This window comes from Staphylococcus edaphicus, from assembly GCF_002614725.1.
Classification (GTDB): Bacteria; Bacillota; Bacilli; order Staphylococcales; family Staphylococcaceae; genus Staphylococcus; species Staphylococcus edaphicus.
Genome location: NZ_MRZN01000018.1, coordinates 1 through 55,490 on the forward strand (window position 1 = coordinate 1; position 55,490 = coordinate 55,490).

Consider the following 55,490-nt stretch of genomic DNA (forward strand, 5'->3'; position numbering starts at 1 on the left):
GGAGCAAGCTCCTTATCTGTTCGCTCGACTTGCATGTATTAGGCACGCCGCCAGCGTTCATCCTGAGCCAGGATCAAACTCTCCATAAATGAATTATGATGTTTGATTAGCTCATAAAATACTAATTTGTGTTATCTCTAACACTTGTTTTGAACCAACAATTTAATGTTGCGTTCGGAATTAACGTTGACATATTGCAATTCAGTTTTCAATGTTCATTTCTTCAATCACAAGAATTAATTTTACTCTCTTCGACTATGGAAGTCAAGGATTATTTAAAATTTATTTTTATGTGTATTTGTATTTCTTTTGTCTTTGTCGTTTTGTTTCGTCCGACAAGTAAATACTATACACGCTTATTTTACTTTTAACAACGGTAAAATTTACACTTATACCACGCGTTTTCATTGCATTTTCATTAAAAGGCAAACTATTAAAATACATTGTTTATAAAAGTACGTTTTTTGACGATATTCAAAATGTAATACTACATTAATCCTATGACTATCGATGCTATATCCATACTTTGATTTAATTTACATTTTTTAATTTTATTTACAAAAAAATAAAGCTATCTGCTTTAGATAGCTTTATCACTTCTTTTATATAGTAGATTAACCTTGCTACATCTCTGTTCTACCCATAATAGCTTTGGATAATGTCACTTCATCAGCATATTCTAAATCGCCACCAACAGATAAACCTTGAGCTAATCTTGTAACAGTAATACCGATTGGTTTTACTAGTCTAGAAATATACATCGCTGTTGATTCACCTTCTAAGTTGGGATTCATAGCTAATATCAATTCTTTAACTTCTTCATTTTTCAATCGATTGATTAAGCTCGGTATATTGATATCTTCTGGCCCAATACCATCCATTGGGGATATAGAGCCATGCAATACGTGATATAGACCCTTATACTCTCGCATTTTTTCCATTGCAATAACATCTTTATCATCTTCGACTACACAAATCACTGATCGATCCCTTTGTTTGTCTTGACATATATAACAAGGATCTTGTTCTGTAATATGCCCACACTCACTACAATAAGTAAGTTCTCGTTTTACATCTACTAATGACTTAGCAAATTGTACAACGTCATCTTCTTTCATGTCTAATACATGAAACGCCAGACGTTGAGCTGTTTTGGGCCCAATGCCTGGCAGTTTCATGAAACTGTCAATAAGTTTCGAAATTGGTTCAGGATAATGCATATGATCACATTCCAGGAATGTTTAAGCCTTGCGTATGCTTACCTAAACGTTCTTGTGTAAGTTCGTCAGCTTTGTTCATCGCTTCATTTGTAGCAGCAATTACTAAATCTTGTAACATTTCGATGTCATCAGGATCTACCGCTTCTTCTTTGATTTCCACGTCTAAAACTTCTTTATGCCCTGATACAGTTACAGTAACCATGCCGCCACCTGCTGTACCTTGAACCTTTTCTTCTTTAAGTTTTTCCTGTTCTTCGCCCATTTTCTTTTGCATTTTTTGCATTTGTTTCATCATTTGTTGCATATTTCCGCCACCGCGCATAAATATATCCTCCTTAAAACTTATATATCATTCATCTTTTGTTTCATTATACATGCCTTTTTAATCATTGTCATGTATCACTCTTCATCTATTACATTAACTGTACTTTCACCAAAGAGATCTTTTGCTTTTTGAACAACATCAACTTCTTCAGACTCAGTCGAAGTTGATGTTTTATTGCTCATATCATCTGTTGTACTTTGTTTTCTATTTTGAAGATATTCAGACCTTACCCGCATCCATTGATCCGCAGGTACACCAACAACTTTGACCGTTTTATCTATAATATTACAGACAACATTTTCGATGTTTTCGCGTTTTTCATCATCTTTATTTACGATTTCACAATGAATTTCTTCTTCAAATTTGATAAGTACGTGCGTTTCGCTGGCTGCAACCGGTTCAGAATTTTGTAAAAGACTTACTAATGACTTCAAATCATTACTTTTAGCATGATCTACTACGTCTTGCCATTGATCTTTAAGTTGCTTAATATCATCTTTATTGGCTTTATCTAACACTTTCGCTATTTGTTGCATAGAAAAAGTATTTTTAGATTGAGCACCTTTATTGGCAGAACGCTTCGCTTGTTGAGGTGGAGGATTGCTCGTTACACCGTTCGCTTTAAGTGAATTTAATTCACTCTCCAGCTGTTCCATTCTTTGAAGTAACACATCATTGTTGGGTTCAGTTGCTATACCTGTCGTTGCTACTGTCTGAACACTTTCCGGCTTTTCTTTTATCATTTCTGCTATTTTGACCAGTAACACTTCAAAATGTACACTTTGATTCACACTAAATCTAATAGAAACGAGTGTATCATTAATGATATCAATCATTTTATACAGTACATCTAAGTCAAAGTGCATCAGTGCGTCGTTTTCAGTTTCTGTATCGGATGTCTTATTCATAATTGTATCTCTTACAAAATAAATCATATCATTTATTAAACGGTTCACTTCTTTACCTTGCGAGACGAATTGATGGTACGTTGAGAAAGCATTTCTTACGTCACCTTCAACAACTTCTTTGAATAATTCATTTAATGCATTCGCATCTACACTGCCAGTAACATTCAACGCATCTGCTAAAGTTAAATGTTCGTCTCCAAATGCAATAGCTTGGTCCATGATACTCAATGCGTCACGCATACCACCTTCAGAAGCTTTCGCAATAAAATCCAAGGCTGCTTCATCATATTCGATTTCTTGTGATTCCGCTACGAATTGTAACCTTTCTACAATTTCTTGTTGGCTTATCGCTTTGAAATCAAATCTTTGTGCTCTTGAAATAATTGTCGGAGGTATTTTATGGGGTTCTGTTGTCGCTAAGATAAAAATAGCGTGTGCCGGTGGTTCTTCCAATGTTTTAAGCAATGCATTAAAAGCACCTGTCGTTAGCATGTGCACTTCATCTATAATATAAACTTTAAATTCTGATTCACTCGGTGCATATTTGACTTTATCTCTAATATTTCTAATCTCATCCACACCATTATTACTAGCTGCGTCAATTTCGATAACATCTGAGTTAGTCCCTCTTGTAATACCTTTACAGACTGCACATTCATTACATGGTTCTCCATCTGAACGTTCAAGACAATTAATTGCTTTCGCAAATACCTTTGCAATACTTGTCTTACCAGTCCCTCTTGGACCACTAAAAATATACGCATGTGATTGTTTACCTTTCGAAATAGCATTGCGTAGTGTTTTGGTTACATGTTCTTGACCTACCACATCTTCGAAACTCTGAGGTCGGAACATTCTATATAATGCTTGATAATTCACTTTCGCACCTCCAATTGCATTCACAGACTATTATAGCATTGAACTTTATACTTTGAATATTAATTAAAAGCTTCTGAGTATACAACTTCCCCTTTCGGTTGCTCAAGTAGTTGATCCCATAGGAATTTGACCATGAAATATTTTGAAGGCACATCAAATGGGCATTCTATATCATAGTCTTTTGCAGGTTCATAGCCAAACCTACCATAATATTCAGGGTCTCCTAATACGATAATCGTAGTATAATCTTGTGTTTTCGCACGTTCTTCTACTGCTTGTATTAACGCTTTACCTAACCCCTTGTTTCTATAGTCTGGCAATACGGATAATGGTGCCAATGCAAGTGCAGTATAACGACTCGTCTCATTAACAATTGCGATTTCAGATAGCATAATGTGGCCGACTACGTTACCATCATCATTTTTCGCTACAACTTCAAGCTCGTAATTGTACTCTGGCGCATTCCTTAATTTCACTACTAAGTCCTGCTCATCATGACTAGAATCCGCGTTATCTTCAAAAGCCATTTTGATTTCTTCTAAACTCGTTTCATAATCATTTTCTGTTAGTGTGCTTAAATAGATTTGCATGGGTCTCCCTCCAAACATTTTGTTTAAAACTTTGACCTAACAACATCGGTTTTTTCAAAAAAATTTAAAGCCCCTTCCCAACATTCCATCAAAGTATTGTTTATATTTTAATATAAAAAAAGAGTGACTGCTATCAAAAGATAAGTCACTCTTTATATATGTGCTATTTCATTATTTTTAAAATTAAAACCGTGCACCTTCGCTTCGAATGCGTATCACAAACGTTACCAAAGTCGACAGCTAAATCTCGGCAACCCTACGGCACATACGATGATCCACTTAATGCTGCTTCCGTCAGGACCTGACATGATTCGTGGGTTCATATTGCATAGGACCGAAATCTTCAAACACTACGTGCTTTGGGCAGACTTCACAAAAACGCACCCTTAGCAAAGGAATTAAGTCTCGCATAAAGCGGTTTTCGAGTACAGGGAACCGCTACCTCCCCACCTAGCACGGCAAGATATATCATACTATAATCTCATATTAGAATGCAAGCATTACCTTTTGTATAAGCAACAACACCTTGCAAACACTTCACACGTTAGCCATATAGTGCGTGATTTATATTTTATGACGCCTAGAAAAATCGTTAAACTTAAACTCTGTCGCTAAATGTTTAGAAATATTATATTGAAATATCGTAGTGTCCTTTAAATGAACAATTCCACGTACAGTCGCTGTATATGCAGGTGTGATGTCGCCAAAGACTTCATATTCCAACTCTCCAAAAGGTTCAAATGTAATTGATTTATTTGAATAACTAATTTCTAATCCTAACACTGCTTCAATATAATGATACAAAGACTTTGTAGCAATATCAGCTGTAACATTTGGCACAATTGTTTCTATTAGATAATCTTCATCTATAATTTTCACTCTATTGTCTATTTTTCTCGTCCGTATAATATGCCATAACATCGTATTTGAGCTTATATTCAAGGCTTCTTTCACTCTAGGAATATCACCAGCTATGATTTTCTCAATAACTTTCACTTCAGTTTCATGTTGCAACCCTAGACCTTGTTGTACCTCTCTAAAACTAGTTAAATCTGCAAAAGGAAATTCTGTTAACCCTTGATAAATAACAATCGAGCCTTTCCCTCGAATCTTTTGTATCATGCCGTCTCTCACTAATAAATTCAATGCTTTACGCACTGTTTCACGTGATGCGTTATAAGATTCTACCAATTCGTGTTCAGATGGCAATTGAGCGCCATACGATATGTGTGATTCAACAATCTCTTTTCGTAATGTTTCATATATCGTAATAAATTTCTTCTGTGTCATCACTACGCTCACTGCCTTTTATAAATTATTGTGCAACTACGATTACGCCAAAACCATCAATCTGACTATCTATCATTTGACCATGTTGTATCATTACTTGTCCATTTATCTCTAAACCTTCTGGAATCTCCACACGTTCTTTGGAAAAGTTAGCTACAACTAACCAGGATTCGCCATTATAATGACGTTTATATATAAACAATTCATTATGGTCCATAAACAGTGGTTCGATACTTCCGTAAGTGATGATGTCATGTTTATGGCGTAGTTGAATTAAATGTCTATACGTTTGAAGTATGGACTGTTCGTCTTCAATAGCTGCTTCAACGTTTATTTTATCAAAATTGCTTGGGATATCAATCCATGGTGTACCAGAAGTGAATCCAGCATTCTCACCTGCCGTCCATTGGACAGGCGTCCTTGAATTATCACGCGATTTTTGTCCAAGCATTGTTAAAATCTCTTGTTCATCATATTCTGCTGCCTTCAGATTGTCATAAGCATTTAACGATTCAACATCACGATACTGCTTAATATCATCAAATCCTGGATCTGTCATCCCAATTTCTTCACCTTGATAAATATATGGCGTACCTTGCAACATATGTAACACTGTCGCTAGCATCTTAGCACTTTGTTTACGCAGAGGTTCAGATGTATCATCACCGAAACGTGTAACGACACGTGGTTGATCGTGGTTACACCAAAATATAGCATTCCAACCACCACCTTCATATATACCAAGCTGCCATTCCATTAAAATATCTTTTAATTTATGAAAATCTAATTTAGCATTCGACCATTTCTCCCCATCTACATAGTCTACTTTAAGGTGATGGAAGTTAAATACGCTACTCAATTCTTGACGGTCAGGCGCAGTATATTTTATACAGTGATCAATCGTTGTTGATGACATTTCACCAACAGTCATTAAGCCCTTATCACCAAACGTGTGGCGATTCATTTCATGAAGATAATCATGGACGCGAGGCCCATCTGTGTAAAACTCTTTCCCTATTTTTTCGGAGTTTTTAAATTCACCCTTGGAAATTAAATTAATTACATCAAAACGAAATCCATCAATACCGAAACCAATCCAGTAATTAATTACATCATACAACACACGTCTGACTTCTGGGTTATCCCAATTTAAATCTGCTTGTGTTACATCAAATAAATGTAAATAATATTCATCCGTCTTTGCGTCATACTTCCAAGCATTCCCACCAAATTTAGATTCCCAATTCGTTGGCGGTTCAGTATCTGCAGATTTTCTAAAGAAATAATAATCTCTATAAGGGCTATGTTTATCAGCATAAGCTTGCTTAAACCATTCATGTTCAGTTGATGTATGGTTTATAACAATATCCATCATGACTTTAATATCTTTTTTATGCGCTTCAGTCACTAACATCTCTAAATCTTCGATCGTTCCGAATTGCTCATTAATTTTATAATAATTACTAATATCATAACCATTATCATTCATTGGCGATTCATATACAGGCGTTAGCCAAATATAATCTACACCTAAGTATTGTATATAATCTAATTTTTCAATAATTCCTTGTAAGTCACCTTCACCATTTCCTGTTGTATCATTAAAGGATTTCGGATAAATTTGATAAACAACTGATTTTCTCCAATCTTTCTGACTCATGTGATTACCACCTTAATGTTTACTATTTAAAAAAAGAAACTCGCTAAGTCATTTTAGCGAGTTAAATTGTACTGCTTTCTCATCTACAACGATTCATCTACCATTTCTTTTGCTTTTTCTTTACTGAATTTTGATAGGAAGACAGTAAGTATTGCTGGCACAAAAGTTGCTAGTAATGTACAAGTTAGGTAAACACCCCAATAATGATTTGGAATCGAAATGAATGCCGGTAAGCCACCGACACCTACTTTACCTAGCACAGGCGTAGCACCAATGATTGCTCCTAAAATACATGATGTTGAAATCGCCGCAATAAATGGATATTTCAACGGAAGGTTCACACCAAATAGCGCTGGTTCTGTCACACCTAAGAAACCAGAAACACCTGAAGTCATTGCTAAACCTTGTTCTTTGCCCATTTTACGTCTTCTGTAGACAAACCAAGCACCGAATGCCGCAGAACCTTGACATATATTAGAAATGGCAAGTATTGGCCATAAGTATGTGCCTCCTAGTTGACTGCCCATAAGTTGGAAATCTACTGCTAAGAACATGTGGTGTAAACCTGTTATAACAAGCGGAGCATAGAACAAACCATAAATCGCGCCACCTAACCAGCCCGCATGTTCAAAGACAAAAGTTACGCCGCTCGTGATTCCCGTTCCTAACCATAAAGCTACTGGACCAATAACGATAAACGCCAAGAATCCAGTTATTAATAATGCTACCGGACCAACGACCAACATTTTTATGGAATCATGAACATATTTATTTAAGAATTTTTCAATTTGTGCGAGCACATAGGATGCGAGTAAAATCGGCAATACTTGTCCTTGATAGTTCAATTGCTTGATTTCTAAGCCAAAGATATCCCATGTCGGTATATTACCTTTTGCGATATCGTATTGTGATACAAGTTGTGGATTCATTAAAATCAAACCTAATACTAAACCAAGAATCTGACTACCACCAAATACACGCATGCTACTCCAACCAATTAATGCTGGTAAAAATATGAATGCGGTACTTGCAATCACATTAATAATATTTGAAATATCACCTAGTTGCGGATACTGTTCTACAAGTGGCTTAGGACCAAATAGTCCTTCCATAGTAAGTAAGTTATTAATCCCCATTAATAGACCAGCAGTTACGATTGCAGGTAAAATCGGTATAAAGATATCTCCCAATAACTTAATTAACCTTTGAATTGGATTCCCTTTTTTCGCTGCTGCTGCTTTTGCATCATCTTTAGAAGCTGCACTTACGCCCGTTTCTTCGATAAATTGCTTGTAAACTTCATCTACTGTACCAGGCCCAATAACGATTTGATATTGATTGTCTGCTTTAAATTGCCCTTTCACTAAAGCATTATCACTTAATCTGTCTTTATCCACTTTAGCATCATCTTTCAAGACAAGTCTTAAACGAGTAACACAATGTGTTGCTGTATCCAAGTTGTCTTTGCCCCCAATAGCTTCGACAATATCTTGTACATCTTTCTTTTGAACAGCCATGACCACTCACTCCCTTATAATTAAACTTTAGATATTAGTGAAAGTATAACTTGTCTATACAAGTTTTGTAAAGGCTTTCATTTTAAAATAAGATATTACCCAATCGTTTGCTAATTGTGGAGACATTCAAAAGTCTATGTCATTTTAATCACGCTTTCATCTCACTCTGACACTCTCAATTACATATCTTTACTCATTCTAGCTTTGCAATCAAGGATGAGCGACCAAAAACCCAATTAACTATAAAAACACATTAAAAAAGCAAGTACTCAATTCTCATTGAATACTTGCTTTATCTATATTATTAGCCTTGGTATTAAAAATATAATGGCGGAGGAAGAGGGATTCGAACCCCCGCGAGCCGTTAAGCCCCTGTCGGTTTTCAAGACCGATCCCTTCAGCCGGACTTGGGTATTCCTCCAAACACAATATTTATAATATTATAGCCCATGTTAAATGTCAATTAAAATCATAGTCTTATACTAATGTTTTCTCTTTTAAATATTCATCTACAGCATTTGCTACAGCTCTACCTTCTTGAATTGCCCATACAACAAGACTCTGACCTCGTCTAGCATCACCTGCAGCAAATACATTGGGTTGGTTCGTTCTAAAATCTTTATTATCTGCTACAATTTTATTGCGCTCTGTTTGAATATTAAAGGCATGTGGTACCGTCGTTTCAGTACCTATAAAACCAATGGACAACAAGACAAGATCCGCAGGCCAATGACGTTCAGTACCATCGACAACAACCATTCCTTCATCCGTTTCCTCTAAGATTTGAGTATATACACCTTTGACATTTCCAATACGATCGACATCATAACGCATTGTTTGCACACCATAAGCTCGCGGCTCAAAACCAAACCGTGATTCATATTCTTTATGTGCATAATCCATTTTGAACACTGGCATTGCCAATGGCCAATACGTGTTTTCATCAAACTCTATTGCTTCTGGTTGTTTCGTATACTTATTAAATTGAACTATAGATTTACAATTTTCACGAAGTGCTGTTGCGACACAGTCAGCTCCTGTATCTCCTGCACCAATCACCACAACATTTTTACCTTCTGCAGAAATGGTCGGGTCCTCAATTTCACCATTTAAATATTGACCTTGTTCCGTCAAATAATCCATAGCAAAATGAATGCCAAAGCCCATACGACCTTCTAATGGTAAATCTCGTGCATTTTGAGAACCTGTACATAGAATAATTGCGTTATGTGTTTTATCTAGTGTTTCTCTACTAATATCGACACCAATCTCGGTATCTGTTTCAAAGCGAATACCAGACGCTTTCATGATTTCAATTCTACGACGCACTACGTCTTTATCTAATTTCATATTAGGTATGCCATACATAAGTAAGCCACCTGCTTCGTGAGCACGTTCATAAACCGTTACATGATACCCTAGCTTATTCAATTCATCTGCAGCTGTTAATCCAGCAGGGCCACTACCGACAATCGCTACCGATTCGCTTTTACGCTGTTTTGGTATCGTTGGTTTAACCCAACCGTTTTCATATGCTTCATCTATAATTGTTCTCTCTATGCCTTTAATCGCTACGGATTCGCGATTGATTTTCATGACACACGATTGCTCACATGGTGCTGGACAAACGCGCCCTGTAAATTCCGGAAAATTATTTGTTTCACTTAAACGTTCATATGCCGTTTTGAAATCTTGTCTATATACTAAATCATTCCATTCAGGTATATAGTTACCTATGGGACACCCAATCGTTTCTTTACCAAATGGTTCACCTGTTTGACAAAAAGGTGTGCCACAATCCATACAACGCGCACCTTGTTGTGCCGCTTCATCTTTAGTAAATCTCTGTTGAAATGCTTCATGATTTTTCAAACGATCTACTAATGATAGTTCATCAAGTTGTTGCCTTTCATAATTCATAAAACCCTTGAATTCACCCACGATAATCCCCCCTTTTTTTGATTAGTACACAGCCGATAGTTGTTGCTCTGAAGTTAAGTGTGTGCGTTCATCATTAAATGCGTTTAATAAAGCTTCATCTAATTGTTCCGACTGTTGTTTTTGTAAATCTATTTTTTGCATCATCAATTTATAATCTTTTGGAATAACTTTTACAACTTTATCTGCTATATTTTCAAAATCACCAAGAATTTTTTTAGCTTTACTACTATTCGTATATTTGACATGTGCTTCCAACATTTCTTTCAGCACATTGCGTTCCTCATTAACTGTAATTTCATCAAAATCAAGACTATCTAATTGATTATCTTTTTTAAATTGTGCAGTATCTGATGGAAAGACATAACTCACTCCACCACTCATACCTTGTCCAAAGTTCTTACCTACATCACCAAGAATGACAATTCTGCCACCAGTCATATATTCAAGCCCGTGGTCTCCAATACCTTCTACGACTGCTTGAACACCACTGTTACGAATACAAAAACGTTCGCCTGCTTTACCATTAATAAACGCTTTACCATGTGATGCACCATAGAAACAAACATTACCCACGATAATTTCGCCTTCACGTTGCGTATTTGGCGCGTTTACAATCACTTTACCGCCAGACAAGCCTTTACCAACGTAATCATTGGCGTCACCCGTATGATGAATCGTCAAACCACTCGGTGTATATGCTGCTAGACTTTGCCCAGCATGTCCAACCGTTTTAGCGTAAATGGTATCTTCCGGCAATCCTTCCGAACCATGTACCCTAGTGATTATACTGCCTGTAATTACACCGACATCACGCTGTTCATTCTTCAAAATATATTGGCCTTCAAAGGACTTACCAGCTTCAATCGATGCTTGTGCATCTGGATACAATTCAGTCAGGTCAAAGCCTTCATCTAAATGATGATTTTGTTCAATTTGCTTAAATCGCTTACCTTCATGTTGGTACAATAGTGCTTCAACATTCATGAAAGCTGCTTTAGGCTTATGTGTCGCAAGATTTTCTTTACGTCTTAATAAATCTGTTCGACCCACTAAATCATCTACTGAATTCAAACCAAGTTCTGCCAGTATTTCTCGCAATTCTTCTGCAATAAAGTGCATGAAATTAACAACGTGATCCGCTCTACCATTAAATAAAGCGCGCAAATCTTGATTCTGAGTAGCAATACCAACAGGACAAGTATCTTTATGACATACACGCATCATGACACAACCGAGCACCACTAATGGTGCCGTTGCGAAGCCGAATTCCTCAGCACCTAATGCACAAGCATAAGCTACATCTCGACCTGTGAGTAATTTTCCATCTGTTTCAACTTTTACACGTGATCTTAAATCATTCATCATCAACGTCTGATGTGTTTCAGCCAAACCGATTTCCCATGGTACACCTGCATGTTGAATACTTGTTTTTGGTGATGCACCTGTACCACCATCATATCCACTAATTACAATTTTATCAGCATACGCTTTGGCTACCCCTGCCGCAATCGTACCGACACCTGTTTTCGAAACAAGTTTAACTGTGATATTAGCGTCTTTATTAGCATTTTTTAAATCATGTATGAGTTGTGCTAAATCTTCTATTGAATATATATCATGATGCGGCGGTGGTGATATTAAACCGATACCTGGCGTAGAACCCCTTACTTCAGCAATCCATGGATAGACTTTCGTTCCAGGTAATTGTCCGCCTTCCCCTGGCTTAGCGCCTTGCGCAACTTTAATTTGTATTTCTTTTGCATGTTGTAAATAGTCGCTTGTTACGCCAAAGCGACCAGAAGCAACTTGTTTGATTGCGCTTGAGTGGTTACGTCCTTCTTCATCTATAATAAAACGTTCAGGATTCTCTCCACCTTCACCGCTATTACTTTTACCACCCATACGATTCATCGCTTCAGCTAATGTTTGATGAGCTTCTTCCGAAATTGAACCGTAACTCATCGCCCCTGTGTTAAAACGTTGCACGATGTCACTCGCCGGTTCAACTTCACTGATATCAATGGGTGTTTGTTTTTTAAATTCCATCAAATGACGAATATGATCTGTCCGTTTATAATTCACTTCATGCGAAAAAGCTTTGAACTTCTCATAATCATTTAAACGACATGCATGTTGCAATAAGTGGATAGATGTTGGATTAAAAGCATGGTGCTGACCTTGTTTACGCCATTGGAACGTACTACCCGATTCAATGTATTCGCTTGAAGGTGTTTGTCTAGCTTTATTCTCCTTATCAATCATCTGCATGGAAATGCCTGACAATTTTGTCTGTGTACCTGTAAAATATTGTTCAACGACTTCATCTGATAAACCAACCGCTTCAAAGATTTGTGCCCCTTGATAACTTTGAACCGTTGAAATTCCCATCTTAGCCATTACTTTAATGACGCCTTCTGACAATGTATCCGTATATGTTTGAACATTTTCAGAAATATCTCCTTCTAAACGCTGATTCTGTACCAACTGTTCAATCGTACGTTGTGCCAAATAAGGTACAACTGCATTAGCACCGTAACCTAATAAGCATGCAACATGATGAACTTCTCTTGTTTCACCCGATAAAGCTACAATACTTGTACGCATACGCAATCCTTCTCTAATTAATAATTGATGGATATGGCTCACTGCTAATAACATTGGCATTGCATATCCTGTATCAGAAACTAAACTACGATCATCAAGTACAATAATTTCATATCCTTTTTGTACAGCTTTAATCGCCTTCTCCCCAATGGCATCTAATGCTGTTTCTAACTCATGCTGATAAACAGTAGACACGTGCGTTACATTAAATCGACTTTGTTCAATAGCATCTAGCTGAGCCTCTGTAATGACTGGTCGTTTTAATTGAATGCGGTTTAAGACATCTTCATTGGGCTTTAATAAATTGCCCTCACCACCTAAATATGATAACTCGCTAGTTACGATTTTTTCACGATAAGCATCTATCGGTGGATTCGTGACTTGCGCAAATAATTGTTTAAAATAATTAAATAAACTTTCATCTTTTTCATTTAATGCCGCAATAGGTACGTCATATCCCATAGCCCCAATTGGATCCTTTTTACTTTCCACAAGTTCAGTTAAATATTTGTCCATTTCTTCTTTGGTATAAACAAATTGTTTTTGTAAACGCGTTAGTGTATCAACATCCCAATCAGATGGTTGGTACATCACTTTATCTAAGTCTAGATCTACTTTAAATTGACTCAACCAACTTTCATAAGGATGTTCATCTGCAATACGAGCTTTCAATTCATTATTTTCGATAACTTTATGTGCTTTGAAATCGACTAAAAGTAATTTCCCGGGGTTCAGTTGTCCTTTAAATGCCACATTATCTTCAGGGACATCGACCACTCCAACTTCAGATGAAAACACAATATAATTATCTTTAGTAATCGTATAGCGTCCTGGTCTTAAGCCGTTTCTATCAGTCAGCGCACCAATTTTATCACCATTACAGAAGGAAATCATCGTAGGTCCATCCCATGGCTCCATTAGATAACTATAAAATTCATAAAATGCGCTTATATTGGCATCATTTGCCTTGTTATATAACCATGGTTCTGGAATCATAAGCATTGCTGCTCTTTCTGGTTCCATCGCCAAGGATAGAAATTCCAAAGCATTATCAACAATAGCCGAGTCACTACCATCTTCATCAACAATTTCAGCCACTTTATGTTTATCTTCACCAAAAATCGTTTCTATCAATGCATCTTGTCTCGCACGCATCCAGTTTACGTTACCTTTAATTGTATTAATTTCACCATTGTGCATTAACAATCTATTAGGATGCGCACGTTTCCAACTCGGAAATGTATTAGTACTAAAACGAGAATGAACCAAGCCTAATTTTGAAATAAAATCTTCATGATTCAAGTCTTGATACAACGCTTTGATTTGATCCGAACGTAACCATCCCTTATAGACGATGGTTCTGTGAGACAAACTTGTAAAATATAAATCTAACTGTTGTTGATTGGCATAATTTTCAATTTGTTTTCTCGCTAAAAATAATGTGCGTTCAATTTGAGTATGCCTAATATCATTCAAAGCAACAAAAACTTGTTGAATATGTGGCATTGTATCTGCCACGTGTGTTGCAATCGCACTAATATCTACAGGTACTGCTCTATAGCCAAGTACAGTTAAGCCTTCCGCTTCAAAATAAGCATTAAATTGCGCTTCATGTTGAGAACCTTTAATTTTTTCATTTGTAAAAAACATGCCAACTGCATATTGACCTTCTTCAGGAATATCAAAATCAAGGTGTCGTGAAAAATATGCATATGGTACTTCCGTCATAATCCCTGCACCATCACCAGTTACACCATCTGCACCAATACCACCACGATGATCTAATCTACGTAACATTTCTAATGATTTTTCAACGATGTCATGACTTCTTTTATTATCCATATTCGCATAAAATCCTATTCCACAAGCGTCATGTTCTTCGCGACTATCATATAATCCTAATTTCTCTCTATTTTTAAGCATGATCTTCACCTCTTTTAAGAAAATTCTGAAAACTAAATAAGTAAGTAAACTATAAAGCAGTTGATTAATCTGTTCAATATATAAAATAGATGATATCATTCTAATTATTAGAACAATAGAGGAAAACGAGGGCTATATATGGAAATCAAACAATTGAAATATTTTATAGAAGTCGCTAAAAGAGAACACTTATCTGAAGCTGCACTTGAGTTAAACATTGCACAATCAGCGATTAGTCGCCAAATCGCTCAACTAGAAAAGGAACTTCAAGTGACTTTGTTCAAAAGAGAAGGTAGAAATATTTATTTAACAGATGAAGGCAGACAGTTTTTTACTGAAGCTACAAAAATCATCGATCAACTCAATGAAACGATTCGCTTATTCCACAATCAGTCCGAATCAAATCATTTTATCATTCGTATTGGCTATGTTGAGAGTTATATTTCTCAGGTACTCACTTTATTAATACAGGCATTTGAAAATAAGAGCCAATCTATTATCGAACCTATTCTAATGGAAGAAAGTGACATATTAAATGCATTAATCACAAACCAAATTGATATCGCCTTTACAAATTTAACACAACAAATCAAACAAAACACGTCACTCAAGATAAATCCTCTATTCGAAGAAAATTTCCATATTTATGTGCCTAAAGACGACCCAATAACTATGGCAACGAATCCGCCACTAGTTCAATTTTCAAACAAATCTATCTATGAACTCTATAAGCTGCCCCCCTATATTAAGCAAACGTTAGTTAGCGTCATAGAAACACCTATTCGCACGGTAACCAATACACAGTTAGCTCAATATTTATTAAACAAAGGCCGTGGCTATATTATCGCACCATCTTATCAACAATTAGATAAAAATCCACAGAAATGGATTGCTATCTCACTAGAACACACCGAATTAAAACGTACTATTTGTAGTGTGATACGTCACGATAACCGCAAGAATGATATACAGTTCATGCTAACGACAATCGAGCAATTACTCAGCCGTAGTGCCACGTATCATTAAGTTTATACAGACTGTCAAACCTATAAATCTTTGAATTCAGTTTATCGGGCGCGTATAATCACATTGTCTATAAAGAGAGGACTGAATACACTTGAAGTCTGTTAAAACATTATTAAAACGCCCTTACAATTGGATAGTCATTGCTTTTTGCGTTATTTTTGTCGTTTTATTCATATTCACTTTTTTTAATGCTAAATTTTATGACACACCCATTGGGCAAATTACGCAAATCAATAACACGTCAACAACCCATATTTCTGATGAACACCACAACAAAGATACGAAACACAAAACGCAATTACATATCAAAATATTAAACGGTAAGTTCGAAGGTAAAACTGCTAACATTTCACATGAATATACCGAGTCACAAGCAGATAGTGAAGCCTTTTCAAAAAATAACAAAGTATTATTACATATTGATAAGGATTTAAACGATGCCTATATAACTGAGAAGAAACGTGATAGTTTAGTCGTTGCGATAACAGGCATATTTTTATTAACCGTATTACTTGTCGGTAAAAAAATAGGACTACAATCGATTCTGTCGCTTGCCCTTAACACTTTGGTAGTATTATTAGCAATCTATATTCATAATCAATCGCCTAACATTAGTCTATTCGGTCTTATGAGTGTAGGTATCTTCATCTCTACAACATTAACTCTGTTACTTGTTACGGGTTGGCAATGGCGCACACTCATTACAATCCTTAGCACATTAGTGGGCACCTTTTTATGTGTTGGCATGTCACAATTAATTATCCAACTTACAGGTGGTACTGGGTTAAAATTTGAAACCATGAGTTTTCTAACCTTGCCACCAAAAGAAGTGTTCCTAGCCTCGGTGATGATAGGTACCTTAGGTGCAGTCATGGATGTCGCCATTACGATTGCCAGCGGTATGGCTGAAATCCTGCGTCGGACGCCTGATATCAGCATGAAACGTTGGGCACTAGCTGGACGAAATATTGGACAAGATATCATGGGAACAATGACGAATATATTATTATTCTCTTATTTATCAGGAAGTTTGCCTATGCTACTGATTTATTTAAAAAATGCAAACACCATCACTTATACCATATCTATGAATTGGTCTTTAGAAATTTCCCGGGCAATTACCGGCGGGATTGGCATTGTCTTAACAATCCCAATCACTATTTTATTAATGCAACTTTGGTTTAGACTGCGAGGTGTTAGATCATGAGCGTAATAACGATATTAGGTCTCATTTTATTAATATTAATGTTAATATTTGGTGGAAAAAAGGGATTAATTTCTTATCTGACCCTATTTCTAAATTTTGTCGTTTTATTCATTGCTATCATACTCATTATATTTGGCTTGCCTATTTACCTTGTCACACTTATATTCTGCATCGTCGTCGCTGCTTGTAATTTGTTTGTGCTAAATAGTTACAATACGAAGACCCAAGCCGCATTTTACGCCACAATTGTGACAACACTTATTTTAATAGCTGCCATTTATCTTTCCGTATCAATTGGGCATTTACAAGGTTTTGCAACCGAACAACAAGATGAAACGTATATCTTTTCAATGAATATTGGCATAGATATGGTTAAGTTTATGGTGTTTACAATTGTTCTTGCCGTTATCGCTGCAGTCATTGATTTAGCTATCACAATCAGTTCACCTATGTATGAATTAAGTGAAACAAATCCTAAGTTAACACAAAAAGAACTATTTCATTCAGGCATGCGGGTTGGCCGTGAAATATTAGCAACTTCAGCTAATACCATATATCTTGCTTATTTTGGCGGACAGTTAACGTTATTTTTCTGGTTTTCCAAACTTAATTATTCCTTTGGACATATTATAAATTCTAAAATTTTCGCACAAGAGTTTATTTCCATTCTACTTGGTGGTATCGCCGTCGCTATCAGTATTCCAATTACTGCATGGCTAACTGCTATATTAATTAAAAGACAAAGACCATCACACACAATATCAAAGACAAATGATTAATAGAAAAATAACAAGAATTAAGTATGATAAATTAGTGAAATGGCACTCCATATTTACTTGAGCTGCAATACCTCCACATAAATATCACTAAAATTTTATGCGTATGACAAACGCTGCGACACTGGTATCCTTATTAATTACGCTATAAAAAAGATGAGACAAGGATGTCTCATCTTTTTTATTCTATTATTTACGTTTATTTAGCTTATTTAATTCTCCACTGAAATAGGCACGCTCGCCGTGTACAACGTAATCTAATCCATGTGCTTCTTCTACTGTATCTGTACCTAATTCACTAAATTTAGAAATGACTTTCGCAATGATATAAGTCATAACGCCACTAAAAACGATTGTGATAGCAACAGCTATAAACTGATTCACAATAGGTAGAAAGCCGCCACCTAATAACAGACCATTGACTACATCGCCGTTAATATGATGTGACTGAAACACCCCTGTTAAAAGCGCACCGACAACGCCACCGACACCATGTATACCAAATGCATCTAATGCATCATTATAATTCAATTTGCCTTTAATATAATTAATAACAAAGTAACAACAAATACCACCTATAAGCGCAATAACTACAGCATTCATATATCCTACAAAACCTGCCGCTGGAGTAATCGCTACTAACCCTGCAAGCATACCTGATAACATACCTATCAAACTGGTTGTCTTCTTCATTCAATATTCTATTATCGACCAACCTAATGCGCCAGCACTGGCTGCAAGTGCAGTATTTACAAATGAAATCATCGCTATCTTATCAAACGTTAAGGCACTACCTACATTAAATCCATACCAACCAAACCAAACCAATATTCCTCCGATAAGCGTGATAATCAAATTGTGTGGTGGTCTTTTATCAAAATTTTTACCAGCACCAATCATAATTGCTAACACTAGCCCTGATACACCTGAAGTGATGTGCACGACTGTTCCACCTGCATAGTCAATTGCACCTATTTTATCAATCCAGCCACCGCCCCATACCCAATGAGCTACCGGACTATAAACACAAACAACCCACAAAAATACAAAAATCAAATACGGGATGAATTTCATTTTTTCAGCTATTGATCCTGATAAAATTGAAACTGCAATTGTACAAAACATTAATTGAAATAGCATAAATAATGCTAAAGGGATATGTTCCGAAATTGCTGATTGCGTACTAAAACCGACGTGAGATAATCCTATATATGTAAAATCTCCAAACAGTAAATTTCCATTTCCAAAACTAAAGCTAAACCCAAATAATATCCACGCAAATGTTACAATTACTATTGCCGACATACTCTGCATAACTGTATTCAATACATTTTTAGATTGAACCAATCCCCCATAAAATAAACTCAACCCTGGCGTCATCAACCAAACTAGCAACGTACAAAGAAATAAAAATAATGTATCATTCATATTCATACCACTCACTCCTTTGTATCGGAGCATAAACCCGTTCCTTTAAAATAGCAAAAATGCGTCATGTAAAATAACACTATATGTTATCTTTTCTGACACATTTCTACACCATTTTATTTAATTTCTCGCTTTAGAATATAGACTGGCCTATTTTCTAAAGTTGCTTCTCCTACGATATGGTAATGACATTGTTTATATAGTTGTTGAGCGATGTCATTATCATCATTGACCGTTAAACAAATCTCTTGAATCGTCGGAAAATTAATTTTCAAATAATTCGGTAACGCCTTAATAATCTGCTTACCGTAGCCAGACCCACGATAATTCACATCAATACTGAACGACCTAAAAAATATAGCGTGTTTATTTTCAGAATATGGTGCAACACCCTTACCTTCATGTAATGTAAAAAAACCAATGCACTGATTTTTGCCATTATAAACTAATGTTGGATGCCTTTCCTCGTCATTCTCAGCAAGTACAATATTTTCCTTTGGTGTCTTTGTGAATTTTAAATCATCTGCTGAAAGGTTAATACGCTCAATATCAGCCATTAAGTCTGCCTTATAAGGAACAAAATAAACGACATCATCTTGCTTTGATTGCTCATCAATCCAAGTTAATACAGCTGGAGCAATTTGATGATGATCATGTTTACTCACCCATTTTAAATCAGTTATTTCCTGATCAGGTACCACGGAATTCCAATCTATTTCAGCAGTCGTTTTAAAACAATTCAATTCGGTTTGCGTGTTTTTCTGAGGATACGCTTCTCCTACAACCGTCGAAAGGTAGACAAGTGAAGATTCAGGTAAATCTACTTGTAATTCTTCTTGAATTTCTCTTGTTAACGCTTCTGTATATGACTCATTTGCGTCTATCTTTCCACCAGGGAAATAATATTTCTCTCTATTCCTGGCTTGAACAAGCAATAACTGCTCATCAAATTCAACTACCAAGCATACACATTTAATCATTCCGCATCCCTCCACACCTTTGTTCATCAATCTTTCTATTTTTATATTAACAGCGCTTATGTTATCATATTTTATTATTGTATACATTGTATATTTTAAATACCATAAACATTTTATTAACTAGCTTATATCACTATAAATTAAAGTGAGTTAGTAATTTTCAAAAACGGAGGACTCAACATAATGGCTAAAAAAACTAAGATTAATCGTATTTCAAATGCAATTAATTTTGCAAGCATAGCAATTGAAGGTTTTAACTGGTATGCCTATCAATCAAAAAACAAAAAATTAATTTATGCAAGCATAGCAGTTACCAGTGTTAGTGCCGTATTAGATTTTTATACTGCTTTAAAATCACCACGTAAATTCGCAAAAATCTTTTCTACTTTCACACTAGCAGGCACACTGTTCTCAACAGTTAAGCGCTTAAAAAATGTTCGCAAAGATGAAGTGAGCATCTAGTCGTAACACTTATCATGCCGTATTAAAAAAGACTCGTATCGCAGTATTGATATCAATACCGTGTTACGAGTCTTTTCGTAATTATCTTAATGTATATATACATAAGAACTAACTTGTGAAGCAGGAATTGTTCTGTACGTTACAATTCCTGGTGATGCGCTATAATTCATTTCAGAAACTGTAATACTACCATTGGCATTTACAGATTCTACAAATGCTACATGGCCATAGTACCCCATATCAGATTGTAAGATAGAACCTACAGTCGCTTTACGATTAATTGTATAACCATCAGCTGCGGCAGCAGTATCCCAATTATTAGCATTCCACCAATAAGTACTGATACCTTTACCGATTTGAGCACGTTTATTAAACACATGCCAAGTACATTGACCCCAATCATATAAATTAGAATGATTAAAGATTGGTGTTTTATAGCCAGTTGAACCAGTATTACTTGATCCTGATCCACCTGAAGATGCTGTACCAGATACTTTTAATTTTTGTCCTGGGTAAATGTTAAAGTTATTTAAACCATTTAAACTCATGATTTTTTGATACGTAGTACCATATTTAGCTGCAATGGCTGATAATGAATCACCAGATTTCACTGTATATGTTGTTGTACTACCACTCGTATTACCTGAATTATTTGATCCAGCTGAAGATGCTGTGCCAGACACTTTTAATTTTTGTCCCGGGTAAATATTAAAGTTTGATAAACCATTTAAGCTCATGATTTTTTGGTATGTAGTGCCATGTTTAGCTGCAATACCTGATAAAGTGTCACCAGATTTCACTGTATATGTTGATCCAGTAGCTGTATTTGATGATGTATTAGAACTTGTTGAACCGGATACTTTCAATGATTGGTTCGGAAAAATAACATTTGACGTCAAATTATTAAGTGACTTTAATTTAGCCACTGACATGTTAAATTTATTCGCTATTGACCATAATGAATCTCCGCTTTTAACTTTATAAGTTGTTGCGGCGTCTGCATTTGTCGAAGTAACTGCCGCTAACGCGCTTGTCCCTATTACAGTTGCAATAATTTTTTTACGCAATTTATGTAAACCTCCCAATTTCTCTCTTTTGTTCGCTTGCTTTCTATATTCACTTGTTTATTATACACCCTTGTGTTGTAAATAAGTATATTAATTATATGACATTCTTATTACAAAAGAGAACAATACGGTTGATTATAAATTAAATATTGTTCAACCTAGCATCACATAAAAATCTGTATCTTTATATTTTCAATACCAAAATAGTCTTTCAATAGCGCCTGATAATTATCTTGAGTTACAGGTATTTTTTCTTTTTTACTATGATGTGTAATTGTTAGATGCTCATTAGATAAGGTGACACGTCCATAAGATTTCGCTTTGCTAACAATTAATTTTTTAACAAAAATGGAGGCTTGATCATACTGGTTAAATTGAATAGCTTCTTCGAAACATGTTATTGTTTTAGCACAATCAATAGCTCGATACTGAATTTCCGAAGACCCATCTGTGTGTTTACTCATTTCAATTGTATTGGCATCAATCCACCGCGCTTGAAAATCACCACTCACATCACTAACAAAACACGACTCATCTGTGATAGGCATCGCTTGCTTTGGCACATCTGCATAACCGACATCCACTAAATATTTATTCCCTTCAATATCCACTATTAGCGCCATATGCGAACCTTCCATCGCCCAACCAGTTCCAGTATTTATGGTTGCTGATATGATATAAGCATCAAACCCTTTGGCCGTAATCCAATGATGAAAGAGATGATTTTGCTCATAACAAAATCCACCCCTATGTTCCACAATTATTTTATGCATCATTGATTCATCATCTAAAGCAATCGGTTGTTTATTTTGAACATTGATATTTTCAAAAGGAACATTGCTTACATATTTATCAATGTAATGATTCAACGTGCGTAAATCATTATGATGATATATTTCAGTATTTATATTTAAATAATCTTCTAACTTTTTAAAATCCGTCATTTTTTTCACCTTATTCTCATTTTAAAGTAATTATCAAATTATCTTTATTTTAATAGACTAAATCAGATTAAAACAATTTATTTGTATCTTTTAGCAATAACAAAAAAGGGTATCACAATACATAGACACGTTCATGCATTTGACACTAAACCAATAAATAGATACTGTGTATATTCGATGCTTTTTAAATTAATATACGTTATCGTTTTTAATTTTCTGATTTTTCAAACTTTTAAAATCATTTTAAACATTTAACAAATAAATTTTTAATGGAGGTAATTATTTGACTCAAGAACATAATGAGCACCAACAAGATTTACGTATTCGCAGCAAAGTCATTAGTGATGGTGTCAGTCGTACACCCAATCGCGCTTATTTACGTGCACTAGGATTTGAAGATGAAGATTTTCAAAAACCAATGATTGGTGTTGCTAGTACATGGAGCGAAGTAACCCCATGCAATATGCATATTGATGGTTTAGCACGCGCTTCAAAACAAGGGATTAGTGAAGCAGGAGCTTCTCCGCTTATTTTCAATACTATTACCGTATCCGATGGCATTTCTATGGGGACAGACGGTATGCGTTTCTCATTACCGAGCCGTGAAATCATTGCTGATTCTATAGAATCGGTTGTTAGCGCAGAGAATCTAGATGCACTTGTCGCTATTGGTGGTTGTGATAAAAATATGCCTGGGTGTATGATCGGTATCGCCCGGCTTAATTTACCCGCGGTATTTGTATATGGCGGTACAATATTACCAGGGAAATTAGACGGCAAAGATTTAGATGCTGTTTCTGCCTTTGAAGGCGTCGGACAATATAATAATGGGGAAATAGATAAATCTGAACTTCACAAAGTAGAATGTGCAGCTTGTCCAGGCGCTGGCGCTTGTGGTGGTATGTTCACCGCTAACACAATGTCATCCGCTATTGAAGCGATGGGTATGAGTTTACCAGGTAGCGCCTCTCATCCCGCCGTATCTATAAATAAATCTAAGGATAGTAGAGCAGCTGGTAAAGCCGTTTATAACTTATTAGAAAAGGGCATCTATCCAAAAGATATTATGACTAAAGAAGCATTTGAAAATGCCATTACAATGGTCATGGCACTTGGTGGGTCTACCAATGCCATTCTGCATTTACTAGCTATTGCACACACAATAGAGGTCGATTTAACGCTAGATGATTTCGAAAAAATACGTAAACGTGTACCACATATTGCCGATTTGAGACCAAGTGGTAAATATGTCATGGCTCACCTAGACGAAGTCGGTGGTATTCCAGCAGTTATGAAATTACTATACAATAAAGGCTTAATTCATGGTGATTGTCTTACTGTAACCGGCAAGACGGTTGCTGAAAATCTTGAACAACAACCTGATTTAACAGATAATAAAACAATTATTAATTTTGAAACACCAAAACACGCTACAGGTCCTCTAGTTATATTAAAAGGTAACCTCGCTCCTGAAGGTGCCGTTGCAAAAATATCAGGCTTAAGTGTCACATACATCAAAGGACCTGCACGCGTATTTGATTCTGAGTCTCAAGCTACCAAAGCTATATTAAATGATGAAATAAAACCAGGCGATGTTGTCGTTATTCGATATGCTGGACCTAAAGGTGCGCCAGGCATGCCAGAAATGTTATCTGCATCATCTATTCTTGTAGGTAAAGGATTAGGTGAGTCTGTTGCGTTACTTACAGATGGCCGTTTCTCAGGTGGGTCCCATGGACTTGTTATCGGCCATGCCGCTCCAGAATCTCAAGTAGGAGGACCGATGGCATTATTAGAGGAAGATGACATCATTACAATTGATGCAGAAAAATTAGAGATCAGTTTTGATGTTTCAGATGAAGAACTTGAGCGCCGTAATAAACAATGGCAAGCGCCACCTTTAAAAGCGACTCGTGGCACATTAGCGAAATACGCTAAACTCGTTTCCTCCGCTTCAAAAGGTGCAATTACAGATTAAGCACACATCTCGGACAATTCACAGCAAATCTTTTATTAATAGGGGCTTTCACTCTATAATACCCTAGACGCAATTACGAAACTATTGAAGTACTACTATTGAAAGACACATACAAGCACCACCAGCGTCTCCATTATGAACAAGGTAGAAACATGATTATGTTTCTACCTCGTTATTTTTTTAAAACTTTAAGATTAATTTTGATTAAGACACTTTTGCATACGCAATTGTTTTTATTTTCTGTTTTTTGGCATCTACGAATGATTTTTTACTACTTAGGAAATACTCAACACAATTGAGCACAATTATATTAAAGTAAAGATAACAAAACAAAGCGAGGTGAGTTACATGAGCTTTATCATTGATATCATCAAAAAAATCGTTGGTTTATTCACAGGTAAATAATTTTTAAAATTATTCGAGAAGCTAAGACAATTACATTGTCTTAGCTTCTTTTCATATATATAGACCCACTTCTCAATTTATTGAGTTAGTGGGTCTTATGCATGAGCTACAGCTCAGGTAATCCTTTAAAACCACTTCTCAATTTATTGAGTTAGTGGGTCTTATGCATGAGCTTTAGCTCAGGTATTCCTTAGTCCTAGCTACTCTTGTCCAAAGTAGTCGATGACAACTTTTAAATCTTTTTTGCATATTAGCTATTATTAGCCCATTCATTCTTCAGAATGCCCATTTTAATAGCATCATAGAATTGCCCCTCTACTATTCTCGCTTGACGAATTCTAGCTTCTTCTTTCATACCAGCCTTCGCTGCAAGCTTAATCATCCGTTCATTGCCAGACCACGTGGATATACCCAATCTATGTACAAAATGATTTTCAAACAAATAATCTATCCACAGTTTAAATACCTCAGTCCCAATACCACTCTCCCAATATGCAGAATCGTAAATAACAATACCTATTTCTAACCAATACGTTCCTACCGTGCCTACAAATTGACCCTCTACCATGATAGCCAACGTACTTTCTACATTGGAATAGATGTAACGCGTTTGCTTAGCCTGATCAAAAAATGTAGCTTTATCTAATATTGGTTCATGAATATATGGCCCATTCCATTTTTTCGCTTCTTGTTGCTTTTCCTCATATTTCCAATAATAAATGTCATTTAAGATTGAATCTGTTATCGTTACTAATTCGCCTTTTGAAAATTGAATCATTGAAACACCCCCATCGTATTAGTGATTATAATACGCGAATGTCCATTAAAATTATACTGCTACATACAAAAAACCTTCTAAAGTCTACACTGGTTACATGTTAACTTTAGAAGGCATCTTGGCTATATAGGCCTTATTAAATTGTAGTGAACCTCATTAATGAAAAATACATTTCGAACCATCTTGGTACAATAATCACTTGCTATGTCCCTTTATGAGAAAAATAATGATTTAATTACTCTGAAGAAAGAACCTAATAAATCGAATAAGTCACCTGTCATGCTCATGACCTCCTTTGAAAAAATATACTGCACACATTATGCTTCCACTTGTTCATTACGTACTAAATCTTCGGCTAAACCATGCCAAAACTGTTGTAGCTCTTCTGTTGAATGGCCATAGTCCGTAGCATCTTGACCAACGAAGTCTACGTGATCCCAACCATGTCTGATTGGCGTTACTTGCCAAATACCTTTTTGAACTTTATCTGTTGCTTCAGTATAATCTTGGTTAAATGGATGTAGCGATGAGATGGTAGATACCAGACCATCATTTACACGCCAATCTTTTTCAGCTGCTTTACCAATTAAATTACCTGTAACAGTAAATCGTAGGAACATATCGATATCGGACTTCTGTTTACCTAATAACGTCGGTCTTGTAGATTCACCTGTGTATGTTTTATAAACAATATTCGGATTCAATGATGTTTGCTTATTTAATTTATCTGCGCCTTCACGCGTTAAATCATAAAATCCGTTATCTTGTGTTGTCCATAGCGCACTGTTTTGAACACGTTGTACATAATTAGCATATGATTCGCCTTCTCTTTGTTTAAGCCCCCATTGGCCAAAACCAAAATCCACTCTAGAATTTTTATTTCCTTTGAACTTGGCATAATCAAAAGCTAATTGTCTTACTAGCGCCTCGTTACCTAATTTATCTGCTGCAATTGTACCATTATGTGGCGTGCCTAATGTCGTAATTGAATTTATCATATTATCATTATTACCTTGATATAATGGTGAAATTTCACCACCGTGTGCTTGTTGATATGCTAACTCTTCTTTGTTGCCGTTACGTAATAATTCTTCTAATTGTCTCACCGTTTGGCCACCCATACTATGTGCTACTAAATGCACTTTTTGTCCTGGTTGCCAATCTTTATACACACCTTCGTATGTTTTTCCATAACGATCATGTCCATATTTTTCAGCATGTGCCGCACCATAGTCTACAGTACCGCCTTTAATATAGTAATAAAGTTCTACAGCACGATCATAGTTGCTACTTAATGCACCGACGCTCGCTTCATATGTTTCATATCCATTACTTTCTAAGTCTTGACGAATATTTAATTTATCGCCACCCCAATAATGGGATAATACAGATGGATTGATATCATCTGTAAAGCCATTAAAACCATGTACTAGAATGATTGGGTCTTGATTTTTATATTGTCCTTGTTTCGCAGTCTTATTTGGTTGTTCATCAGTTTTAGCTACTGATTGCTGCGTTTGATTTTTAGGTGTTGCTATCGCGTTTTCTTTTAATGTTTTTAAAGTTTTATCTTGACTATCTTTACGGTTATCATCAGAATGCGTATCTGTTGCTTTTTCCCCGTTCAATTTATCTAATGAGATATTTGCTTTGTCTGCATTGACATTATCGCCTTGCTTATTAGAAGATTCGAGTTCCGTTGAAGATGTATCTGTATTTTCAGTTAGCTTGTTTTTGGCTGGCTGATTGTATTCTGGATCTACTGCTTCTTTCTCTTGTTCTGCCTTATCTTTGGCATTGTATTCCGGATCTACCGTTTCTTTCTCTTGTTCTGCCTTATCTTTGGCGTTGTATTCCGGATCTACTGCTTCTTTCTCTTGTTCTGCCTTATCTTTGGCATTGTATTCTGGATCTATCGTTTCTTTCTCTTGTTCTGCCTTATCTTTGGCATTGTATTCCGGGTCTACTGCTTCTTTCTCTTGTTCCGCTTTATCTTTGGCGTTGTATTCCGGATCTACCGTTTCTTTCTCTTGTTCTGCCTTATCTTTAGCGTTGTATTCCGGATCTACTGCTTCTTTTTCTTGTTCTGCTTTATCTTTAGCGTTGTATTCCGGATCTACTGCTTCTTTCTCTTGTTCTGCTTTATCTTTAGCATTGTATTCCGGATCTACCGTTTCTTTCTCTTGTTCTGCTTTATCTTTAGCGTTGTATTCCGGATCTACTGCTTCTTTCTCTTGTTCTGCTTTATCTTTAGCATTGTATTCCGGATCTACTGCTTCTTTCTCTTGTTCTGCTTTATCTTTAGCATTGTATTCCGGATCTACTGTATTTCCTTCATCTACTCCGTTTGCTTGGCTAGATTGTTGTTCGTTATGTAAGCTTAAATTCTTCGTGTTATTTTCATCTTTCGTTTGTGCATTATCATTTTCAGTCGGTGTAGCTGGTGCTTCATTCACTAGTTTTTCTTGATTATCATTCCCCAATTGATTCCCATTCAACTGTTGTGCCTTTGTATCTGTTTGATGATCTTCTTCAGCAGCTTGAGCTGTTCCTACGCCTAAAAATAGTAATGAACCTATTAATATGGAAGAAGCGCCGAAAGTAAATTTACGTATACTGTATTTGTTTTGTTGTTTGTCCATGTTCAACACCTCTTAGTTAATGATTTTTACACATTTAAATTGCATCGATTTTAGATGAAAAGATTAACGATAAAACGTGGTATCAGTTCAAAAAACTTACCAATTAAAGCTTTCATACGATTCAACCTCCTTTTAGAAAACGCTTACACAAATTCTAAAAATTTTTATTTATTAAAAGAATTGATAGCAATGCTAAATGAATTTATTGCATCTAAAAAACGAAAACTTTTAATAAATAATTTAATTAGATTCTACTAAATAACAGCCTTCAAGTCAATAATAGAGCGCAATTTAATTTCGTACAATAAAAAATACTCGTCGATTAACGACGAGTATTTTTTAGATAAATTGAACAACAAATATTAAAATAATAACTAACGGTAAGATGAATTTCACTAAATAGTACCAAGGCATAAATAATTTAAATTTATCTTTTCCAAAATGTTCTCTTAAATCTTCTTTATTTAATAATTGCCCTACTACTAACGTAGTACCCAATGCACCTAATGGCATCAATATATTAGATACTAAGAAATCCATATTATCAAATATTGTACCTGCCGCAAATTGAATACCACTTAGACTACTAAATGATAATGTAGCAGGTATACTAATGATAAATACTAATAAACTAGCATAAAATGCCACGGGTTTCCGCTTAGAATTGTCATTTTTAGTAAAATTCGAAACATTTAATTCAAGCAGTGATATAGACGAGGTAAGTGCTGCAAACAAGAATAAAATTAGAAAAATCAAATAAAATCCTTGTCCAAAAGCCATTTGGTCAAATACTTTTGGCAATACTTTAAATAATAGACCCGGCCCTTCTGTTGGACTGTAACCAAAGGCAGCGATTGCAGGGAATATTGCCAAGCCTGCAAGAACAGAAACTAAAATGTTCATTGCTACGATTGAAACTGCAGATGTCTTAATGGTCATTTCTTTTGACGCGTAACTCGCATAAGTAATCATTCCCGTTGTCCCTAAAGATAAAGTGAAGAATGATTGTCCGAGCGCAAACAAGACACCTTCCATAGAAACATCTTGTAAACGTGGTTGTAAGATATATTTCAAGCCTTCCATTGAACCTTCTAATGTAAGTGATTTAATAACAATGATAATTAAAAAGACAAACAGCAATGGCATCATAAACTTAGACGCTTTTTCTAATCCTTTTTCAACACCCATCATGACGATAGCCATAGTTAATAGTATAAAGATACCTTGTCCTGCAATCGTTAACCAAGGATTTCCTATAATGGTTTCAAATTGTATACTGCCTAATGTGTTATTGCTAAAAGTTAATATCTGAAATGCCACATTGATGATATATATAATAATCCAGCCACCAATCACACTATAAAAGCCAAACAATATAAATACTGCTAAATTACCATTCCAACCTATGATATTAAGCCATTTTTTCTTCGTCAATTTTTCATATATATTAGTAGTATAGGTTTTTCCCATTTTACCTACAGTAAATTCCATCATTAATAGCGGTAAGCCTACAAATATCGTAAACAGTAGAAACATAAGTAAAAATGCGCCACCACCATATATGCCAGCCATATATGGAAACTTCCACATAGCCCCTAGTCCAATAGCAGAGCCAGCACTCGCTAAAATAAATCCTGTCGAGGATTTCCATTGTGATTGTTTATTCATTCTTTTACATCCTTTATTTTTTACAAAACTTCATTACGTTAAAGCGTTTATGTAACATAGCATCTACTATAACATTTTTTTCCACTTGACTCAATCAATTTTTTTATGCATTATTTTCTTATTAGTGTCACAATCACAGTGATAGTAATAGCTTTCAGTAAGTCAATATTTTATGAAATATCAACAAAGTAATACTTTAAATATTAAAAATTATCTGACATTTCATTGAAAATTCGTCTCATTTATGGTAAAGTAGCATGTGTTTTGTACAAGACAATCTCCTTGAAATTGAGGTATCAAGAATGAATAAACTCATAGTAATTTCTGGTCTAATGTTATTTTCATTTTTCTTTGGGGCCGGAAATTTAATATTTCCACCTATGTTAGGTTATACAGCTCAAGAAAATATGTGGGTTTCAATGACTGGATTCGCCATTACAGGGATTTTACTTCCCTATTTAACTGTAATCGTTGTGGCATATATGAACGGTGGCGTTGAAAGTATCGGCAATAAGGTACATCCAATATTTGGTACAGTCTTTGCGATCTGTATCTATTTATCAATCGGGGCACTTTATGGTATTCCACGTGCCGCTAATGTCGCTTATGAAATAGGAACTAACCATGTGTTACCAGTACACAATCATTTTACTTTAATTATTTTCTCACTCATTTTTTTCCTTGTTGTTTATCTGATTGCGCTTTATCCAAATCGTATCATTGATAACCTAGGAAAATATTTAACGCCTATACTCATTATTATTATTGCAGCCTTATGCATTTTAGTAATTATTAACCCTGAAGGTTCGATTGGACAAGCGAGCGGTAAATATGCTGAAACACCCTTAGTATCAGGTATTTTAGAAGGTTACTTCACTATGGATTTAGTAGCTGCACTGGCTTTTTCTGTAGTAATCGTTCAAATGTTCAAATTGAGTGGTGTCAATGATCATAAGTCACTTGTTAAAAATGTAATTAAATCTGGACTCATTTCAGCAATATTATTATTAATTATCTATTTTGCACTTGCTTATGTCGGTGCAACAACAAGTCATGAAGGATTTAAAGATGGCACTGGTATATTAACATTCAATTCATTACGCGTATTTGGTTCAATAGGTAATTTATTGTTTGGTATTATTGTTATCTTAGCATGTTTAACAACATGTATTGGTTTAGTCAATGCGTGCGCAGCTTTTGCTATGAAGAAATTACCAAAAGTATCATACAAGAAATTTGTATTAATTTTTTCTTTATTAGGTTTTTTAGTTTCCACTTTAGGATTAGAACTTATTTTGCAAATTGCTGTACCGCTTTTAACATTTATTTATCCTACATCTATTGTATTGGTTCTTATATCGTTAGTAAGCATATTTATTCCATTTGAAATGAAATTCGCGTTTATTTTACCGACTATTATGACGTTAATCATTTCTATGCTACAAATATTCAATGATTTTAAACTATTCCAACCACTAATCACACTATATCAAGCGTTGCCTTTAGCAGCTATCCAATTAGGTTGGTTAATACCATTCATTGTTTTACTAGTTGTCGGATTAATTATTGATTATTTCCTGAAAAATAAACCTGTCAGATCATCACAAGCGACCTGACATTTTGGCTTTAAATAGCCATATTTAATTAATCGAACATTCATTATCTAATTCATTTCTTTAGATACATGGATGTTCTTTTTAGTTAGAAGAAGATTTATAGTGCTAGACTTTGTTATGATGAGTAAAAATAACTATATGCATAGCCATGACATATATAAAACGAATAGAATGGAGTTGTAATATGACGGACACTTTTGATACATTTTTAAAAACAATAGATAATGAAGCACACAGAACAAGGTTAGAAGACATCTTTAACTGGATTACGGATACATTCCCTAATCTTGAAAGAACTATAAAATGGAACCAACCCATGTTCACCGATCATGGTACGTTTATCATTGCTTTTAGTACTGCCAAACAACATGTCTCAGTTGCACCCGAAACTAAAGCTTTAAATGCATTTACACAACAAATTGAAAACGCTGGTTATTCACAAACTAATAATCTCTATCGTATAAAATGGAACCAAGATGTAGATTTCGTATTATTAAACGACATTATCCAATACAATATAGATGACAAATCCGACTGTGATACATTCTGGAGAACTTAATACTAAACTCTCAATATAAAGCCCCATCACACTAAAAATAGTGATGGGGCTTTAAACCATAGACGCTCAATTTAATTTGAAAGATTCATTTTAATAAATATTAGCTTTTCTCATGTATTTGTAAAATGATTATCACATTAATTCCTAAGTGTAAGTTACAGTATTCTAATAGTCTTCAAAAAATGCGATAATATCTTGTTCTACTTCGATATGGCCTTCTCCATAAGTCATCAAGTGTTTTGATGGACCATATCCTTTCATTTCTTTATCGTCGTGTTGAATATGGTTATAAATATAGTGCGCACTCGTTGCATAAGCCTCATCATCTTGCTCACCATATTTAATAGCAATTGGTGCTGTAATATTTTTTAAATTAGACATGACGTTTTCCACTAGTAATTGAAACTTATTCAGTTCTGGACTGTAACTTTCAATTTTTCCAATTTGTTTATCTATCTCTGTGTTGTCTAGACCAACTAAGCTTCCCATGCGTTGACCATAATTTTCAAGTCTGCCTGATAGACCAGCATCACTCTTTCTATATGGTGTGGACATTATGGCTACTGAACTAACATCTTCACTTTCAGCTAATTTCAATGACAATATGCCACCTAAGGATAAACCACACACACTAATTGCTTCATATCCTTTGTTCTTTAAGAATTGATAACCCGCTCTCGCATCTTCCAACCAATCATCAACATCAAATGACATTAATTCTTCAAGCATAAGTCCATGACCTTTGTAGGCAGGTACATAACATGTAAATCCTGCTTTATTTAAATTTTTTGCTAATAATTTTACGTCTCGTACAGTCCCTGTAAAGGAATGTAACAATAATATCGCCTTGTCAGCATTTTCATGTTCCAAAAATATTGGGTTTGGTGCTTTTACGTTAATCATTATTTGTCACTCCACATTTTAGTTTCCTTATGTATTGTAATTGAAAATTTCTCAACTCACAAAGCATTCAATTCATCACTTAAAAACAAAAAACCTTTAATGTAATGACATAACCACTTGTCGCTACATTAAAGGATTTTGAAGTATTAACCTGCTAATACTTGTTTTGTTTAACCGAATCATTTTACTGAGAATTATTAAAAAATTGTAGTTCATAAATGGATTTTTCATCATAAGTGTTAAAACGATCGATAATGCCATTTAAATATAATTCTTGTGTTTTCCTACTTACATTATGCTGATAAGTTAATTTAACATTTAAGTCTGATTGGTAACCATTATTTTGAATTGTACTTTCAATTTCAGAAAAAACATCTTTATTGATCGGCAATAAATAGCCTTCTTTACTTGGCAAAATATTCACATATTTTTCTTGTAACACTTCTTGATTACCGATATAAATCTCAATCTTTATATTCTTTGCAGCGCCGCCACCAAGATTATATAATTTCAAATAATCTTGTTCTGACTTACTTTCAATACCTACATTTTTCAACTGTAACTCATCTTTATCTCGTGTTATTAATATTTGATTAAAGCCAAGCGCTGGTAAAAAACTGATCTTCATTTGGTAAAGCTGCACACTTACTGAAACAAAGTAAAAGAGTGCCATTATAAATGTACCTAGTGAACCTATAGCTGATATTATATTTATCATTGTTTAAAAACCTCCATTGTTTTTGTTGAGAGGCAGGTAATGTATTGTAACATAGTTTAACCATTTTAAAAAATAGTGTCATATCATCTAGTTAATCATCTTCAATCACTCTATTTTTAGCAGCTGGATACCCAAAAATAAAGCATAAAATTACCATTGCAATTAATGAAACGATACCTGAATCCCAACTACCTGTCGCATCATGAAGGTAACCTATTAAGAAAGGGCCTACAGCCGCAACTAAATAGCCCACAGATTGTCCAAATCCAGATAGCGAAATACTACCATCACTCGTACGTGCACGGATAGAAAAGAACGTCATACATAAACTAAAACATGCTCCCATTGCTAAACCGGCAATAATCATACCGATAACCAGTAATGCAACTGATTGCGTAAAGAAAAGACTAAAGCCGACCAAGAATAATATTGTGATAATGACAATTAAACTGCGCTGATCTTTTAACTTAGATGCAATAATTGGAAACGTAAAGGTCATCGGCACTTGCGCAAACTGGTTTAACATTAATAAATAGCCTGCTGTAGACGGATCTACACCTCTATCAACAAGAATGGATGGTACCCAGGCAACCACTGTATAAAATATCATTGATTGAAAACCCATGGTTAATGCAACCATCCACGCCAATTTTGATTTTATTATTGAAACCTTTTTAAGCCTATCTTGTTGATCTGCTATCGCTGTTGTCTGCTCTAATTGTACACCTTTTCGCGCTTTAGGAATCCAAAGTATTATGGCAATCATGGCAAAAAGGATCCAAAACGACAATGATATTCTAAATCCTAGTGGCGTTATTTCTGATAACGGAAAACTAAGCCCTCCACCCAAGCCAGCCGTAAAATTCATTGTTCCACTATAAATCCCTGTAGCAAGTCCGATTTGCATTGGGAAATACCATTTCACGTAACTTGGAAGTACAACATTACCAAATGCAATTGCTACACCAAGAATGATGGTACCAATTAAAAACAAAGTGAAATCCCCAGCCACACGTAGATATAGTGCAACAATGAGCAACATCGTAGAATACATTATTGTACGAGACATTGTTAATCGAGAAGTTACTTTTGAAACGACTGGAGAAACAACTGCAAAGATAATTAACGGTATTGTAGTTAAGATGCCCGCAACACTGTTATTAATATCCATTACTTGCTTAATTTCATCAACAACAGGGCCAACCGATGTCAGTGGTGCACGCAAAGTAGAAGCAATAAAAATAATTGCCAATACCATACCCCAACTATTATTCACTTTATTTATACGATAGGAATACGTCATCTTATACCGCCTTTCTAACAGCTCATTTTTAATCATATAATAAGGAACGGAACAGCCATCTACTTTATATAGATTTCGTCTTCTCTGTCCAACAACATTCAGCACTCGATTATAAACATTTTTATTCCTTGTACTTTCCACATATACCATCTAAATATATCCATATCTTCATTTTATTTCAATGCTTGATTATTTATTTTAGATACCATGCAAGTGCGTCTTTTTCCAATTGTTTTACAAAAGCGTCCTTGCCATCACAATATCCTTCATTATCATAGGTAAACTGTCGTGCTAACTGTATCTTTAACGCACTATAATTTCTTGCCACAGTTCCATGCGTTCTCAAATAATCTCTGACAGCCAAATGACGATTTATATCATAACGATTTGTTTCTTGAAATACATGAACATGATGCGTTCTTGGACTTTCACCCTTTTTAAAAAAGCGTCTACCTTCTATACCATTTTCACCTAATGCTTTATAACCTATATCTGCCATAGCTTCATTAAATGTATCTATATTATTTATATCATGTACGACTGGCAATATATCAATAATGGGTTTTGCATTTAAACCTGTGACCGCCGTACTCCCAATATGGTGTATTGCTACGACTTCTTTACCAAGAATTGCATTAATCTTCTGCCTTTCACTTTCAAAAAGTATTGGCCATTGTTTTTGATAGGGTTGAATTTCGATTTTCCGCATGTCACACAACCTTCCCTGTTTTAACTAGTATACATGAACAACTCGCATCCTATTATTAAAGAGCTTCCGACTGATAAATTTTTATTTTTTCAAAAAGTAATTTCAAAAAATATTAGTTTTTTAACCTGAATGGTTTGCTTTGCTAACTTAAAAAGCATAAAATTTATCGTTGGGATGTTATAAAAAGAGAGGTAATCATCATGTCGGAAAACGAAATATCAAATAAGAAAAGAAACACCATTATTTTAGTTATGCTCAGTAGTGCTTTTGTAGCAATGCTTAACCAAACGTTGCTCAACACAGCACTACCCGCCATTATTTCAGGGTTAGAAATCACTGAAACAACTGCTCAATGGCTGATTACAGGATTCATGCTTGTGAACGGCATCATGATTCCTATGACAGCATTCCTTATGGATCGATTCCATACAAGATCACTATATATATTTTCTATGAGTGCATTCTTAATCGGTTCCATCATTGCTGCTTTTTCACCGTCATTCGGCTTACTGATGTTTGCACGTGTCATTCAAGCTATCGGTGCCGGTATCTTATTACCATTAATGCAATTCACTGTCTTCACCCTCTTTCCTTCTGAAAAACGAGGATTTGCAATGGGGCTTACAGGAATTGTTGCGCAATCAGCACCAGCTATTGGCCCTACGTTAACTGGGTTCCTCATAGATACATTTAGTTGGAGAGCACCATTTATCGTTGTTGCCATAATCGCTATCGTTGCCTTTATTATTGGTATTATATTTGTTGAAAGTAACAATGAAACAAAACATACTGAATTAGATAAAACGTCTGTCATCTACTCGACATTTGGTTTTGGATTGATGCTCTATGGATTTAGTAGCGCAGGAAACTTAGGTTTCACCTCACCTATTGTAATCATTTCATTGATTCTCGGACTATTTATCGTAGGTATCTTTGTAGTAAGACAAATTAAACTCGACAATCCATTACTAAATATGCGCGTATTTGCAAATAGAACATTTTCACTATCTGCATTTGCATCAATGGTACTATTTATTGGTATTGTAGGCCCAGCCTTATTGATACCAATGTATATCCAAACTGGCCTTGGTTTGTCTGCTATCTTGTCTGGACTAGTTATTTTACCTGGTGCCGTCGTCAATGCCTTTATGTCAGTATATACCGGTAAAATATATGATAAATACGGTCTTAAAATACTAGCAGTACCCGGATTCATCTTATTAATTCTGATGACCATCTTACACTGCTTCTTAACGACAGACACACCTTATTGGTATGTTGTCATCATCTACGCTATTAGAATGTTTGCCGTAGCACTCATCATTATGCCGTTAAACACAATAGGCATTAATGCGCTAGAATCCAAAAACATTTCTCACGGTACTGCAATCATTAATTCTTTAAGAATCATAGCAGGCGCGATTGGTACAGCCATTATGATCACAATATTAACGATTGTTAGAACAAACTACACCGAACATGCCAGTAACGCACTAACAAAAGCAGAAACACTGCAACACGCTACAGTGCTTGGTATTAATGCTGCATTTGCATTTACAACTATTTTAATGATTATTGGTTTCATCTTAACCTTACTCATTCGTACTAAAAAAGAAACAAGCAACAGCCGTGAAATGTAACCTAAAAAATGCCCCTCACACTTTAATGGTGTGGGGGGCATTTTCTGTTGTACTAATACTCATTTACTGACATACATCTATCGCTTTATCTAAAAATAATTGCGCAGCTTTTGAAAATGTGTGGTCTTTGCGCCATACCAAATTATGTTTTGAAATCAACCTTGGTTCTAGCGGAATAAAAGTAAGTTCACTCTCTTTAGATGTATCAATAATACTATCCAATGTAATCGCATAACCTAGGCCTGCCTTCACCATCCAACCAGCATTATAAGCTAAATTAAAAGTACCAACTATATTCAAATGATTAAACAAGTCACCAAACCATTCTGTAAAATCATTTTTATCAATTGCTGTATCCAATACTTGTCTTGAACAAATGAGTGGTTTATCAACCAGGTCTTCCTTGATGACATCGCTTTTTTGTGCCAAAACATCATCCTTTTTAGCGATTATCCCCCAATGATCTGAAGTTGATAAATACAATGACTTATATTTATTTAAATTTACCGGTTGAATAAGTATTCCAAAATCAAGTAACCCCTTATCAAGTCTACTTGCGATATCATCTGCATTACCACTATAAATATGGAAATGAATGTTTGGATAATCATCTTGAATATCATTAAAAATATTTGCGATGACCTCCATACCTTTTGTTTCGCCACAACCAATATACACATTTCCTTCAATATTTTTATCAATCACTTTGAATTCATCTTGTATTTTATTAGACATTTCTATCAATGCTTCCGCTCTATTTTTTAGCAATACGCCTTCATCAGTTAGTTGAATATTGTGATTCCGCCTATTAAACAGTTTCACATTTAGTTCTTTCTCTAAATCTTTTATTTGTCTCGATAACGTAGGCTGCGTGATGTGTAACGCATTGGCAGCACGTGTAATACTTTCTTCTCTCGCTATTCTCACAAAATACTGAAGTGTTTTTAGTTCCATCTTATCATCCCCATAGTTATTCAGAATAAGCATAACTCTTAATTAAAAATAAGTATTTGTCATATCTTATTTTACCTTCTAAACTAAAATTATTAAAGTTTTGGAGGAACAGGCGATGAAAAATAATAAATTAGTCATATTTATCTTAACTATTGGCGTCTTCGGTATATTAAATACCGAAATGGGATTTATTGGACTCATACCTCAGATTGCTGAACATTTTAATGTAAGTACATCTACTGCTGGTTGGTTAGTCTCTATTTTTGCTATCGGTATTGCTGTTTCAGGTCCCATTATGCCTTTACTACTTTCTAAAATAGAACGTAAAAAGGTCATGATTGCTGTACTCGCTATCTTTATCATCAGCAATATCGTAACAGTGTTTACAACACATTTTAGCATTCTTTTAATTGCAAGAATCATACCAGCCATATTTCATCCAGTATATATCGCCCTAGCTTTTTCTGTAGCTTCTGATTCTGTCAATTATAAAGAAGCGCCAAAGGCTGTAGCAAAAGTATTTATTGGTGTATCTGCTGGAATGGTTGTTGGCGTACCTATTGTTAATTTCTTAGCAAGTCAATTCAATTTGTATGTTGCCTTATCCTTCTTTGCGGTTGTTAATTTAATTGTATTGATACTTACGATTATCTTTATACCTAAAATGCCGGCTAAAGCGACTGTTACTTATGTAACACAATTGCGTGTGCTTAAACGCCCTTTAACTTGGTTATCTATTATAGTATCAGTATTGTTTAATACAGCCGTTTTTGGAGTTTATAGTTATTTAACCGATTTCTTAAATATGGTCACTACCGCCCCAGGAATTGCAGTTTCCATCATTCTTTTTTTATATGGGGTATCCAATATTTTAGGTAATATAATTGCCGGAAAATTATTAACAACAATGCCACAAAAAGCGATATTTTTACTGCCATTTGCATTAATTATTGTATATGTGGCTATGTTCGAGGTAGGTTTGTACCTCATTCCAATGTTTATCATTTCAATACTTTGGGGAACATTCGCAGGCGTCTCCGCTAATATAACGCAGTATGTTATTACATCCGTTGCGCCTGATGCCCCTGATTTATCAAATGGTATATTTCTTTCAGCTGTTAATTCTGGTACATCCATAGGTACTTTTTTCGGTGGTTTATTTATCGCAAGTTTAGGTTCAAAGTTTGTTATTTTAATTGGTGTAACGGCATGTATTATAAATATTTTATTTATATTTCTAAGAAACAGGTCTTTGCGACATTTCGAAACAACTTCATAAAAATAAAAATCCCCTCATACCATTTATACCGCATGAGGGGATTTATGAGATTATCCAAATATTTTAGACATAAAAAAAAGACGAGTTATACTCGTCTTTCAGCCGTTATTATAGTTTAACAACGTTAGCTGCTTGAGGACCGCGGTCGCCTTCAACGATTTCGAATTCAACAGCTTGTCCTTCTTCTAATGATTTGTAGCCTTCTTGAGCGATTGCTGAGAAGTGTACGAATACGTCGTTTCCACCTTCAACTTCGATAAAACCAAAACCTTTTTCTGCATTAAACCATTTAACTGTACCGTTATTCATAATTAAATTCCTCCATATGTGCTTTTGCACGAATATTTGTAATCTGTCTTAAAAAATCAAAAGGAGTAAATTCAAAAGAATAACTCTACAAATCAATTTCACGAACTAAATTACTTAATACCTATTATAACGAGTATTTCTACGTTTGTACACCCCTATTTGGAAATTAGTTTTATTTCTTAAACATTCTTATCATTATATTGTCTTGACCGACTTATTTTTCTATCATACATACATTGGCACTTCAGGCTAATTCACGCTTTATATGATTAGCTGATATACTATTCCTTCTAGCAAAACACATAAAAAATAAGGAGGCGTATCTAAATCTATCCAGACACACCCCCTTATTTTTGGGCGAAACCCTTAAACACTACTTTTCAATTTTTGTATAGTCTTGACCGTGTAACATCCAGCGCACATTATATTTGTCCGTAAATGCGCCCATTTTGCCACCCCAGAACTGTTCTTCTAGAGGCATTTCAACATCTACCGCTTCTTTAACACGTTCATATAACGCTTCTACTTCTTTAGCATCATCTTCATTATTAACATCATAGTCAATCAATAAAGAAATACCGTTATTGATTTTTTCTGCTCTACCAAATGAATCAGAAGCAAGAATCGTTGTGCACGCAATATCAAATTGTGAATGCATTGTTGCATCGTCTGCATCTTCGGGACTCATATTAAATTGTACAGCTTGATCTTTACCAACTGGCAAGCGTGTAATATTTGTTGCACCAAACACTTCTTCATAATATGCTAATGCTTCTTTAGTATTTTCAAAGTTTAAGTAAGGAAATATTGCTGTCATTGTAACACCTCATCGTTTGTTTTGTACTACAATAAATATTATTACACAAGTCTCAAAATAGTGATAGTTTTAAGACAGTATTGCACAATATATTTTCTCGGATCCTTTGTTGAATTAAACCTTTTTTCTCAGAAAGTTCATTGCTTTGCTTACATATTTAGAATAATCTTTGCCCTTTTTTGCTTGAATTTTGTCAGATACTTTATATAAACCGTTTTCTAACTTGCCATTTTCAACATATTTACTTAATGTTTTCTTTAGTTTTTGTTTCATGATTCTCACTCTCCTAATTAAAACTATAATTTTAAATATCAATTTGAATCATGATTATACTACCTAACTAACCATTAAGGCTATAATTATGAACACAATAGATATCACCATTGATACAATTAAAAAAGGTGCCAAACGATCAATCATTTGTTTATATGCTCGGTCTGGTGCATCCGCTTGTTTTAATTTGAATATCCTTATCGTTAAATAAAGTGCCTCAACTAGATTTATAATTAATACAATACTAAATAATACTACTGCCATCCCACTCACTCCTTCAGGTTAAGTTATTTTATCTTCATTTTTCCAAAATTAAAATATGTGTTATCTTATACGCAACATAATCTATTGTAAAGGACTGGAGCATCTTAAAATGAGCTTGTTTCTAAAAATATTAATCGGTATTCTTTTTGTCAGTGTTGCTTCTTGGAATAATACAATATCAACGCAAAAGAAAGTCAATAAACGTGCAGTTAAACATGACACAGAACCCATGACAAGTAAACAATTTCGCTTCATGCTTTTCCTGAACATCGTTATGACTACAGGTTTTTATATTCTTTTAATTACTACTGTTTTATAAGTTAAAAAATCATTCCTCAGTTATTAAGGGGTAAAACATCTCTTCCACTACTTTTTGGTTAATACCACGCATATTACTCGCCTTAGTTCCACCCGTTAATTTACTAATTTAGTTATACCGTCTGAAATTCACTTTAACAGTTTATGACTTTTAACTTTTCTGAAGAAACAAAAACCCCTCTTATTTTAGCCATAAGAGGGATATATTTTATTTAAAATAATTAAATTGTTTTCAAATATTCTTCGCCTTGTTTTTTATCATAAACACCTTCTGTTTTAGCGATAAAGATTGTAGCTACTGAGTTACCTAACACGTTAACACATGTTCTAAGCATCTCTAGTATTCTATCCACACCTATAATCAATGCTAAACCTTGTGGGTTTAATCCAACCGATCCAAGTGTTGTTAATAAGACTACAATTGAGGCACCTGGCACACCAGCCATACCTTTCGACGTTAACATTAGTGTAATCATTAATAAGATTTGTTCACCAATACTTAAATGAACGCCATATAATTGAGCCACGAATAGTGCCGCAATAGATTGGTACATGGCTGCACCATCTAAATTAAATGAATACCCAGTTGGTAGAACGAAAGAGGCAATATCTCTCGGCACGCCAAATCGTTCCATCTTTTTCATAACCGTTGGTAATACGGCTTCTGAACTTGCAGTTGAGAATGCCAACATTAAATCGTTCTTTAATAATTTTATAATTTGTGTAATTTTCACGCCACAGATTCTTGAAACGATACCCAACACGATAAATATGAAGAATAACATAGCAATTACCACGGTTAAACACAATTTGAACAATGGGATTAACGCTGATAATCCGAAAGTTATAATCGTTGTCGTAATAAATGCAAATACTGCAATAGGCGCCAATAATAACACCTTGCCGATCATCCAGAATACAGCTTCTAACGCACCACCTAAAAAGTCTTTAACTGGTTGTGCTTTTTGTCCGATTGCAGCTAATGCAAGTCCAAAAAATACTGAGAAGAATATAACTGGTAACAATTCTCCAGAAGCAAATGCTTCAAAGATGTTGGTTGGTATAATATTAACAATTGTATCTATCAAATGATTGCCATATGTAGATTGTTCTGCCGCTTTCGCAGTAGATTCATATTTTGAAATATCACCTTTTGGTAGTAAATCGGGATTTAATCCAACGCCCGGTTTAAATAAATTACCAAAGATCAAGCCCATAAATATCGCGAAACTTGTCATAATAATGAAGTACAATAACGTCTTACCACCGTAGCGTCCAATTGTTTTAGTGTCTCCTACGTTTGAAATTGATAACGCTAAAGAACAGAATACGATTGGTACCACTAACATTTTAATTAAATTTATAAATACATCACCGAATGGTTGTATATAATTAATAATATCTTTATTTCCATGCAATATACTTCCTAAAATTACCCCTAGAACCAACGCTATGATTATTTGTGTCGGCAAGTTTATTCTTTTTAAAACTTTCACTCTTGTTCATCCCCTTTTTCAACCTAACATTGTCCAAATGCTAGTTTTCTACAAAATATATTTTATCACAAACAAAATTCCACTCATATATTAAATTTACATGATTTTAAGAATTTTTTTAGTTTTTAATTTCACTCAGCTATTAGATTGAGTATTTATGCATGATATTCAAAAGCCATTCTTCTTAAAAACCTCTGCCAAAAGTTGTATACAAATCACTACATTAAAGTACACAAGCACTTTCGCAATTGCCCAAACATTTGTAGCTTCTACACGTTAAAGATAATCATTACCCTTCTACGTTAACTAAAAGACACATACCCGAACACCTAGGAACGACTTACAATTTGCCATTCACATGACACACCATTGTACAACATCCAATCATCTAGGGATTATTTAAATATACATTAAATTTAAAATTGAAGGAAGTTTAATCAATATAGGATGATAATTATGCTCGAAAACAAAATAATTTCAGACTGTTATATCCAGCAACTAATGAACTTGCAACAAAATCTATAAGCCTCGTATTTTTAGATATGGATATTGAACAAGATGATTTCGTCCAATTATTTTTAGCATTCATTTACTATGTGAATAATCATAAAGCAAAGAACTACAATATAATACTTTGATTTCATTGGTAGATGACACGCTGCCACAAGATGTCTTACACATGATCAACCATAAAATCATTATTGATTTTGCTAACAATGATTTATCCGCATTACAACCTATCGCTAAAACTATTAAATCTGCGCTTTATCGACAGACAAATCACAGGCTTGCTATTTAGTAGTACGCACTATTATTTTAAAAGGTTTACGCAGTTTGACAGTTTTTTGGATATAAGTTACATTTTATTCCAATAAAGATTTAGGAGTATTTAATATGAAAACAATTTTATTCTTCATCTCAATCTTTGTTTTTTCAATAATTTGGCAAATCATCATCACTAAGTATTTACCAGATGCAGCCACTGGAAACAAACAGGATCACTCAGGCTATAGCGAAAAGCAGCGTTCCATTATCTTAGAAACGTTAGCAAGAACTTGTATTTGGTTAGTTTATTTTCTAATTATAACCATGCTCACAAGATATTTAGGACAGACACAGTCAACTTTTGATTTGATGTCAGAGTATCCATCACTCATTACTTTTATTGCGTTGATCATTTTAGGATGTATGAATTATTGGTTTGTAAAGAAAAAATATAGCACTACAGACTGATTCCATTAGCCTGTTACTCAAAAAGCGACTTTTCATTTTTGAAAAGTCGCTTTTTGAAATACATAAAAATGATTAAATACTGTTGTCGCATTCAGTAGAAATCAAAAATTGTGAAGACTTAGATTTTGCATATTTTTACGTATGCTTCTTATTCAATTTCGGTAATTATTTTCTTACTTACATTGGTACCATATATATTGAATAAAGTGCTTGCTAAATAAACATCATACTAATACTAACTTTAGATTATTTGGTTTTCTTAATACGTGGGATTAGCTAAAAGCGCTATGCTCATACGCAGATACACACCTCAAACCGAAGTCTAAACAACTAAATAAGACATCACTATTTCTTTCTAACTTCGCCATCTTTATCTTTTTTATAAAAGATTTTATTTAAAAATGTAATATCTGCTAAATAACTTAAAAAACTTCCCCCAATCACATCTACAATAAATGAAATGATTGTGGCAAATACCTTTCTAAGAACTTTCATATAAACACCTCATTAATCAATTAATTCTAAAAGTTCAATCAACTTATGCACCGTTTAAACATTATCTATAACAGATTAAGCTATGGCGATAATAAGTAATATATTCATTATTAGACGTCTTGTTTATCTAACATAGCATGTGTTGTGGCAATAAACCCACCTCATATAATCAAGGCCACCAGAACCAGTACATATAATCTGTGAATTGCCTATTAATCAAAAGATAAAATTAACAATCCAAATACTAATAGTAAAGCTTTCAAAATCACTTTATTTGTCATAGTTCCACCGACTTATACATTTTATTCCCAATGCCTTTACCCATAAAACTTTACCAAAATTGTTAGCAACCTAATTATAAATTAACATACTCCTAATAACACCTATAATATGAAGAAAATACACGCGCTATCGATTAACCATAACAGTTAAATACTTGTGTTATTCGACGTAATAAACTAAGACACAAAAAAAGAGGAAAGCACGTAAGCGCTCCTCTCCAAATGTATGACAAGTACATTTTATATTCTTACTATATATTATTTGAAGTTGTCTTAACCGTCTAAAACAACTATTAAGTCCATATTATAAGCAAGACAATAAATAATACCCTGCTAAATTATTCATAAACAAAATAGGTCTCGATTATTTCTATATAATTAGATAGAATCATTAGCATCATACCCTATAAAAAATTAACCACCCTAAAAAAGGGTGGCTGAGAAGTTTGTCTGGATACACACCTTAAGGCGCATACCAGACCCACTCTGTTACAACACCCTAAGGTGTGCTCATCAATATTATATCAAAAACAATTTATTGTAAACTAAAATACAACTTCCTATTTACAAAAGACCCATCCACATATCAATGTCGCTATTCGCTTATCTTTTAGCTTTAAATAACGCCACACATTTTCACTAATAAGCGTCTACAAAAACATGTAATTTTTTGAACTTTTCTTCATTCTTTTTTACATCATTAACTACAGATTCACTACTACATAGTCTAGTTCTAACACCTTCTGTTGATACTACATATAATACACTAAAGAAATAAATATATTTTTACAAACATATGGCAAAATATAATTTTTTATTATACAATTATTTCAAGGTTACAATTTGAATAAAATAGACACACCGTTTCATACAACTTTATGATTAAACTGTATGAAAAATTCAAAGTATTTTTACTTGCTATTTCTGATGAATTTTTTGATACTTTAAATGACAAAGCTTATGATAGAGATGCTCAGACTTGCGATTAGACACGTAAATCTAATGACTAAACTCAATGTTATTACGCATCATCCAGAAATACATACACCTCGTTTTAATATTACTCGATACATAATCAAATACTGTTTGAGTAGCTTATTTTATAAGGAGTGGCAACTATCGACTATTTAACTAACTTGCCAGGCAAATGGTACATCATAGGCTCTACATTTAAAATGTGGACTTCAGGAAAAAAAACAAACCCTTCTATCACTTATTCAATATTAAATTCAGATCCATTAAAAATACTTGATAAAGTACAGTATCAATCAAAGGGAAAGACTAAATCCATCGTCGGCTATGACACTTTGAAGAAAGGCCTATTCATTTGGAGAGGAAAAGGGATGTTAAAACCTTTCACAAGCGAATGGGAAACGCTTTATATCGATTCAGACATACTCATTATTAAATTTTCATCTACATTAGTAACGCCATCTGGGTTAGATGTATTACTACGTGATAGACAAAATGCCGCAACATACAAGAAACAACTACACGCTCATCCAACTTCGTTTAATTTAAAAAGTGAGACAGTTCAAGAACTCAAATGGCTATATTGATTATAAGCGTCATTGAAACATTGCTGACAGCAAGATAAAGCAGCGCAAGCCGTGACCATCTAATGTTTTATTGTTTATGTAGTAAATTTAATTTTTGATTAAGGGGAGCTATAAAGATTGAAACTTTTAAATTACAGTATTGAACATGATGCGTACAATGAATTAGTAACGATACATGCTGAAACTAATAAAGGGAATGAATTCAGTTTTACATTTGCTGACACCCACACCCTACGCGAAGTAAAAAACAAACTAGAAGAACTTTCTAATAAACTGGATAACGATTCAAAATAATATCTTAAAGGCCTTCAATAGTATGAAAAACTGACTTAAAAACACTATATCCCATCTCAGAACGATTGACAGATAAAAAGCTATTTATGAATGACTACCACAAAGACCCCCTCTTAAGCTTAAGAGGGGGTCTTACGTGATGATTATATCACTCCGAAGTGTGATGTAATAGCTATTCATAAGTTTTTAAAATGCGATTACATAGACGCTGATTAGCCTATTCAGAAAAATCATAACCCTTTGTACCCTTAGGAATATCTACCATAGCATTTAACACTTTGAAATTTCACAATTTCAAACATTCAAGGGCAAATCAAGAAATCAGCGTATAAACAACTGTAACTAATACCAGTAAAACAAGCATCAAACTATTCGTGATTCCAACTTTTTTGAGTTTTGCTTTATATACATTATCAGAGACTTCATTTTTCTTCTTACTTAAAATAAAATAAAAAGTAAAGACAGAATAGCTAATGAACAAGATGAGTGAAATCACAAATAAAATTAAAAATATCAATTTCAGTATATCCATAGTAATTATCTCCTAGTTCTAATTGTCTTATGATTCGCTAGTCAAATAAACTATCCTCTTCTTAAACTCAAGCATAGCCTCATATTTTTCCTTTGATGCCTTTTCAGACAATAATACATCAAGTGATGCATCATATAGTTTGTAAGCATCTGTTTTCTTTTCCTTGTTCGTTGCACTGTAGACATCGCCTATTTCCTTAAATAGACTCGCACATTTATTTAAATAGATAAGTTCTTCTTTATGAGCATCTCGATCAATCAAGCCATCTCTAATACCATATTTAATGGCATAATATAGTAAGATAGCTGATAAAATTATATAGATGAAAACCAATGGAACACACCTCTCGACATCTTATATTTCAACATTCAGAAGATACCACAACATTAAATAATCCTCATCCCTCTTTTCCTTCCATTCCTTAATCATGTAATAGCAGTTCACTAACGCAACAATCAAAGCCCCAACACCCATAGCGATGGAATTAGCATAAAATGAATAAATAGCAAAGATGAGTGCACCTATCAAAATAATTAACGATACGCTTATCTCAATATTTTTCCACATATCAATAACCCCCTATTGTTTTAAACTCAGTAACAGAATAATTTGTCTATTATTAAATAATCCAAATCAAAAAGCAAAAAACCTAACCTAATGGCAAGCACTTTTTCTATACTAGAAAAATATCGTTTTAAGTAACGCAATAATAGATAGAAGCATAGCTGTGTATGCTAGATATACATTTTTCATTTTAATTATAACTCCACAAAAGCCTAAACATAATATTCCTATCATTGTTAGAATAGGCGATACATTATATTTACTAGGTACAATATAAAAAAACAAACTCATAAATATGAACCAAGATCCTATTGCCAACATTAAATCAGCAATATAAGAAAACTTACTATCTTTTTTCATTATTATTCCCCTCTTTGTAAATGTACGATTACAATTAGCCAATGTGCTTCTATTTATTCTTGTTCATTATTTCTTTGCTTGTTTAAACAAACAGCTAAATAGGCCATACCTATACACAACCACATACCCAATATTGCTAGCAACATACCTAATTCACCTTTAACTCTGCTTATTTTCTTATAGATATTTTACAAACCAGAAATCAGCTTCACTTTAACATACTTTTTATTAAATATATATTGCATACATATAAAAAAACTGCTTCTATTTTGAAAGCGGGGTACAAACCATTATTTATAAGCCTTTGCGTTTAATTTGTCTATATACAAAGACGATTGCAACTATTAAAGTTATACAATCAAGTATCTTTATAACAACAGAACCAAATTCTATTATTCCCATTTGGAAAAATGCGCCAATGATAGGCAAGAAAAAATTAAACACGATTAAAACTAATAAAATTGCTAGAATAACTTGCTGTGATTTTGGGATAATATCTCCCCCTCATAATTAATCATCACTTTAATACAGGTGGTTTCATTACTTTTTATCATTAGAGTTAGAAAAAAATAAAAATGCACCCAAAAACAGTAAAGGGAATATAGCGAACAAACGTACTTCAAAAGAATTATTATCAAAAATTATTGGTAAAGTAATATAAATTAGAAAAGTTATTATCAAAAATATTAGATAGACTCTTTTATTAGTACTCAAATGTATAAAACCTACAATTCAATTGTGGCAATTGTCTAGTGATTAATGATTGAACGAGTGGTAGTGACATTATAAACACTTGTATTGGAACTATTAATCCATCATTTATAATGCATAATTTAATGGATTTCAGTCTTGAAAATTTCTCAACTGAGTTAGATATGCCTTTGATTACTTCTTTCATATCAAACATATACATAATTGCAGCAGTTAAAATCACACTACGCACACGAAACAAGTATACCTTTATAGAAATGAATCCTGTTTTAATGTTTAGCATTGTTTCCCTCCACATTTTATGTAGTTCACAACCAATGTTACACTAACATAACTATCATATAAAGTTGTTAAGTGTATGCTAAATAATAAAGGTAAATTTGTTGAAGTAGTTAAAACCGTTACAGGAAAATGAAGTCAATAACTTATTTAGGAGTGAAAATAATGTTTGAAAATAAAGATGATATAAGATTACTTTATCAAGCAGTTTCAGAACTAGCTGAAATCGTAGGACATCATCCTTACAATACAAAATCAATAAGCCTTTTATGTTTAGACTTAGGCATCACTCTTGATGAATATGAAAAAGTATTTATGGCATTCTCAAGGTTGTCTAATAACAAAAATACTGATGCTATGCATATTGAAGAATTTAAGGCTATACTAATTGAAAATGTAGCTAAATATGATGAACTAACAGACTCTCAAGCTTTAAGATTTATAGAAGGATATGCTAGAAATTATATCCCTGAATTATTGCCATATGCAGAAAAGTTATATCTTGATTTAAGAGTATAAAATAAGAGCTTAGCTTTAAATTGCTAGGCTCTTTTAATTTTTTTCCTCTAACGGAACATCATCTATATGCATTGTCATATTTGGTAGTTTTTTAGTTTCTATTATCTCTTTTATCGAAATAAAAACTTAAGCGTATAAATATTAAACCTATAATTATGAATATGCTATGACCTGCAATTTCTAATATAATAGCTCTATTTAAATCAAGCGCATTAAATACAATAGGTTGTATAATTATGATAGCCAACAAATATAGGACTACTTTAATAGAAGTGAAATACTTTGCCACAATAATACACTCCTCGCTATGTATTCTACTTATCCATTTCCCTATATAATATAGACGTTCTGACAGAGCGACTACTTTTGCAAAACATCTTCATTAAGGATTAAAAATGCGATAATGCCAATTGGTACACCTAACAAAGGAGTTACGAAACAACTTGCAATTACCACATACAAAATCAGCATCCAAACGTCATCTGATTCCCATTTTTTATTTAACAAATAGTTCCACATTTCTTTTATACTCATAACAACACCGCCTTCTTACATTTTAGTCAATTTTATTTAAATACAGATAATCAAATTACCAAACATAACAAAGAATACTTTCAATCAATTCAACGGATAGATTGTTATTTTATATAACCTTTTCATATGTCTTTAGCTTGGCTTAATGGTACTCTAGGAACCTCTCTTATTTCACTAATGATTTGTCTTGAAGCCGCCCGTGTGTTACTACTAGATATACAACATTTCCAATTTTCACAGAACATAGTTCGTCACTTTTACCAACGTTTAAAAATTATGTGCCGTAGTTACTTTCTCATTAATTCCTTAGATTTTTTATCTTAAGTAGTAGAAAAAAATCCTGTTAAAAATGCCATAGCTCCTAAAATCACACTTAAAATAAGTAAGCCATTTAATTCTTTTTCTTCAAATATATTAATCAATTCTAATTTACCTAAACTACTCCAAATTCTATTGTGTCCAAAATGAATCCCTGTATAATTAAAAAAAATAGCAACTAGCACTACTACGACAAAAACAAAAAGTCCATCTTTGAGACCAGTTATAAACCTATTTTTCATTATATTCCCCCTAACGACAATTATTACAAATTTAATTTCATACTAACATAATTATAATAAAACTTATATTGCCTATATGTCTAAATTATGTACCAAATTGTCTTATCATCATTAATAAATGCAACAATAAGAATACCACCCACCAGTATTTATACTTATGGGTGGCATGGAAATATTAGTTTCAAATTATAGGACTTCAAACAATATAATCCATACAACTATGGCCAATGCTAATATTAATGCTTTGAATAGTTTTTTATCGATAATTAGCGGGATGATTTGTATTATAACTGATAGATAAATGAGTAACGTACCTACTGGAGCCATATAAGGTATATCACTAGGCATCACGTCTATAGATAAAGAAATAATCATCATGATGATAAACATGAAAATTGATATGCTAAATAGAGTAATAGAAATCATATCAAATCTCTTCTTCATTGTTCCGCGCTTTTTACTGTCTTCCATAGTAACGCTCACCTTTATATTTATTATAGAAATGAAAAGGAAATATTTACTAATAATTATTTTAGTACTGGAGTTCTTCCATTCCAATAGTGCTTTTATTTCGAATCTTATCTACTGCTGTATTAGATAACAAATGTAGAAGGTCGCACTTAGAAAACATATTATTCATCAATAGCCTTGCTTTTAACCTCATTATGATTATTTCTATCTTTTTATAATCTTGTGTAGAAGTACTTTGCGGACTACATCCAACCTTTACTACTAATTAGATTTCATACTAGAATTTCAAAGAAGTATTCCCAGTCTATGCTTCACTTGACGTTTCCAATTCCACAACCACAAAAACAATCACCCAGTCATATGTATGGATGGTTAGAATAGTCTTTTAAAGTATTGGGTTTATTATCTCATTCTTTTTTGTTATCCATAAAATACAATGACAATAAAGCAAAAAAAGCACTAATAATCCACAACCCAGAAATATAAAATAAAATAGCTGCTACCCCAGAGAAAGTAATCTTTAAAATTTTCAAATCTTTTTTCTTCATAACTTACCACCTTCACTTTATTTTTATCCTTCTCCTACAAACCATACTCCACAATTAATCAATTGATATTTTTAATTCCTTTGGTCATCTCTAACTTTCATAGATTTCGTAACTAAATAGATTGCATTTATACCTATTATAAGAACGTAAAGTATTAATATAAACAAATTATCTAAACGCATAATGAAAATAAGCCCTAGCATGAAAAAGACATTTAACACAGTTGATATAATAAACCCTTGATCTAGTTCGTCATTATTTTTCAAAACAATCACACCCCTATATAAAATAAAAAGCTATCACTTGTTGTTTGCAACTTAATGTTAACAAAAAAAACAAGGCAGACGCATAAGCGCCTACCCTGAGCAGTATATTATAAGCAACGATTACATTTCATAGTAGCGATAATTCATAGTCTATTCGACTACGAATACATTGTTCGCAATTTTTAAGTTCAATCATTTAATAAAATAGCCATCCATACGAACGGCTCAAAAAAGGATAAAGATCTAGAGGAACTTCACGAACACAATTCTATTACATACTATTAAACAGTCCGATACTATTTACGTATCTCAACACTATTCATTCGATTTAATTTTATTGAATTTGTATATAACAAATATAATTACAATTATTATTGTAAGAAGATCAAAGGAATGTGTAAAAGCATCTCCAAACGTTTTATCTTGCCAAAAATAGCGAATGATGAATAAAAGTGTTGAATGAATGAACAATGCAATAAACATGTATATCATTGGTTTATCAAGTATCAAACCAAAAACCAATATGAATAATAGTACCAATATAGTAAGAATAAGCATGATGATATTTGGAGTAAACAAACTATACCTCCATTCATAATATCAAACCCACTCTTATTACCAGAGAAAGTGGGTTATCTTTTTGTGTTGGAATTCTATACACTATTTCTTTATAGTATTAGGCAATTTAATCTACATATTCCATCAGTATATCCCCAATTAAAACAACTATAACAATATCTGCTAGTATAATTGGCATGCTAAACGGTACTGAGAAATTTAATAATAAAGTCCCTATGTAAAAAATAGCTATAGCAATTAACAACTGAATTACAACACAAAATAATTTGCTCCCTCTCATTTTCATGAAAATGAGTCCTACAAACAATACAAAAAGTAATGATAAATATAATGTAATACCAGTTAAACCCATCAACTCTTCTGATTTAGAGTTAATATGAAAGAACGGTATAAAAGTTAATGTCCTATTTATAAATAAAATAATACCGCAAAAAACTATAATACCAACAAAATGAATACCTAAACTTTTAATAAACAATAGTAATTTACTTCCTGACTTTTTAGAACCAATCGATATAAACACATCTATTATAGCAGCTAACACAATTATTAATACAAATACTATTAAATAAAATTGGGAATACTTGCCCATAAATAGATCAATAAAAAAGCCTAAAACATCGTATAATCCACTTAGCATAATTTTCTCCTTACTTTTTTAATAATATTGAGCATAACCCACAAATATATTAACATATTTTTAAAAACTTATATTGTCTATCTGTATAAATTGACTTCCTAAGCATCTTATCAGCATTAAAATATATAACAATAACAAAACACCCACCAGAACTTATACTGATGAGTGGAAGTTATAAAACTTTATTTGAATCACCTATTAATTATAATAAATATTTGATAGTGTAATATTAGTTACATAAACAATCTTTATTAAATGGAGGAAACATGCTTAAAATTCATGATGCTACTTATATCAAAAGAACATTAAGCTTTTTAGCTACAACATTATTGATTTTCATAATAACCTTTATTTTAGCCATTATATTTAGCCCGTCTGCTGAAACCATTAAAAACATATTTAATGGTATACCTAAAAATGTGGCCAATGCAGAAGGTTTACAAAAAGTTTGGGAATATATATTAAACAATGGCTTTAGAGTTCCTTTTCAAATGCTGATACTAGCTATCATTCCAATTCCTTTTTTATATTATTTAAATATAATCAGTACAACAATTTCTCCTGCTATAGCTTTAGGATTTGCAGTTAACTTTGATAATTATAAAGGAATTATGCTAACCATATCTGCAATTCCTCACTTCTTCATAGAAATATTAGCATTTTGCTTTGTTGCTAGTAGCCTATTCAAATTAAATCAATCTATTATCAGAAAGATTAGCAATCTTTTAAGAAAAAACAAAAAACAGAATCTTTCTATCAAACTAGCAATAACTAATTTAATAAAAATTTACATTTTTATTGCTTTACCTTTATTTATAGTAGCAGCATTTGTTGAAAACTATTTATCAAAATTCATATTTGATTTACTCACTTAAAATAATAAGCCCACTATCATTGATAATGGGCTTATTTCTAATCCTCCAACGGAACATCATCTATAAATTTAGTTCTATTAGGGTACTTCTTATCCATTTCCTCTTCTGTTTTATCATCCCACTCAATCCTAAATCTGATCCTATGGATATTCGTAGGTTTTCAAGAAAACATTATAAAGGTGTTTGTTAGCATAATTTAATGCTTCCCAGTTCATTCCCTTGCCCTTATTATCAAAATTATGACCTTTTTGCTCTTGAAAAACTACTTACATATTGAGTTGAATTATAATAATTTCATATAAAAGTACCCACCTCAATTAAGTTATGTTTTTTCTATTTAAAACCATCCATTTTTTCTTGTTTTACTTGTTGATAACCGAACAGACCTGAAATTGTTAACAAAATAATTTTCACAATAAACTTAATTACTGATTTAAATTTATTCATTTTTACCAGCCCCTTAAAACTGTTTTTACTACAATACCCATTAGTCTAAACAAAAAACACCCACCAACACTTCTGCTGATGGGGGATTTTAAGTACTGTCTTCTAATTTACTTTAAATGAATCGACTAAAAATTCAAAATCCGTATTCATTTCAATATTCTTACTTTTTAATTTTGTTACATTAGTTTGTGCAGCTTCACTTGCTTCACCCTCAAATGCCCCATCTAGCGCTTGTCCCGCACTATTGATGACTTCAATGATTTGTTGAATATCATTTTTATGTGATTCTACATCTGATTTTGCTTGCTCTACCATATTTTCTGTTTCTGATCGCATAGCTTGTTTTAATTGTTCCAGTCTCGCCAAT

At 33.7% G+C, this 55,490-nt stretch carries 54 protein-coding genes, 1 tRNA gene, 1 rRNA gene, 1 other RNA gene and 1 pseudogene; 15 read left to right on the top strand and 43 right to left on the bottom strand.

Features of this window, described 5'->3' with window-relative positions; genetic code table 11:
- The 12 genes from BTJ66_RS10280 to gltB form a co-directional block, all read right to left on the bottom strand.
- Positions 1-89: ribosomal RNA gene (locus BTJ66_RS10280) — 16S ribosomal RNA — on the bottom strand; the annotation flags it as partial.
- Between the two features lie 534 nt (positions 90-623).
- The gene (gene recR, locus BTJ66_RS10285) at positions 624-1,220 is read right to left on the bottom strand and encodes a recombination mediator RecR (protein ID WP_046836847.1); all 597 of its coding nucleotides are present in this window, start codon (positions 1,218-1,220) and stop codon (positions 624-626) included.
- Positions 1,221-1,224: 4 nt separating this feature from the next.
- Positions 1,225-1,542: a YbaB/EbfC family nucleoid-associated protein gene (locus BTJ66_RS10290; protein ID WP_002484224.1), complete on the bottom strand. Its 318-nt coding sequence runs from the start codon at positions 1,540-1,542 to the stop codon at positions 1,225-1,227.
- 77 nt (positions 1,543-1,619) lie between these two features.
- A complete protein-coding gene (dnaX, locus tag BTJ66_RS10295; protein WP_099090869.1) occupies positions 1,620-3,332 on the bottom strand; it encodes a DNA polymerase III subunit gamma/tau in 1,713 nt (570 codons plus the stop codon).
- A gap of 59 nt (positions 3,333-3,391) precedes the next feature.
- Positions 3,392-3,922, bottom strand: coding sequence for a GNAT family N-acetyltransferase (locus BTJ66_RS10300; protein WP_099090870.1), 531 nt, complete (start codon positions 3,920-3,922; stop codon positions 3,392-3,394).
- 189 nt (positions 3,923-4,111) lie between these two features.
- Positions 4,112-4,381, bottom strand: an RNA gene (ffs, locus tag BTJ66_RS10305) — signal recognition particle sRNA large type.
- A gap of 105 nt (positions 4,382-4,486) precedes the next feature.
- Positions 4,487-5,212: a trehalose operon repressor gene (gene treR, locus BTJ66_RS10310; protein ID WP_099090871.1), complete on the bottom strand. Its 726-nt coding sequence runs from the start codon at positions 5,210-5,212 to the stop codon at positions 4,487-4,489.
- A 25-nt stretch (positions 5,213-5,237) separates the two neighbouring features.
- Positions 5,238-6,872, bottom strand: a complete 1,635-nt coding sequence (treC, locus tag BTJ66_RS10315; protein ID WP_099090872.1) for an alpha,alpha-phosphotrehalase — start codon at positions 6,870-6,872, stop codon at positions 5,238-5,240.
- Positions 6,873-6,955: 83 nt separating this feature from the next.
- A complete protein-coding gene (gene treP / locus BTJ66_RS10320; protein ID WP_099090873.1) occupies positions 6,956-8,389 on the bottom strand; it encodes a PTS system trehalose-specific EIIBC component in 1,434 nt (477 codons plus the stop codon).
- Between the two features lie 328 nt (positions 8,390-8,717).
- Positions 8,718-8,810: transfer RNA gene (locus BTJ66_RS10325), tRNA-Ser, on the bottom strand.
- A 56-nt stretch (positions 8,811-8,866) separates the two neighbouring features.
- On the bottom strand, positions 8,867-10,330 hold the full coding sequence (locus BTJ66_RS10330) for a glutamate synthase subunit beta (RefSeq protein ID WP_099090874.1): 1,464 nt from the start codon (positions 10,328-10,330) through the stop codon (positions 8,867-8,869).
- Between the two features lie 21 nt (positions 10,331-10,351).
- Positions 10,352-14,857 (bottom strand): glutamate synthase large subunit, encoded by a 4,506-nt coding sequence (gene gltB / locus BTJ66_RS10335; protein ID WP_099090875.1) that lies wholly within the window; start codon positions 14,855-14,857, stop codon positions 10,352-10,354.
- Between the two features lie 138 nt (positions 14,858-14,995).
- Between gltB and gltC the strand changes: the two genes are divergently transcribed.
- From gltC to BTJ66_RS10350, 3 genes are all read left to right on the top strand, one after another.
- Positions 14,996-15,883 (top strand): glutamate biosynthesis transcriptional regulator GltC, encoded by an 888-nt coding sequence (gene gltC, locus BTJ66_RS10340; protein WP_099090876.1) that lies wholly within the window; start codon positions 14,996-14,998, stop codon positions 15,881-15,883.
- 91 nt (positions 15,884-15,974) lie between these two features.
- On the top strand, positions 15,975-17,090 hold the full coding sequence (locus BTJ66_RS10345; RefSeq protein WP_099090877.1) for a YibE/F family protein: 1,116 nt from the start codon (positions 15,975-15,977) through the stop codon (positions 17,088-17,090).
- Positions 17,087-17,869 (top strand): YibE/F family protein, encoded by a 783-nt coding sequence (locus BTJ66_RS10350; RefSeq protein ID WP_099090878.1) that lies wholly within the window; start codon positions 17,087-17,089, stop codon positions 17,867-17,869. The genes BTJ66_RS10345 and BTJ66_RS10350 overlap by 4 nt, the downstream gene beginning before the upstream one ends.
- Positions 17,870-18,055: 186 nt before the next feature.
- Here BTJ66_RS10350 and BTJ66_RS10355 read toward each other — a convergent pair.
- Positions 18,056-19,300, bottom strand: a pseudogene (locus BTJ66_RS10355) (ammonium transporter).
- A gap of 110 nt (positions 19,301-19,410) precedes the next feature.
- Positions 19,411-20,274 (bottom strand): GNAT family N-acetyltransferase, encoded by an 864-nt coding sequence (locus tag BTJ66_RS10360; protein WP_099090879.1) that lies wholly within the window; start codon positions 20,272-20,274, stop codon positions 19,411-19,413.
- A 183-nt stretch (positions 20,275-20,457) separates the two neighbouring features.
- On the opposite strand from BTJ66_RS10360, the gene BTJ66_RS10365 reads away from it, so the two are divergent.
- On the top strand, positions 20,458-20,736 hold the full coding sequence (locus BTJ66_RS10365) for a hypothetical protein (RefSeq protein ID WP_099090880.1): 279 nt from the start codon (positions 20,458-20,460) through the stop codon (positions 20,734-20,736).
- A gap of 86 nt (positions 20,737-20,822) precedes the next feature.
- Here the strand turns inward: BTJ66_RS10365 and BTJ66_RS10370 are convergent, their stop codons facing one another.
- Together BTJ66_RS10370 and BTJ66_RS10375 are read right to left on the bottom strand one after the other, a co-directional pair.
- Entirely contained in the window at positions 20,823-21,803 is a 981-nt protein-coding gene (locus BTJ66_RS10370) for a LysM peptidoglycan-binding domain-containing protein (protein WP_099090881.1), read from the bottom strand.
- Positions 21,804-21,967: 164 nt separating this feature from the next.
- Entirely contained in the window at positions 21,968-22,747 is a 780-nt protein-coding gene (locus BTJ66_RS10375) for an arylamine N-acetyltransferase family protein (RefSeq protein WP_099090882.1), read from the bottom strand.
- Positions 22,748-23,030: 283 nt separating this feature from the next.
- On the opposite strand from BTJ66_RS10375, the gene ilvD reads away from it, so the two are divergent.
- Positions 23,031-24,725 (top strand): dihydroxy-acid dehydratase, encoded by a 1,695-nt coding sequence (ilvD, locus tag BTJ66_RS10380; RefSeq protein ID WP_099090883.1) that lies wholly within the window; start codon positions 23,031-23,033, stop codon positions 24,723-24,725.
- A gap of 655 nt (positions 24,726-25,380) precedes the next feature.
- Here ilvD and BTJ66_RS10385 read toward each other — a convergent pair.
- From BTJ66_RS10385 to BTJ66_RS10395, 3 genes are all read right to left on the bottom strand, one after another.
- The gene (locus BTJ66_RS10385; protein ID WP_099090884.1) at positions 25,381-25,908 is read right to left on the bottom strand and encodes a GNAT family N-acetyltransferase; all 528 of its coding nucleotides are present in this window, start codon (positions 25,906-25,908) and stop codon (positions 25,381-25,383) included.
- Between the two features lie 317 nt (positions 25,909-26,225).
- A complete protein-coding gene (gene lip / locus BTJ66_RS10390) occupies positions 26,226-28,550 on the bottom strand; it encodes a YSIRK-targeted triacylglycerol lipase (protein WP_099090885.1) in 2,325 nt (774 codons plus the stop codon).
- Between the two features lie 339 nt (positions 28,551-28,889).
- Positions 28,890-30,218, bottom strand: a complete 1,329-nt coding sequence (locus tag BTJ66_RS10395; RefSeq protein ID WP_099090886.1) for a sodium-dependent transporter — start codon at positions 30,216-30,218, stop codon at positions 28,890-28,892.
- 302 nt (positions 30,219-30,520) lie between these two features.
- Here BTJ66_RS10395 and brnQ point away from each other — a divergent pair, with 302 nt between their 5' ends.
- Positions 30,521-31,834 (top strand): branched-chain amino acid transport system II carrier protein, encoded by a 1,314-nt coding sequence (brnQ, locus tag BTJ66_RS10400; RefSeq protein WP_099090887.1) that lies wholly within the window; start codon positions 30,521-30,523, stop codon positions 31,832-31,834.
- A gap of 184 nt (positions 31,835-32,018) precedes the next feature.
- Positions 32,019-32,393 carry an iron chaperone gene (locus tag BTJ66_RS10405; protein ID WP_099090888.1) on the top strand — a complete coding sequence of 125 codons (375 nt, stop codon included), beginning with the start codon at positions 32,019-32,021 and terminating at the stop codon, positions 32,391-32,393.
- A gap of 165 nt (positions 32,394-32,558) precedes the next feature.
- On the opposite strand, the gene BTJ66_RS10410 is transcribed toward BTJ66_RS10405, so the two are convergent.
- From BTJ66_RS10410 to BTJ66_RS10425, 4 genes are all read right to left on the bottom strand, one after another.
- Positions 32,559-33,296 (bottom strand): alpha/beta hydrolase, encoded by a 738-nt coding sequence (locus tag BTJ66_RS10410; RefSeq protein WP_099090889.1) that lies wholly within the window; start codon positions 33,294-33,296, stop codon positions 32,559-32,561.
- Positions 33,297-33,480: 184 nt separating this feature from the next.
- Positions 33,481-34,014 carry a hypothetical protein gene (locus tag BTJ66_RS10415; protein ID WP_099090890.1) on the bottom strand — a complete coding sequence of 178 codons (534 nt, stop codon included), beginning with the start codon at positions 34,012-34,014 and terminating at the stop codon, positions 33,481-33,483.
- 91 nt (positions 34,015-34,105) lie between these two features.
- Positions 34,106-35,317 (bottom strand): CynX/NimT family MFS transporter, encoded by a 1,212-nt coding sequence (locus BTJ66_RS10420; protein WP_099090891.1) that lies wholly within the window; start codon positions 35,315-35,317, stop codon positions 34,106-34,108.
- Positions 35,318-35,510: 193 nt separating this feature from the next.
- A complete protein-coding gene (locus BTJ66_RS10425; protein ID WP_099090892.1) occupies positions 35,511-36,026 on the bottom strand; it encodes a GrpB family protein in 516 nt (171 codons plus the stop codon).
- A gap of 200 nt (positions 36,027-36,226) precedes the next feature.
- Between BTJ66_RS10425 and BTJ66_RS10430 the strand changes: the two genes are divergently transcribed.
- On the top strand, positions 36,227-37,666 hold the full coding sequence (locus BTJ66_RS10430) for an MDR family MFS transporter (protein WP_099090893.1): 1,440 nt from the start codon (positions 36,227-36,229) through the stop codon (positions 37,664-37,666).
- A gap of 63 nt (positions 37,667-37,729) precedes the next feature.
- On the opposite strand, the gene BTJ66_RS10435 is transcribed toward BTJ66_RS10430, so the two are convergent.
- On the bottom strand, positions 37,730-38,620 hold the full coding sequence (locus tag BTJ66_RS10435) for a LysR family transcriptional regulator (protein WP_099090894.1): 891 nt from the start codon (positions 38,618-38,620) through the stop codon (positions 37,730-37,732).
- 115 nt (positions 38,621-38,735) lie between these two features.
- On the opposite strand from BTJ66_RS10435, the gene BTJ66_RS10440 reads away from it, so the two are divergent.
- Positions 38,736-39,899, top strand: coding sequence for an MFS transporter (locus BTJ66_RS10440; RefSeq protein ID WP_099090895.1), 1,164 nt, complete (start codon positions 38,736-38,738; stop codon positions 39,897-39,899).
- Between the two features lie 108 nt (positions 39,900-40,007).
- Here the strand turns inward: BTJ66_RS10440 and cspD are convergent, their stop codons facing one another.
- The 4 genes from cspD to BTJ66_RS10455 form a co-directional block, all read right to left on the bottom strand.
- Entirely contained in the window at positions 40,008-40,208 is a 201-nt protein-coding gene (cspD, locus tag BTJ66_RS10445) for a cold-shock protein CspD (protein ID WP_011303913.1), read from the bottom strand.
- 373 nt (positions 40,209-40,581) lie between these two features.
- On the bottom strand, positions 40,582-41,025 hold the full coding sequence (locus BTJ66_RS10450; RefSeq protein WP_099090896.1) for a VOC family protein: 444 nt from the start codon (positions 41,023-41,025) through the stop codon (positions 40,582-40,584).
- Between the two features lie 114 nt (positions 41,026-41,139).
- On the bottom strand, positions 41,140-41,298 hold the full coding sequence (locus tag BTJ66_RS13650) for a hypothetical protein (RefSeq protein ID WP_167380388.1): 159 nt from the start codon (positions 41,296-41,298) through the stop codon (positions 41,140-41,142).
- A gap of 63 nt (positions 41,299-41,361) precedes the next feature.
- Positions 41,362-41,562, bottom strand: a complete 201-nt coding sequence (locus BTJ66_RS10455; RefSeq protein ID WP_099090897.1) for a hypothetical protein — start codon at positions 41,560-41,562, stop codon at positions 41,362-41,364.
- Between the two features lie 109 nt (positions 41,563-41,671).
- On the opposite strand from BTJ66_RS10455, the gene BTJ66_RS10460 reads away from it, so the two are divergent.
- Positions 41,672-41,881, top strand: a complete 210-nt coding sequence (locus BTJ66_RS10460) for a hypothetical protein (protein ID WP_099090898.1) — start codon at positions 41,672-41,674, stop codon at positions 41,879-41,881.
- 220 nt (positions 41,882-42,101) lie between these two features.
- On the opposite strand, the gene BTJ66_RS10465 is transcribed toward BTJ66_RS10460, so the two are convergent.
- Positions 42,102-43,376: a dicarboxylate/amino acid:cation symporter gene (locus BTJ66_RS10465; RefSeq protein WP_099090899.1), complete on the bottom strand. Its 1,275-nt coding sequence runs from the start codon at positions 43,374-43,376 to the stop codon at positions 42,102-42,104.
- Between the two features lie 894 nt (positions 43,377-44,270).
- Here BTJ66_RS10465 and BTJ66_RS10475 point away from each other — a divergent pair.
- Positions 44,271-44,609, top strand: coding sequence for a hypothetical protein (locus BTJ66_RS10475; protein WP_099090900.1), 339 nt, complete (start codon positions 44,271-44,273; stop codon positions 44,607-44,609).
- Positions 44,610-44,954: 345 nt separating this feature from the next.
- On the opposite strand, the gene BTJ66_RS13655 is transcribed toward BTJ66_RS10475, so the two are convergent.
- Positions 44,955-45,104 (bottom strand): hypothetical protein, encoded by a 150-nt coding sequence (locus BTJ66_RS13655; RefSeq protein ID WP_167380389.1) that lies wholly within the window; start codon positions 45,102-45,104, stop codon positions 44,955-44,957.
- A 1,390-nt stretch (positions 45,105-46,494) separates the two neighbouring features.
- Here BTJ66_RS13655 and BTJ66_RS10480 point away from each other — a divergent pair.
- Together BTJ66_RS10480 and BTJ66_RS13660 are read left to right on the top strand one after the other, a co-directional pair.
- A complete protein-coding gene (locus BTJ66_RS10480) occupies positions 46,495-46,944 on the top strand; it encodes a hypothetical protein (RefSeq protein ID WP_153043333.1) in 450 nt (149 codons plus the stop codon).
- A gap of 117 nt (positions 46,945-47,061) precedes the next feature.
- On the top strand, positions 47,062-47,238 hold the full coding sequence (locus BTJ66_RS13660) for a hypothetical protein (RefSeq protein ID WP_167380390.1): 177 nt from the start codon (positions 47,062-47,064) through the stop codon (positions 47,236-47,238).
- Between the two features lie 313 nt (positions 47,239-47,551).
- Here BTJ66_RS13660 and BTJ66_RS10485 read toward each other — a convergent pair whose 3' ends face one another.
- The 5 genes from BTJ66_RS10485 to BTJ66_RS10510 all read right to left on the bottom strand — a co-directional run bounded on the left by BTJ66_RS10485 (position 47,552) and on the right by BTJ66_RS10510 (position 49,688).
- Positions 47,552-47,770, bottom strand: a complete 219-nt coding sequence (locus BTJ66_RS10485; protein WP_099090902.1) for a hypothetical protein — start codon at positions 47,768-47,770, stop codon at positions 47,552-47,554.
- Between the two features lie 27 nt (positions 47,771-47,797).
- The gene (locus BTJ66_RS10490; RefSeq protein ID WP_099090903.1) at positions 47,798-48,103 is read right to left on the bottom strand and encodes a hypothetical protein; all 306 of its coding nucleotides are present in this window, start codon (positions 48,101-48,103) and stop codon (positions 47,798-47,800) included.
- A gap of 21 nt (positions 48,104-48,124) precedes the next feature.
- Entirely contained in the window at positions 48,125-48,337 is a 213-nt protein-coding gene (locus BTJ66_RS10495) for a hypothetical protein (protein ID WP_099090904.1), read from the bottom strand.
- Between the two features lie 111 nt (positions 48,338-48,448).
- The gene (locus BTJ66_RS10500; RefSeq protein ID WP_099090905.1) at positions 48,449-48,694 is read right to left on the bottom strand and encodes a hypothetical protein; all 246 of its coding nucleotides are present in this window, start codon (positions 48,692-48,694) and stop codon (positions 48,449-48,451) included.
- 703 nt (positions 48,695-49,397) lie between these two features.
- Positions 49,398-49,688 (bottom strand): hypothetical protein, encoded by a 291-nt coding sequence (locus tag BTJ66_RS10510; RefSeq protein ID WP_099090907.1) that lies wholly within the window; start codon positions 49,686-49,688, stop codon positions 49,398-49,400.
- A gap of 161 nt (positions 49,689-49,849) precedes the next feature.
- Here BTJ66_RS10510 and BTJ66_RS10515 point away from each other — a divergent pair, with 161 nt between their 5' ends.
- Entirely contained in the window at positions 49,850-50,203 is a 354-nt protein-coding gene (locus tag BTJ66_RS10515; protein WP_099090908.1) for a hypothetical protein, read from the top strand.
- A 91-nt stretch (positions 50,204-50,294) separates the two neighbouring features.
- Here the strand turns inward: BTJ66_RS10515 and BTJ66_RS10520 are convergent, their stop codons facing one another.
- The 7 genes from BTJ66_RS10520 to BTJ66_RS10545 all read right to left on the bottom strand — a co-directional run bounded on the left by BTJ66_RS10520 (position 50,295) and on the right by BTJ66_RS10545 (position 53,801).
- Positions 50,295-50,492, bottom strand: a complete 198-nt coding sequence (locus BTJ66_RS10520; protein WP_099090909.1) for a hypothetical protein — start codon at positions 50,490-50,492, stop codon at positions 50,295-50,297.
- A 71-nt stretch (positions 50,493-50,563) separates the two neighbouring features.
- Entirely contained in the window at positions 50,564-50,737 is a 174-nt protein-coding gene (locus tag BTJ66_RS13520) for a VraH family peptide resistance protein (RefSeq protein ID WP_153043334.1), read from the bottom strand.
- Positions 50,738-51,057: 320 nt separating this feature from the next.
- A complete protein-coding gene (locus BTJ66_RS10525; RefSeq protein ID WP_099090910.1) occupies positions 51,058-51,297 on the bottom strand; it encodes a hypothetical protein in 240 nt (79 codons plus the stop codon).
- A gap of 186 nt (positions 51,298-51,483) precedes the next feature.
- Positions 51,484-51,768, bottom strand: a complete 285-nt coding sequence (locus BTJ66_RS10530; RefSeq protein WP_099090911.1) for a hypothetical protein — start codon at positions 51,766-51,768, stop codon at positions 51,484-51,486.
- 407 nt (positions 51,769-52,175) lie between these two features.
- Positions 52,176-52,316 carry a hypothetical protein gene (locus BTJ66_RS13665; protein WP_167380391.1) on the bottom strand — a complete coding sequence of 47 codons (141 nt, stop codon included), beginning with the start codon at positions 52,314-52,316 and terminating at the stop codon, positions 52,176-52,178.
- A 71-nt stretch (positions 52,317-52,387) separates the two neighbouring features.
- On the bottom strand, positions 52,388-52,591 hold the full coding sequence (locus tag BTJ66_RS10535) for a hypothetical protein (RefSeq protein ID WP_420801885.1): 204 nt from the start codon (positions 52,589-52,591) through the stop codon (positions 52,388-52,390).
- 676 nt (positions 52,592-53,267) lie between these two features.
- On the bottom strand, positions 53,268-53,801 hold the full coding sequence (locus BTJ66_RS10545) for a hypothetical protein (RefSeq protein ID WP_099090913.1): 534 nt from the start codon (positions 53,799-53,801) through the stop codon (positions 53,268-53,270).
- Positions 53,802-54,067: 266 nt separating this feature from the next.
- On the opposite strand from BTJ66_RS10545, the gene BTJ66_RS10550 reads away from it, so the two are divergent.
- Positions 54,068-54,676, top strand: coding sequence for a stage II sporulation protein M (locus BTJ66_RS10550; protein ID WP_099090914.1), 609 nt, complete (start codon positions 54,068-54,070; stop codon positions 54,674-54,676).
- A gap of 549 nt (positions 54,677-55,225) precedes the next feature.
- On the opposite strand, the gene BTJ66_RS10555 is transcribed toward BTJ66_RS10550, so the two are convergent.
- Positions 55,226-55,489, bottom strand: a complete 264-nt coding sequence (locus tag BTJ66_RS10555; RefSeq protein WP_099090915.1) for a WXG100 family type VII secretion target — start codon at positions 55,487-55,489, stop codon at positions 55,226-55,228.
- Position 55,490: the final 1 nt, after the last annotated feature.

What these genes read in the sequence shown, in the direction of transcription:
- recR (WP_046836847.1), bottom strand. Translation starts at nt 1,220, where the DNA reads ATGCATTATCCTGAACCAATTTCGAAACTTATTGACAGTTTCATGAAA.
- BTJ66_RS10290 (WP_002484224.1), bottom strand. Translation starts at nt 1,542, where the DNA reads ATGCGCGGTGGCGGAAATATGCAACAAATGATGAAACAAATGCAAAAA.
- BTJ66_RS10300 (WP_099090870.1), bottom strand. Translation starts at nt 3,922, where the DNA reads ATGCAAATCTATTTAAGCACACTAACAGAAAATGATTATGAAACGAGT.
- treR (WP_099090871.1), bottom strand. Translation starts at nt 5,212, where the DNA reads ATGACACAGAAGAAATTTATTACGATATATGAAACATTACGAAAAGAG.
- treC (WP_099090872.1), bottom strand. Translation starts at nt 6,872, where the DNA reads ATGAGTCAGAAAGATTGGAGAAAATCAGTTGTTTATCAAATTTATCCG.
- treP (WP_099090873.1), bottom strand. Translation starts at nt 8,389, where the DNA reads ATGGCTGTTCAAAAGAAAGATGTACAAGATATTGTCGAAGCTATTGGG.
- gltB (WP_099090875.1), bottom strand. Translation starts at nt 14,857, where the DNA reads ATGCTTAAAAATAGAGAGAAATTAGGATTATATGATAGTCGCGAAGAA.
- gltC (WP_099090876.1), top strand. Translation starts at nt 14,996, where the DNA reads ATGGAAATCAAACAATTGAAATATTTTATAGAAGTCGCTAAAAGAGAA.
- BTJ66_RS10350 (WP_099090878.1), top strand. Translation starts at nt 17,087, where the DNA reads ATGAGCGTAATAACGATATTAGGTCTCATTTTATTAATATTAATGTTA.
- BTJ66_RS10360 (WP_099090879.1), bottom strand. Translation starts at nt 20,274, where the DNA reads ATGATTAAATGTGTATGCTTGGTAGTTGAATTTGATGAGCAGTTATTG.
- BTJ66_RS10365 (WP_099090880.1), top strand. Translation starts at nt 20,458, where the DNA reads ATGGCTAAAAAAACTAAGATTAATCGTATTTCAAATGCAATTAATTTT.
- BTJ66_RS10375 (WP_099090882.1), bottom strand. Translation starts at nt 22,747, where the DNA reads ATGACGGATTTTAAAAAGTTAGAAGATTATTTAAATATAAATACTGAA.
- BTJ66_RS10385 (WP_099090884.1), bottom strand. Translation starts at nt 25,908, where the DNA reads ATGATTCAATTTTCAAAAGGCGAATTAGTAACGATAACAGATTCAATC.
- lip (WP_099090885.1), bottom strand. Translation starts at nt 28,550, where the DNA reads ATGGACAAACAACAAAACAAATACAGTATACGTAAATTTACTTTCGGC.
- BTJ66_RS10395 (WP_099090886.1), bottom strand. Translation starts at nt 30,218, where the DNA reads ATGAATAAACAATCACAATGGAAATCCTCGACAGGATTTATTTTAGCG.
- brnQ (WP_099090887.1), top strand. Translation starts at nt 30,521, where the DNA reads ATGAATAAACTCATAGTAATTTCTGGTCTAATGTTATTTTCATTTTTC.
- BTJ66_RS10405 (WP_099090888.1), top strand. Translation starts at nt 32,019, where the DNA reads ATGACGGACACTTTTGATACATTTTTAAAAACAATAGATAATGAAGCA.
- BTJ66_RS10410 (WP_099090889.1), bottom strand. Translation starts at nt 33,296, where the DNA reads ATGATTAACGTAAAAGCACCAAACCCAATATTTTTGGAACATGAAAAT.
- BTJ66_RS10415 (WP_099090890.1), bottom strand. Translation starts at nt 34,014, where the DNA reads ATGATAAATATAATATCAGCTATAGGTTCACTAGGTACATTTATAATG.
- BTJ66_RS10420 (WP_099090891.1), bottom strand. Translation starts at nt 35,317, where the DNA reads ATGACGTATTCCTATCGTATAAATAAAGTGAATAATAGTTGGGGTATG.
- BTJ66_RS10425 (WP_099090892.1), bottom strand. Translation starts at nt 36,026, where the DNA reads ATGCGGAAAATCGAAATTCAACCCTATCAAAAACAATGGCCAATACTT.
- BTJ66_RS10430 (WP_099090893.1), top strand. Translation starts at nt 36,227, where the DNA reads ATGTCGGAAAACGAAATATCAAATAAGAAAAGAAACACCATTATTTTA.
- BTJ66_RS10435 (WP_099090894.1), bottom strand. Translation starts at nt 38,620, where the DNA reads ATGGAACTAAAAACACTTCAGTATTTTGTGAGAATAGCGAGAGAAGAA.
- BTJ66_RS10440 (WP_099090895.1), top strand. Translation starts at nt 38,736, where the DNA reads ATGAAAAATAATAAATTAGTCATATTTATCTTAACTATTGGCGTCTTC.
- cspD (WP_011303913.1), bottom strand. Translation starts at nt 40,208, where the DNA reads ATGAATAACGGTACAGTTAAATGGTTTAATGCAGAAAAAGGTTTTGGT.
- BTJ66_RS10450 (WP_099090896.1), bottom strand. Translation starts at nt 41,025, where the DNA reads ATGACAGCAATATTTCCTTACTTAAACTTTGAAAATACTAAAGAAGCA.
- BTJ66_RS13650 (WP_167380388.1), bottom strand. Translation starts at nt 41,298, where the DNA reads ATGAAACAAAAACTAAAGAAAACATTAAGTAAATATGTTGAAAATGGC.
- BTJ66_RS10455 (WP_099090897.1), bottom strand. Translation starts at nt 41,562, where the DNA reads ATGGCAGTAGTATTATTTAGTATTGTATTAATTATAAATCTAGTTGAG.
- BTJ66_RS10460 (WP_099090898.1), top strand. Translation starts at nt 41,672, where the DNA reads ATGAGCTTGTTTCTAAAAATATTAATCGGTATTCTTTTTGTCAGTGTT.
- BTJ66_RS10475 (WP_099090900.1), top strand. Translation starts at nt 44,271, where the DNA reads ATGAAAACAATTTTATTCTTCATCTCAATCTTTGTTTTTTCAATAATT.
- BTJ66_RS13655 (WP_167380389.1), bottom strand. Translation starts at nt 45,104, where the DNA reads ATGAAAGTTCTTAGAAAGGTATTTGCCACAATCATTTCATTTATTGTA.
- BTJ66_RS10485 (WP_099090902.1), bottom strand. Translation starts at nt 47,770, where the DNA reads ATGGATATACTGAAATTGATATTTTTAATTTTATTTGTGATTTCACTC.
- BTJ66_RS10495 (WP_099090904.1), bottom strand. Translation starts at nt 48,337, where the DNA reads ATGTGGAAAAATATTGAGATAAGCGTATCGTTAATTATTTTGATAGGT.
- BTJ66_RS10500 (WP_099090905.1), bottom strand. Translation starts at nt 48,694, where the DNA reads ATGAAAAAAGATAGTAAGTTTTCTTATATTGCTGATTTAATGTTGGCA.
- BTJ66_RS10510 (WP_099090907.1), bottom strand. Translation starts at nt 49,688, where the DNA reads ATGCTAAACATTAAAACAGGATTCATTTCTATAAAGGTATACTTGTTT.
- BTJ66_RS10515 (WP_099090908.1), top strand. Translation starts at nt 49,850, where the DNA reads ATGTTTGAAAATAAAGATGATATAAGATTACTTTATCAAGCAGTTTCA.
- BTJ66_RS13520 (WP_153043334.1), bottom strand. Translation starts at nt 50,737, where the DNA reads ATGAGTATAAAAGAAATGTGGAACTATTTGTTAAATAAAAAATGGGAA.
- BTJ66_RS10525 (WP_099090910.1), bottom strand. Translation starts at nt 51,297, where the DNA reads ATGAAAAATAGGTTTATAACTGGTCTCAAAGATGGACTTTTTGTTTTT.
- BTJ66_RS10530 (WP_099090911.1), bottom strand. Translation starts at nt 51,768, where the DNA reads ATGGAAGACAGTAAAAAGCGCGGAACAATGAAGAAGAGATTTGATATG.
- BTJ66_RS13665 (WP_167380391.1), bottom strand. Translation starts at nt 52,316, where the DNA reads ATGAAGAAAAAAGATTTGAAAATTTTAAAGATTACTTTCTCTGGGGTA.
- BTJ66_RS10545 (WP_099090913.1), bottom strand. Translation starts at nt 53,801, where the DNA reads ATGCTAAGTGGATTATACGATGTTTTAGGCTTTTTTATTGATCTATTT.
- BTJ66_RS10550 (WP_099090914.1), top strand. Translation starts at nt 54,068, where the DNA reads ATGCTTAAAATTCATGATGCTACTTATATCAAAAGAACATTAAGCTTT.